The organism is Bradyrhizobium sp. UFLA05-125, from assembly GCF_059803515.1.
The window spans coordinates 57,672-113,448 of record NZ_JBANBJ010000014.1 but is presented as its reverse complement, the minus strand read 5'-3'; the positions used below and the strand labels follow the sequence as shown (position 1 = coordinate 113,448).

The following is a 55,777-nucleotide window of genomic DNA, read 5'->3' as shown; positions in this document are numbered from 1 at the left end:
CAATGAGGCCATCGCCAAAGCCCGGATTTCTGCTGGTCGTGCGGCGCGAGTGCCGCTGGCTGCTTCACGATCGTGTAGCGCTGCTGCTGATCCTCGCCGTGCCGCTCTTTGCGTTCGTGGTCCTTACGACCGTGTTCAGCCATCCTGTCATCCGCGGGCTCGGGGTGACGGTCGTCGACGAGGACAAGTCGGACGCTTCGCGTACCCTGGTGGAATACGTTGCTGCGTCTCCGAGCCTGAAGATCGTCGACCGCTCCGGCACGCTGTCCACGGCCGTCGAGGACATACGCTCCGGCAAATCGATTTCGGCCATCTATGTCCCGCCGAATTTCGAGCGCGACCTGAAAGCCCAGCGCCGGCCGCAGGTCGTCGGATTCTATAACCAGCAGTTCCTGACTCCGTCCGGCATCGCGTCCTCGGGCCTGAGCGACTCGCTTTCCGCCGCGGCGGCCGTGGCCGCTCCTGCCAGTCGCGCTGCGCCTGCGCCTGCGTCCTTGGGAATGCTCAAGGCGGAGACCATCGCGCTCGTCAATCCGCAAAAGAACTATGCGCAATTTCTGCTGCGCGCACTGCTGCCGACCATCATCCATGTGGTGATCACGCTTGCCGCCGGCTATTCCGTCGGCTCCGAGTTCCGGCGTCGCGACGCGCGGGCCTGGCTCGAAAGTGCCGGTGGCGATCCCGTGGTCGCGCTGGCCGGCAAGCTCACGCCGCTGTTCGTCATCTTCGTCCTGATCATGCTGGTCGAGCCGCTGTTTCTGGAGGGCGTGCTGGAAATCCCCTTCAGGGGAGACCTGCCATTGATGGTCGCCGCGGCCTCCCTGCTCATCATTGCCTATTTGTCGCTGGGTGCCTTGCTCCAGCTCCTGGTCGGCGATCTGGCGACGGGGCTCGGACTTGCGGGCCTCATTGCCTCTCCCGCGTTCGGCTACGCCGGCGTCGGCTTTCCCACCATCGGCATGAATGCCTTTGCACAAACCTGGAGCGCGATCCTGCCGCTGCGCTGGTACATGGCAGTCTTGCTGGGGCAAGCGGCGCGCGGATTGCCGGTCTCGGACTCGGCCATTCCCTTCGCGGTACTTGCGGGCCTGGCGGTGCTCTTTGCCGGCCTCGCATTGCTGCGCATGGCGAGCGTCACCCGCAAGGGCTGGTTTGCGACGGCGCGCCCTCCCGAGGCGCCCGAAATAGAGGAAGTGCCGCGCGGCATCGGCGGTGCCTTCAACGCGGAGTGGCGACGCGTGCTCGGAACGCGGAGCGCCTTCACACTCCTGTTCCTGGCTCCCCTGGTCTACGGCATTTATTATCCGCAGCCCTATCTGAATCAGATCCTTCGCAAGCTTCCCATCGCGGTCGTCGACAATGATCTGAGCGATCTCAGCCGGCAGATCGTCGAGACGCTGGATGCGAGTGGCGCCTTGAACGTGGTGGTTCGCGCCCGCACGCTTGCCGAAGCACGCACCGCAATCGATCGTGGACAGGCCTTTGCCGCCGTCGAGATTCCACCGAACACTGAGCGCGATGTGCTCAAAGGCATCACCGCCCACATCCCGATCTACGCGGATGCGACCTACCTGTTCATATTCAGATCGAGCGCCAGCGGAATAGCCACCGCCATCGGAGCGTTGACGTCCGAGCTGATTTCACGAGGCGCGCGCTCGGATGGGAGCCTGGTCAAGGCGAAGCTCGCGAGTTCGAGCCCGGCCGACGTTCTGCTCCAGCCGATCTTCAATCCGGTGGGCGGGTATGCAAGTTACGTCGTTCCGGCCGCGTTCGTCCTGATCCTGCAGCAAACCCTCCTGATCGGCGCGGCAATGTTGACCGGCACTGCGCTGGCGGCAGGGGGCGGAGCGTTTGCCGGCGTGCTCGGCCGCGGCGTGGCTCACCTGACCATCTACCTTCCGGCGCTCGCGCTTTACGTCATCGTGCTGCCGCGCATCTACGGTTTTTCGACACTCGGACATCTTCCTCATATCCTCGCACTTGCGAGTATCTTTCTGCTGGCGACGAGCTTCATGGGACAGGCTGTCGGGGCCTGGTTCACGCGGCCGGAGAACGCAACAATCCTCCTGCTGGCGACGAGCCTCCCGCAGTTCTTCATGGCTGGGTTTGCGTGGCCGCGCGAAGCGATCCCTGACGCGGCCCTTGCATTCGGCCGGCTGTTCCCGGCCGACTCCGCGATCGACGGCCTCGTGCGCATCAACCAGATGGGAGCCAGCATCTGGGAGGTCGCGCATGACTGGTTCACACTTTGGTGTCTGGCGCTCGGCTATTTCGCGCTTGCCGTGATCTCGGCATTTTCCGTCAAGAGAGGACAGGAACATGCGCAAGGCTAGTCGCGTCGCCATCGTCGCGATTCCGCTCGCGCTCGTCGCGGGCGCGCTGATCTATTCCACGCGTCGAACCGGATCTGCGGGTGCAATCGTTGGCGTGGTGCGAGCGACCGAAATCAGGGTCGAGCCCGAAGTGAACGGCCAACTTATGTCGATTACCGTCGAGAAGGGCGCCCAAGTACACGCGGGCGATGTCCTGGCGCGGCTCTCCGCGGTGGAATTAACCGCTCAGCTGGACCAGGCGCGCGCCGCGCTTGGCTCGTCAATAGCCAACCGCAACAACGTCTATGCGGGCGTTCGTCATGAACAGGCCGAGTCTCTAAAAGCTGCAATCGCCAAGGCAGACGCCCGCCTTGACTACGTGCAGGCCCAGCTCACAAGGACTAGTACGCTGGCGCGCCAGAGCTTTGAGTCCCAACAGGCGCTGGACCAGGCCGAGAATGATGTCGCAAGCGCACGCGCCGATGTTGCCGAGGCCCAGGCAAATTATGATGCGGCCGTGGCGGGCCCGACCCGGGAGGAACGAGCGATCGCGGACGCGCAGGTGCAGGCCGCGGCCGCAGCCGTGACCGTGCTCGAACGTCGTCTCGACAAGATGGTGCTGCGCGCCCCAGCCGACGGCACGGTCAGCGTCATCGCCGCGGAGGTCGGCGAAAACGTCCGTGCCGGCCAACCGATCCTGATGGTCGAAGCAGCAGGCAAGCAATGGCTCTCCTTCAATGTCCGCGAGGACCATCTCAATCGGCTCGCGATGGGCGACACGGTGAACGTGGCGCGGAACGGGACGGACGCCGGAATCAAGGCCCTCGTCACCGAGCTGAGACCGCTCGGCGTATTCGCCACCTGGCAAGCCGAACGGGTGATCGGGGATCATGACCGCAACACGCTGCGCTTGCGTCTCGATCCCGAGAAGGCTGCGGCAAACTTCGCGCCGGGAATGACCGTCTGGATCGAGCGCTGACGATCTGGACCCATACATATGTTTGGGACGATCGAGGCTTCGAGCGGTTCGGCACGAGCCGATGCGCGTTGTCGCTTCGCAGCTGCCTTGGTGCTCTTCTTGTGGAGTTCTCTGAGCCGAACGATCGTGAGCCTACAAACGCCGACTGTGGGACGGAGACGTGATCGGCACAATCAGACCGATGGGGATCGAACCGGGCCTATTCTTCGGCATCGATCCTAGCCGATGGGCCGTCCGAACTCGTGCGCTGGCCACCCAGACTAACCCGGCCGGCCCCTCTAATGCGCAAACCGGATTTAGCGGAAACCACCTCTTCAGGCCTTAGGCGCAGGGTGCCCAATTGATTGAAGAAGATGGTGGGCACGACAGGGATCGAACCTGTGACCCCTACCATGTCAAGGTAGTGCTCTCCCGCTGAGCTACGTGCCCTAGAAGTCCAAGAAAATCGGGTGCGGTCCCTATAACGGCTCAGGGGAGCCCGCGCAAGGACGGAAGGCGACCGATTTAGGCCGCCAGCATCTTGTTCACTTCGCTCACCAATTCCCGCAAATGGACCGGTTTGGACAGGACCTTGGCGTTCTTGGGGGCCTCCGAATCCGAGTTCAGGGCCACGGCGGCGAAGCCGGTGATGAACATGATCTTGATGTCGGGGTCGAGTTCCGAGGCCCGGCGGGCGAGCTCAATGCCGTCCATCTCCGGCATCACGATGTCGGTCAGCAGCATCTCGAACGGCTCTTCCCGCAGCCGCTGATAGGCCGACATGCCATTGTCGTGGGAGGAGACCTGAAAGCCGGCGTTTTCCAGCGCCTTGACCAGGAAGCGGCGCATGTCGTTGTCGTCTTCGGCGAGCAGGATTTTTGGCATGGCAGGAAACGTCGAATCCCCGGGGGTACACTACTAGAGTTCAGTAAGCCCGACAGAGGGTAAATTTCGGGTGAAAAATGCGTCCCTCGGCCGCACACAGAGCGCTCTTTGTGAACCGGAATGGGGCACGAATCAATCGAGCCCCGCACCCGCGATGCCTGCACGGTTAAGACACGTTCCAGCGCGCACCCGTACTTTTCACTTGGCAGAATGGTTGCGATTCCTGACAATGACGACACATAAGAGCCCCGCTTTGCCGGCCTGTTCGAGTCCAATCCGGATTCTCGCGGATAATCAGAGGGACGAAACTGACCAAGATGCCCCGGTTTGACGGCGACTTGTCGCCACCGTTCGAGATTATCGAGCCCGCCGAGTGGCGGGCGCCGATCATCTTCAACTCGCCCCATTCCGGCTCGGTCTATCCGGACGATTTTTTGGCGGCCTCGCGCATCGACCTGCCGACACTCCGCCGCTCGGAAGATTCCTTCATGGACGAGCTGATCGGGCATTTGAGCGCGCGCGGCTTTCCGGTCGTGCGCGTCAATTTCCCGCGCTCCTATGTCGACGTGAACAGAGAGCCCTACGAGCTCGACCCGCGGATGTTTTCCGGTCGGCTGCCGAGCTTTGCCAATACCCGCTCGATGCGTGTTGCGGGCGGGCTCGGCACCATTCCGCGCGTCGTCGGCGACGGCCAGGAGATTTATCGCGAACGTATCGCGGTCGACGACGCGCTCGCGCGAATCGAGACGCTCTACAAGCCATATCACCGCGCGCTGAGGCGGCTTATTAACAAGGTGCACCAGATGTTCGGCACCGTGGTGGTGGTGGACTGCCACTCCATGCCCTCGGTCGGCGTCTCGCGCGACGAGCCGCGCCGGCCCGATGTCGTGATCGGCGACCGCTACGGCACGAGCTGCACGCCGCTGCTTCCCGACCGGGTCGAGGAGACCTTGAGCGGGCTCGGCTATTCGGTCGGGCGCAACAAGCCCTATGCCGGTGGCTTCATCACCGAGCACTACGGCAATCCGGCGAGCGGCCTGCACGCGGTGCAGCTCGAGCTCAACCGCGCGATCTATATGGACGAGCGGCGGCGCGAGCGCGGCCCGCGCTTCGACCAGGTCGCGGCGGATTTCGCGATCCTGTCGGACGTGCTCGCCACGACGATTCCGTTCGGCGATCTCGGACCGTTCCAGGCCGCGGCTGAATAAGCGGCAATATCTTCCGCGCCTATCACAGGTCGCGACGACGGTCTTCTCAATACGCGATCCGATTTTCGCTTCGCCCCGATGCGCGCATCGAAATGAAAATGATCGACCAGGAAAATGGGCAAGAAAAAAGGGCCGCTTGTTATGAGCAAGCGGCCCAAGTCTAGGGAGGAAACGCCCAAGGAGGGCAGCGGTAACGCGAGGCGCTACCGCACCGCAACAATATGCGACTGCGCTGCACAAAGCGCAAGGGCTTTCGAGCCGTTTCCTATGCAAAAAACACAGGGCTCCAATGTCTCCGCAGAAACCCGGATTCAGTTTCTTTAATAAGGAATTTCAATGGGTTGATTATCGTTTGCATACCAATGAGGCATACCCGGAACTAAGCTCTCAAACCCATGATCGATATTTGGTCAGCGGATGGCTCGACGAGGCGGCCGGGGGACTGCATCCAAAATACCAGGGTGCAATTCAAGAGAGCGCTGCCCGAGCCTCTCGATTTGAGCTAGGCAATAGCCAGCATTCGTTTGGCTTTCGGGTTCAAGGGACAGGCCTGTGACGGTGATCGATTTCTCAGCCTTCATCGGACGGCTTGCCACCGCCTCCGGCGAAACCATTTTGCCGTTCTTCCGCACCTCGCTGTCCATCGACGACAAGAGCAAGACCAAGGATTTCGACCCCGTCACCGAAGCCGACCGCGCCGCGGAGGCGGTGATGCGGCGGCTGATCAAGGCCAACTTCCCCCAGCACGGCATCGTCGGCGAGGAATTCGGCAACGAGCGGGAGGACGCCGATTATGTGTGGGTGCTGGACCCGATCGACGGTACAAAATCCTTCATCGGCGGCTTTCCGATCTGGGGCACGCTGATCGCGCTGTTGTACAGGGGCACGCCGGTATTCGGCATGATGCACCAGCCCTTCATCGGCGAGCGGTTTTCCGGCGACAACGGCTCGGCCAATTACAAAGGCCCCTCCGGCGAGCGCCGCCTGCAGGTCCGCCGCTGCGCCTCGCTTGCCGAAGCGACGACCTACACCACGAGCCCTCTTCTGATGAACGAGCGCGACCGCGCCATCTTCGGCCGCATCGAGAAGGGCGCGCGGCTGTCGCGCTATGGCGGCGACTGCTACTCCTATTGCATGCTGGCCGCCGGTCACGTCGACCTCGTGGTCGAGACCGAGCTGAAGCCTTACGACATCGCAGCGCTGATCCCGATCGTCACCGGCGCCGGTGGCATCGTCACGACCTGGGAGGGCAAGCCCGCGCAAGGCGGCGGCCGCATCATCGCCGCCGGTGATCCCCGCGTGCACGAAGAAGCGCTGAAACTCCTCAACCAATAACAACGCGAGCGGAGGGCTTGCATGACCGTCTCACGCAGGCTTCTCTCCGGATTGGTATTGGGATTGCTGCTGCTCCTGCCGTCGCTGGCGATGGCTGAGGATTTTCCCGCCAAGCCGATCAAGCTGATCGTGCCGTTCCCGGCCGGCGGCCCCAACGACATCATTGCCCGCGTGATTGGCCAGCGCATGTCCGAGATATCGGGCCAGCCGGTCGTGATCGACAATCGCGGCGGCCAGGGCGGCGTGCTCGGCACCGATGCGGTCGCAAAGGCCACTCCCGACGGCTACACGATCGCGATCTCCAGCGCCGGGGCGCTCACGATCAGCCCGAGCATGGAGAAGGTCGCCTACGACACGCACGCCGACCTGACGCCGGTCACGCTGGTCGCAACCGTGCCGGAGATGCTGGTCGTCGCAACCAACGTGCCGGCGAAAGACATGAACGAGCTGGTCGCGCTGGCGAAGGCTCAGGCCGGCAAGCTCAACTTCGCCTCCTCGGGACCCGGCAGCCTGCCGCATCTTGCCGGCGAATTGTTCAAGCTGACGGCGAAAATCGACATCGTGCACGTGCCCTATCGCGGAGCGGCGCCCGCGGTGAACGATCTCCTTGGCCAGCAGGTGCAGATGACCTTCCTCGACCTCCCGGTGCTGCTGCCGCAGATCAAGGCGGGCGCCTTGAAACCCATTGCCGTCGGCTCGCCCGACCGCGCACCCACCGCCCCCGAGGTACCTACCACGGCCGAAGCGGGTTTTCCGGACCTGCGGATCGAGAACTGGTACGGCATGGTGGCGCCGAAGGGCACGCCGAAAGAGATCGTCGACAAGCTGCACCGCCTCGCGACGCAAGCGATGGCTGATGCCGCCGTGAAGGAGAAGCTCGCCGCGCAAGGGGCGACGCTGATCGGCGATAGCCCCGAGCATTTCCGACAGTTCATCGCGGACGAGACTGCGAAATGGGCCAAGGTGATCAAGGACGCCGGCGTCGAGACGGCGAAGTGACTCTAAAGCGCGATGTGATTGGTCATCGCGCTTTAGCTTATTATTTTAGCATGATCTCCGCGCAAACGCGTTCCGCGTTCGTCGCGAGGGAAGGCCGCCTCACACTTTTCCAGATCATGCTCTAATAAGCGAGCCGGCCGCGCAATTCCCCGAACGGAATCATCACATGCGCGCGAAACGCCGCCCGTTCCTGCAGTGTGCGGTACCAGCGGTCCACCGCCGGCAGCGCGGGACGCTCGATCTCCAGTTCGAAATAGCGATAGAGCGACGTGCCGGCCGTGATGTCGGCAAGTGATAACTCCGCACCAAACAGGAACGGCTGCTGTTCGAGGAGCCGTTCCAACTTGGCAAAATGCTGCGCACAGCGGGCAAGGGCTGCGCGGATCGCGGGCCAATTGCGCTGGTCCTCGGGCGTGCGGAAGAATCCCCAGAATACGCCGGTGAGGAAATCAGGCTGGAGCGCCGTCTGCGACCAGTCCATCCAGCCGTCGACGCGCGCCCGCACAGCCGGGTCCTCCGACCAAAACCGCTCTGCCCCGTGGTGCGCCGCGAGATAGCGAAGTATGGCATGCGATTCCCAGACGATCGTCCCGTCATCATCGATAACCGGAACACGGCCGTGCGGATTCATCGCCAGAAACTCCGGCACATCGAGGCCGCCGAACGAGCCGCCGGCATCGATGTGCTCGTGGGCGAGACCGAGTTCGCCGATCAGCCACATCACCTTCTGCACATTGAACGAACTGCGTCGTCCCCACACCTTCAACATATGATCTCAGCTCCGAACTGCGGCGCGCAAGTGCTCCACCAGTTGCTTGGCGGGGCGCGGCAATGCCTTGAAGCTTCGCGCGCAGATCGTCAACCTCCGATTGGCCCAGCCATCGCGGATCCGGATCGGCACGATCGGCATCGATCGCGCGCAGCGCTTCGCCGCAGTCTCCGGAACGACGGCGACCCCGACATCGGCGGCAACCATCTGGCAGATCGCGTCGAAATCGCGCAGGCGGGCCCGCACGCGCAGACGCGCGCCGAGCTTCGCCGCATGCCGGGAAATATGAACCTGCAATGCGGTCGAGGCGGTGAGCCCGACGAAATCGCGATCCGTCACCTCCTGGAAATCGATTTGACGCCGACTGCCGAGTTCGCTGCGCCGAGCGGCCACCAGGGTCAGCCGATCCTCGCTGAACAAGAATCGCTCGATGCTGTCGGGCAAAGCATGCTCGGCGGCGAAGCCGAGATCGGCAGCGCCGCTCGCGATCGCGGTCGCGATATCGGCGCTCTCGCGCTCCTCAACGTCGACATTGATGTCGGGATGCTCACGCAGGAAAGCCGCGAGCGCCCGCGGCAGATGCTCGGACAGCCCCGAGGTGTTGGCGAGCAACAGCACGCTCGCACGCACGCCGCTGGCATAGGCGGCGAGATCGCCCTGGAGTGCATCGACATTGTGGATGACGAGCCGCGCATGCTCAAGCAGGCTTTCCCCCGCGGCGGTCAACTCCACGCCGCGCCGGCCGCGCTTCAAGAGTGCGACGCCAAACGCATCCTCCAGGCCCTTGATCCTGGCGCTGGCAGAGGCCAGCGCCAGATGCGAGCGCTCGGCACCGCGGGTGATGCTGTGCTGGTCGGCCACCGCGATGAAGAGTTGGAGGTCGACGAGGTCGAATCGCACGGAACAATCTCCTTCAGCCTTCGTCAAGGACGAAGGCTATCTCCGTATCCTCCAGATTGTGCCTTCCCCGCCGATCGGTCAATGTGGTCGGCATGATCGACCCGCTCATCATTCTGATTGCCGCCGTCTTCCTGCTCGCCGGATTCGTCAAGGGCGTGATCGGGCTCGGCCTGCCGACCGTGTCGATGGGCCTGCTCGCCGTGACCATGGCGCCCGGCCGGGCAATCGCCATCGTCATCGTGCCGGCGATCATCACCAACATCTGGCAGACCTTTGTCGGCGCTCATTTGCTCGACATCCTCAGGCGGCTGTGGCCGCTGATGCTCGGCACCGTGATCGGGAGCTGGCTCAATGCGGGCGCGCTGACCGGCCCCTATGCCCGCTACGGCACGGTAGTGCTCGGCGTTCTGCTCGTGATCTACGCGATCATCGGGCTGAACAAGTTCCAGTTCCGCATCGCGCCGAAGAACGAGAAATGGGTCGGCGGCGCCGTCGGCGTCGTCACCGGCGTGATCTCGGCCTCGACCGGCGTGCAGGTGGTTCCATCGATGCCGTTCATGCAGGCAATTGGGATGGAAAAGGACGAGCTGGTGCAGGCGCTCGGCGTGTTCTTCACGGTGGCAACGCTCGCGCTCGCCTTCAACCTCACCGCGGGCGGGCTGCTGACTTCAGCCAACGCCGTGCCAGGCATCGTCGCCATGGCTTGTGCCTTTGCCGGCATGTTCATTGGCCAGTCGCTGCGCTCGAAGATGCCGGCCGAGACATTTCGCCGCTGGTTCTTGATCGCGATGATCCTGCTCGGCCTCTACCTCGTCGGTAGCGCGCTGCTCAAAGAGTTTGTTTAACGCGCTTGAAGCATCGCGACGCGGAAGCCGAGATAGACGAAAAACCCGCCGAGCGCGCGGTTGATCCAGGCGAGGATTCCATCGGACCGCCGCAGCCGCTGCGCGGCGCGCGCCGCGAACGCCGCCAGGAACAGGCACCAGAGTGTACCCGTGGAGATGAAAATCAGGCCAAGCGTCAGGAAGGCGAGCGGCTTGTGCGGGGCATCGGCTGCGACGAATTGCGGCAGGAAGGCCAGGAAGAACAGCGCGACCTTGGGATTGAGCGCGTTGGTGAAGACGCCCTGGAGGAAAACCCGCCGGAGCGGCGTCCGTCCATCCTCGCGCGTCAGGGAACCGGCGAGCACCGGTCGCGACCACAGCATCTGCAAGCCAGTCAGCACGAGATAGGCGGCGCCGACCAGCTTTACGACCGAAAACGCGGTGGACGAGGCCATCAGCAACGCGGAGAGGCCGATTGCCGCACCCGTGACATGGAATAAGCAGCCGCAGCTGATGCCGAACGTCGCCGCCGCGCCACCGCGCCAGCCCAATTGCATGCTGCGGCCCATGACATAGACCGTATCCGGTCCCGGCGTGATGTTGAGAGCCACGCCCGAGAGGACGAAAAGCCAGAGTTCGTGAATGCCGAGCATGTCGCGCGTCCCTGAAGGCTGCCAAGCGGCCGGCTTAGCTGGCTCGGCGAGCTGCGTCCACCACCGGATTTGCGTAGGATTTACAACGAAATTGCAATGCGGATCACACTTCCGCTTGCCCGCGCGTGCTCTATAAGGGCTAGGTTCTGGAAATGCACGGATTCGCGGAAGACCGACACGCCGGTGGCCGGTGCCCGATCCCTTGGAGCCCGCGAGGATATGGAGAGACGCCTGGCCGCCATCGTCTGCGCCGACGTCGCCGGCTATTCGCGCATGATGGGCACTGACGAGGCCGGCACGCATGCCGTCTTCAAGGCCCATCGCAGCGCGATCCATCCCATTATTCTCAATCATGGCGGCCGCGTCGTGAAGAACACCGGCGACGGCTTCCTGCTGGAATTCCCCAGCATCGTCGGCGCCACGGAAGCCGCGATCGCGATGCAGATGCTGATGGCGGAGCGCAACGACCACTTGCCCGCCGACCGCGCGATGCAGTTCCGCCTCGGGATCCACATGGGCGACATCATCGTCGACGAGGACGAGGTGTTTGGCGATGACGTCAACATCGCCGTCCGTCTCGAATCGGTGGCGAGCCCCGGAGGGTTCGCGATCTCGGCCAAGGCCTATGGCGAGGCTGGCAAGCATCTCAACATGCCCCTGGCCGACGCCGGCACGCACCGCTTCAAGAACATCAAGCAACCGGTGGGCGTCTTCACCTGGACGCCGGACGGCACGTCCGCAAAGGTGGCGCAGACCAAAGAGGTCTCGGCGCTGCCGCAGCAATATCGCACCGCGATCGTGGGCGTGCTGCCGTTTGCCAATTTGAGCGACGCCGGCGACGAATATTTCTCCGACGGCCTCACGGAGGATCTGATCCACGCGCTGGCCCTGCAGTCCTTCTATCGCGTGCTCAGCCGCAACTCGACTTTCGCCTTCAAGGGCAGGAACCTCTCGACCCGGCTGATCGCGCGCGAGATCGACGCGACCTACCTGATCCAGGGTTCGGTGCGGCGCGCCGGCAGCAAGATCCGCGTCACGGCCGAGCTGATCGCGCCGGAGACCGGCGAGCAGCTCTGGACCGGCCGCTACGACCGCGACATCGGCGACCTCTTCGCCATGCAGGACGAGATCACGACCAACCTGTCGGCGGCGATCGCGACCGAAATCTTCCGCGCCGAAGCCTCCGCACCTGCGCGCCAGACCAATGACGTCACCGCCTGGGACCGCTTCCTGAAGGGGCTGTCACATTACTACCGGCAGACCAAGGAGGACTTCGACACCGCCATCGCGCTGTTCAAGGAGGCGATCTCGCTCGATCCCAAGCTGTCGATCGCGCATGCCTATCTCGCGACGATCCAGCTCCAGAGCATCCAGTTCGGCTGGGTCAAGGGCTCCCGCGAGATGTGGGGCGCCGCGATGCATCTGGCCGAGACCAGCGTCAGGCTCGACCCGCGGTCCTCCTTCGCATTCTCGATCCTGTCCTGGGTCCATGCACAGGACGGGCATTACGAGGCTGCGATGGACGCCGCCAAGCGCGCGGTCGCGCTCAACCCCTACGACATGGGCGCGCGCGGCGTACTCGGCATCTGCCACTTCGTCATCGGCGAGCATCGCCAGGCGATCGAGCTGTTCTCGACGGCGGCGCAGCGCGGCAACAGCGATCCGCGCTACCAATGGGCGGCGCTGAACGCATTCAGCCATTATATGCTGGGCCAATACGACGCGACGTTGTCGTGGGCCCGGGAGCAGCTCTACATCAATCCGAACCACATGCAGGCGCTCGCGATCCGCGCCGCGGCACTGGCGCAGCTCGGGCGGGCGGAAGAAGCCACTGAGGCCGCCGAGGTGCTGTTGAGCAATTACCCGAGCCTGACAGTCGAACGGCACTTGAGGAATTTTCACTGGAAGCAGGCTCCGGACCTCGCCCATTACCGCGAAGGGCTACTGAAAGCGGGCGTCCCGCTCGTCAAGCTCAGCCTCGTCCAGAGCGACGTCAAACGCGCCGCCGATTCCTGAAGGGCAAACCGCTGCAGGGTGGCGCTGTCACGCGCGCTTCTGTTGACAGGACAATGAATTCGGCCACACTTCGTTGCACGCTGTAGTAGCATAAGCTGCCGGTCCAGCACTTTCGCTTTGTTAGGACTTTCCGCGCTCTATCGGCGCGTCTGCTTTTCATGATTCGCTGTTTTCAGGATTTTGGGCCATGCATGACTCCGCTTCGAAGCCCCCCTTCGACCCCTCGATCCAGGTGTCGCCGAACAATCCCTGTCCATTCCTGCGCGGCCTCGTCGGCGAAGGCTTTGTCGATGGCGGGACCCTCCCGCTCATCACGCTGTCGCAGACCATCGCGAATGCGAGCGGCGAAACGGGGTTGAAGAAGATCTCGGCGCGCATCCAGGTCCGCGGGGTTGCGCTCATCGCCAACGGCTTCCGCCACATCCTGAAGAGCATTTGGGCGGGCGCGCAGCTCGACGCGTTGCGCGGCGGGCCGCTGGACAAGCTCGGAGCCGGCTCGCGCATCCTCAGCGTCGACGGCAAGGTCAACGAGGATGAGATCGCACGGCTTGCGAGCTTCGGCCGTACCTACACCGATCCGAACGGCGGCAACACCGAGCGAGGTCTCAACGCGTCGGAAATCAAGACCTTCATGCGCGACAACCTCAAGCGCGCCGGCAGCGCCGCACGCTGGTATTACCCCCTGCTGATGAAGTTCGAATGGCCCATCCTGCTGAAGATCATGGGCAAGGGCAAGGCAGAGGACCGCTATCTCAGCGTGGACGAGGTGCGCACGTTGTTCAACGAACGCAAATTCCCGGACCGCATCAACCAGTCCATCCTGTGGCAGCCGCTGCTGTCAGCCTGCCAGCTCAGGTTTCGCTGGGCGTTCGCGCTCGGAGCGCTGATCCTTGCCCTCGGTCTCGCGACCTTGGTTACGGTCGCCGAATTCCCGAACCAGGTCCGCGCCATGCTGCCGCAGAAGGGGATACTCGCGCAGCTTCTGCCGCCGCCCTTGCCCACGCTCCCCGAGACGACGGCAGCCTATTGGCTCGAGCAAAACTGGTCGCTCAAGGACCGGCACTGGTTTCATCACGCCAGCCAGGGCACCGCGACTTTTCCGGTGCCCTATACCTGGTTCATGGCACTCGAGCAGCCGCGACTTCATCTGTTCTCGCGGCCGGGCATGATGAAGGACAGCGCCTATCTCGAGCGCTTCGGCTTCATCCCGAGCCCGCAGTCGATCCAGACCGACGTGACCACGCTGCGCCGCTTCGGTTACGCCAATGTCTATGAGACGACACAGGTCCCGGACTGGTCGACCAAGTGGACGCCGGCGGAGAACGTCGACGGCCTGCCGGTCGGCTTCGCACGGATGACCGGTGTCGTCGATCCCGCGACCGGCCGTCGCGAAGAGGACAAGATCGGGCTGACCTGCGCGGCCTGCCATACCGGCCAGATCCACTACCACAGCATCGACGTCCGCTTCGATGGCGGGCCGGCGATGACCGATCTGAAGAAGCTCGAGCTCTCCACCGGCCTGTCGATCGCGTACACGCTGTACGTTCCGTTCCGCTTCCAGCGCTTTGCCGATCGCGTGCTCGGGCCCGAGGCCAGCAAGGCGGACCGCGACACGCTCAAGCAGAAGCTCAGCGCCATCGGCAAATTCCTGATCGATTGGCAGAACAAGTACAACGACACGATCGAGCACAAGCAGACCTGGGACAAGAAGAAGCAGCAGGACACCGAGGAAGGGTTCGGCCGCCTCGACGCCCTCAATCGCATCGGCAACCAGGTTTTCTCGCAGGATTTCGCGTTGAGCGGGATCAGCGGCTTCGAGAAGAACCTGCACGCCCAGGACGCACCGGTCAGCTATCCCGCGATCTGGACCGTACCGTGGTTCAAATTCGCCCAATACGACGCCTCGATCGAGCAGCCGCTGATCCGCAACGCCGGCGAAGCCCTCGGCGTGACGGCGCTGCTCAACCTGTCCGATGCCTATCCGGAGGACGCGCTTTGGCGTTCCTCGACTCATATCAAGACACTCGGCTGGATCGAGGACCTGCTCAGAGGCCCCGATCCATTCAAGCCGGCCGATCCCTCTGGCGGCCCGAAATTCGGTGGCCTTCTGGCACCGAAATGGCCCTCGCAGATCCTTGGCGATGCCTGGCGGCTCGATCAGAAGAAGATCGACAATGGCCGCAAGATCTACGCCGAGATGTGCTCCGGGTGCCACCTGCCGGCCGTCGACACCCCGGCCTTCTGGTCGTCAGGCCATTGGGAGGCAAGCGGCGACACCAAGGTCCTGAACGCGGTGACGATTCCCCTCGACGAGATCAAGACCGATCCCGAACAGTCCCTCGTGCTCACCAACAGGATCGTCGATGTACCCGGCTTCCTGAAGGTGAATACTGCCGACCTCAAGACCTGGTGGCAATGCGACGTCCCGACCGCGAGTTCGTCGACCGAGATGGTGTATGCGCTCGGCCTCATGACGGTGGTTGACCTCGTCGCTCGCAAGTGGATGGACGACGATAAGACTCCGGAAGCTGAGCGGGCGAAATTGTGGAATCTCGCGCGCAAGAACTGTCTCAATCCGGCGCCCGGGCCACGCTATCGCGCGCGGCCGCTCAACGGCATCTGGGCGACGGCGCCTTATCTGCATAACGGTTCGGTGCCTTCGCTGTATTGGCTGCTGAAGCCGCAAAGCGAGCGCCCGACGAAGTTTTGCATGGGGCGTCGCGACTATGATCCCGTGACCGTCGGCTTTGCGGTCACTGCCGACGAGCGCTGCAAGACCGGCGAAACGCAGTTCTCGGCGGGGTCGGAGAAGGATCCGATCCAGGGCAACAGCGTGCTCGGCCACTCCTTCGAGCGCAAGGAAGGCGAACCGAAACGTCCCGGCGTGATCGGTCGCATGTTCAGGGATGACGACGAGCGCTACGATTTGATCGAATATCTGAAGACGCTGTAGTTCGCGCTGTCACGGGCCCGCTCAAAGCGGGGGTCTCGAAGGATGGCCGCGGGTGAGATCCGGGCCTTCATGGTTCGCCTCGACGGAGACGCGCGTTCCACGCCCTCACCATGAGGGGTCTGGTGGCGCAATAATGTGAGAGCGCCCTGCCCCTCACCCAAACAACGGTGTGCCGGGCACGAAGGCATCGAATGCGGCCCAGAACTGGGCGCGGTAGCGATCCTGCTCCTGGAGAATCTCGTGCTTGGCGCCGGCGATCACGAGGTGGGAGCCGGCGCGCAAGTGATAGGCGAACTCCTCGATCGCGGCGGTGGAAACGATGGTGTCGTTGGAGGCCGCCAGCATCAGGATCGGCTGGCGGATCTCGGATGGATACGACATGCCCGTGAAAGTGTGCATCGCGCGGCACGCGGTGTCGGCCCAGGCGATCGTCGGTGAGGCAAGGCCCAGCGTCGGATCTTCCTCGAGAATGGCGACATTGCGCGCGTAGCGCACGGGATCGCTGGTCAGGGGATTGTTGATGAAGGGATCCATGCCGGTAAGGCGATCGCTTCCACCTGGAACGTAGCGACCGCCCTGGCCGAACAGCCGTAGCGTCCTGAGCAGGGCGCGCGCCGGCAACGAGGTGGAGCGGCCCGGCAAATCGATCATCGGCGCCGACAGCACCATGCGGTCGAACCAGCGCTTGCCGGCATGCGCGAGTCGCAGCAGCACCGCGCCGCCCATGGAATGAGCGAGCGCGAAGAACGGCGGCGGGCAATCCGGCAGCACGACCTGCTGCACGAAGGTCTCGACGTCGATCTCGTAGTCGGAGAAAGAACGCACGTGACCCTTGCGCGGATCGCGCAGGCGTCGCGAGGAATGGCCCTGGCCGCGCCAATCGATCATCGCCACCGCAAAGCCGCGATCGCGCAGGTCGCGCACCGTCTCAAAATACTTCTCGATCGATTCGCTGCGTCCGGTGAAGACGCACACCGTGCCCTTGCGACCCGCAGGCGGCGCCCAGCGCGCAAAGCGCAGCTCGGCGCCGTCGGGCGTCTTGATGGTGCCGCTGACGACGTTTTCGGGAACGGGATTGGCGGGAATCGAAACCAGCGTCATGGGCAGGGAAATGCTGAAATTCAAGGAGCGGGAGCGCCGAAAAGGCGCTGCTGTCGCCCTCTTGAACGCTGTTTCATTCCACCCATATCATCTTCGTGCAGGCCGCTACCAGTGCTTCGGGAAGCCGAGCATCAGGCTGCACACAGACTAAAGCCCGGCCCGATTGGCGGGCGGGTTTCCAGATAAGTCGCTCAATGGAGGACTAAACCATGCGTACCTACGACCTCACCCCGTTTTATCGTTCCACCGTCGGCTTCGACCGTCTCTTCAACCTGCTCGACCAGACGAGCTCCGACGGCAGCCCCGGCTATCCCCCCTACAACATCGAGCGCACCGGCGAAAACGCCTACCGCATCAGCGTTGCGGTCTCCGGCTTCTCCAAGGACGAGCTCTCCATCGTCGCGAAGGAAAACACGCTGACGATCAAGGGCGAGAAAGTCGCCAATGAGAACAGCAAGTCCGAAGTGCTCTATCGCGGCATCGCCGCGCGCGCCTTCGAGCGCGCCTTCCAGCTTGCCGATTTCGTGCAGGTGAAGAACGCCTCGCTCGAGAACGGCCTGCTCCATGTCGATCTCGTGCGCGAAATCCCTGAGGCCAAGAAGCCGCGCCAGATCGCGATCAACACCAGCGCGCAGGCCACGCAGGTGATCGAGGGCGAGAAGGCTGCCGCCTAAGGCGTCGATCACATTCGACTTTCAAGTTGCGAAAGCGCCCCGGTGCCCCGGGGCGTTTTTGTTTGTCTTGTTTGCAGCGCATCACAGAGCGGTGAAGAGGCGTAACGAGACTGCGGCGCGATCCGTCCTTCCTGGCATCGAACCAGGACAGACGGAGAATGAACATGAAAGTGTTGCGCACCCTGTTGCTCGCAGCGGGCCTGCTGGCCGCGCCCATCACCCTTGCCCACGCACAATCGACGATGCCGGTGAAGGCGAAGAATGTCGTGCTGGTGCATGGCGCCTGGGCCGATGGTTCGAGCTGGTCCAAGGTCATCCCGATCCTGCAGGCGGCAGGCTTGCACGTCGCCGCCGTACAGAATCCGCTCTCCTCGCTCTCCGAATCCGTCGAGGCCACGGAGCGCGCTCTCGCCGAACAGGACGGCCCGACCGTGCTGGTTGCGCATTCCTGGGGTGGCACCGTCATCAGCCAGGTCGGCACCGATCCGAAGGTCACCGGTCTCGTCTACATCGCCGCGCGTGCGCCGGATGCGAACGAGGATTTCGTGGCGCTGTCAAAGCAATTCCCGACCGGCCCGGTGCGCGCAGGCATCGTCGAGCGCGACGGCTTCACGAAGCTCTCAGAGGACGCGTTCTTGAAGTATTTCGCCAATGGCGTCGCGCCGGAGAAGGCCAAGGAGCTCTACGCCGTGCAGTGGCCGACGGCGGCCTCGATCTTCGCCGGCCGCACGACGGAGGCGGCGTGGCATGCGAAGCCGAGCTGGTATGCGGTGTCGAAGAACGACGACACCATCAACCCCGACCTCGAACGTTTCCTCGCCAAGCGGATGAACGCAACGACGGTCGAACTCGATGCCGGCCACTTGTCACTGGTGTCGCATCCGAAGGACGTGGCGAAGCTGATCCTGCAAGCGGCCGGATACGGGCAGAGCTGAGTACGCAACACGGATTGAACGCAAAAGGCGCCAGGATTTCCTGGCGCCTTTTGTTTCGCTCAGTTCTCCCCCCAAGTCTTCCCGGCGAAGTCCGGGACGACGCCGCGGATGCGGCGGGCAATCGAACGTTCGACAGCGTGCCTCGTCCCCTACTCCAGTCCCTGCGCGGCAGGCATGTCCTGGGTCGGCAGGATGGTCGGGACGGGCTTGGTCTGGCCGACCGTCGGCGCACCTGCTTGTGGCACAGCCTCGCTGGGCTTGGCCTGCGCCGCTGCAGCCTGCTGCGAGGCTTCGGCCCGCGCCTGCCGTGGTTCGGGCCCGGATGAAGCCGGCCTGGCCGCAGCCACAGGCGTCTCGCCGCGCGGCGGGGCGGACTTCGGAATCGGGACCGTGCGGCTTGCGACATGCGGGATCGACGCCGGCGGCCGTGGCGCAGCACTGCGGATCACGGTCGGCGGCGGCAGTGCGCCTTGCGGCCCGTAAGGGGCTACCGCACCTTCCTCATGGGCCGGCCCCATGCCGAAGCCGGGACCGAAGGCCGGCATGAAGCGCAAGATCCGCCCGTCACGGGCGTCGATCACGAGCCGGCCATCGTCGCCGCGGCGGTCGACCACCGCGATGGTGTAGACGAGCCCACGCAGGCGCGGGATGCCGAGCGGCGAGAAGCCGTTTTCGCGCAGCACGGCGTAGACCTCGGTGGCTGGCAGCAGCGACGGCGCGGGCTCATACTCATAGCCGTAACCATAGGGACGCGGCGGCGGCGCCTCCGGCGGACCGTAGGGGCCGTCGAAATCCGAGACGGCGGTGGCGGGCCCGCGCAGCCCTCCATTCGCCAGCACCTGCGCGTCGGCGGCAGATACCGCCAGCACAGATGCGACGGCAGCCATCCATCCTGTGAACAACTTCATGGTCGAAACGCTCCTGTCAGGCCCCCGGACGGCATGCGCTCTTTCGGCTTGTGGGCCATGGCGCGCCTTTCGAAGGGTGATCCGAAGCTTCCCCCGGGATTCCGACGGCCTCAGGGCCGGATCGCGGCGCGTTTGCCTCAAATCCGGGGCGGGCCTGCTACGGGAAAGCGCGCGATTGACCCCTTGGGAATCGGGACTTTTGCGTGCTTGTGTGCTAGACAAAATTTTGGCAAGGTGATGGTTAGGACAGGAAAGCTGTCTTAATTTTGCTTGTAATCCCGGCACGGGGATTGCAACGCAAAGCGGCGCTCTCGAGCGCCAAGAAGTTGCAGGCTAAAGCCGTTCTCGGGGACGTGGAACGCCCAGGCCTGAATTTAAGAAAATGCGGCTCGCAACGGACGAGCGGTGGCCCAAAGAGCGGGTGCCGCGGAACGCCCAAGGTGCGCCGAAGATGGCGGTGAGGCAGCTTGCCGCATGGAGAGGACAGGAACAATGAACGGGTCGCAATTCGAGCGCGCAAACATCGTGGCAGAAGAGCTGTCGGCGACGGTCGCCTCGAAAACGACTGATCGCGAGCATACGTTCCGTCCGCCCGCCGAAGGTCTGTATGACCTCAGCATGGAAAAGGATTCCTGCGGCGTCGGCTTCATCGCCAACATCAAGGGCAAGAAGTCACACCAGATCGTCTCGGACGCGCTCAACATCCTCTGCAACTTGGAGCACCGCGGCGCGGTCGGTGCCGACCCGCGCGCCGGTGACGGCGCCGGCATCCTGGTGCAGATCCCGCACGCCTTCTTCGCCCGCAAGGCCAAGGAGCTCGGCTTCACGCTGCCCAAGCCCGGCGAGTACGCGATCGGCGCGCTGTTCATGCCGCGCGACAGTGCCTGGCGCAACGTCATCAAGAGCATCATCGCCGACCAGATCAAGGCCGAAGGGCTGAAGCTGCTCGGCTGGCGTGACGTGCCGACCGACAACTCCTCGCTCGGCGTCACCGTGAAGCCGACTGAGCCGAACCACATGCAGGTCTTCATCGGCCGCAACGGCGCCGCCAAGACCGACGAGGAATTCGAACGCCGGCTCTACATCCTGCGCAAGTCGATCTCGCAGGCGATCTACCAGCGCCGAGACCGTGGCCTCGCGGGCTATTACCCCTGCTCGATGTCCTGCCGCACCGTGATCTACAAGGGCATGTTCCTCGCCGACCAGCTCGGCAAGTACTATCCCGACCTGCATGAAAAGGACTTCGAGAGCGCGCTCGCGCTCGTGCACCAGCGCTTCTCGACCAACACCTTCCCGACCTGGTCGCTGGCGCATCCCTACCGGATGATCGCGCATAACGGCGAGATCAACACGCTGCGCGGCAACGTCAACTGGATGGCGGCGCGTCAGGCTTCCGTGAGCTCCGAGCTCTACGGCAAGGACATCAGCCGGCTCTGGCCGATCTCCTATGAAGGGCAGAGCGACACCGCCTGCTTCGACAACGCACTCGAATTCCTGGTGCAGGGCGGCTACTCGCTGCCACACGCGGTCATGATGATGATTCCGGAGGCATGGGCCGGCAATCCCCTGATGGATGAGAAGCGCCGCGCCTTCTACGAATATCACGCCGCCCTGATGGAGCCGTGGGACGGCCCCGCCGCCATCGCCTTCACCGACGGCCGCCAGATCGGCGCCACGCTCGACCGCAACGGCCTGCGGCCCGCGCGCTACCTCGTGACTAGCGACGACCGCATCGTGATGGCGTCCGAAATGGGCGTGCTCAAGATTCCGGAGGACCAGATCGTCACCAAGTGGCGGCTCCAGCCGGGCAAGATGCTGCTGGTCGACCTCGAGCAGGGCCGCCTCATTCCCGACGACGAAATCAAGGCTGAGCTTGCCAAGAGCCATCCCTACAAGGAGTGGCTCGACCGTACCCAGATCGTGCTGGAGGAGTTGCCGAAGGCGCCGACCACCGGCGTGCGCTCGAACCTGTCGCTGCTCGACCGGCAGCAGGCGTTCGGCTACAGCCAGGAAGACATCACCATCCTGATGACGCCGATGGCCTCCACCGGCGAAGAGGCGACGGGCTCGATGGGCAACGACACGCCGGTCTCGGCGTTGTCGGCCAAGCCCAAGCCGCTGTTCACCTACTTCAAGCAGAACTTTGCGCAGGTCACCAACCCGCCGATCGACCCGATCCGCGAGGAGCTGGTGATGAGCCTGGTCTCGATCATCGGACCGCGGCCGAACCTGTTCGATCTGCAAGGCCTCGCCACCACCAAGCGCCTCGAAGTGCGTCAACCGATCCTGACCGATGCGGATCTCGAAAAGATCCGCTCGATCGCCGATCTCGGCGATTCCCACTTCAAGTCGCGCACTCTCGACACCACCTTCCACGCCGGCCTCGGTGCAGCCGGCATGGACCAGGTGCTCGACGAACTCTGCGCGCGTGCGGAAGCCGCGGTGCGCGAAGGCGTCAATATCATCATCCTGTCCGACCGCATGGTCGGCACGGACCGCGTGCCGATCCCCTCGCTGCTGGCCTGCGCCGCCGTGCATCATCACCTGATCCGCACCGGCTTGCGTACCTCGGTCGGCCTCGTCGTCGAATCCGGCGAGCCGCGCGAAGTGCATCACTTCGCCTGCCTTGCCGGCTACGGCGCGGAAGCGATCAATCCTTATCTCGCGTTCGAGACCATCATCGCGATGAAGGACCGCCTGCCCGGCTCGCTCGACGACTACGAGATCGTCAAGCGCTACATCAAGTCGATCGGCAAGGGCCTTCTCAAGGTGATGTCCAAGATGGGCATCTCGACCTACCAGTCCTATTGCGGCGCGCAGATCTTTGACGCGGTCGGCCTGAAGGCGGACTTCGTGTCCAAGTTCTTCGCCGGCACCCACACCCGCATCGAGGGCGTGGGTCTGGCCGAGATCGCGGAAGAGGCCGTGCGCCGCCATGCCGACGCATTCGGTGAAGCGCTGGTCTACAAGACGGCGCTCGATGTCGGCGGCGAATATGCCTACCGCACCCGCGGCGAGGACCACGCGTGGACGGCCGAGTCGGTGTCGCTGCTTCAGCACGCCGCTCGCGGCAATTCGCATGAGCGCTATCGCGCCTTCGCCAAGATCCTCAACGAGCAATCCGAGCGTCTTTTGACGCTGCGCGGCCTGTTCCGGATCAAGAGCGCGGAGGAAGAGAAGCGCAAGCCCATCCCGCTCGACCAGGTCGAGCCGGCCAAGGACATCGTCAAGCGTTTCGCCACGGGCGCGATGTCGTTCGGCTCGATCTCGCGTGAGGCGCACACGACGCTGGCGATCGCCATGAACCGGATCGGCGGCAAGTCGAACACCGGCGAAGGCGGCGAAGAGGCCGACCGCTTCAAGCCGCTGCCGAACGGCGACAGCATGCGCTCGGCGATCAAGCAGGTCGCCTCGGGCCGTTTCGGCGTGACGACGGAATATCTCGTCAACTCCGACATGATGCAGATCAAGATGGCGCAGGGGGCCAAGCCCGGCGAAGGCGGCCAGTTGCCCGGCCACAAGGTCGACGCGACGATCGCCAAGGTCCGGCATTCGACGCCGGGCGTCGGCCTGATCTCGCCGCCGCCGCACCACGACATCTACTCGATCGAGGACCTGGCGCAGCTCATCTACGACCTCAAGAACGTCAACCCGACGGGCGACGTCTCGGTCAAGCTCGTCTCCGAGATCGGCGTCGGCACGGTGGCCGCGGGCGTTGCCAAGGCGCGCGCCGACCATGTCACCATCGCGGGCTTCGAGGGCGGCACTGGCGCTTCGCCCCTGACCTCGATCAAGCACGCAGGCTCGCCTTGGGAGATCGGCCTCGCTGAAACCCATCAGACGCTCGTGCGCGAGCGGCTGCGCAGCCGCATCGCCGTCCAGGTCGATGGCGGCTTCCGCACCGGGCGCGACGTCGTGATCGGCGCGCTGCTCGGTGCCGACGAGTTCGGTTTTGCGACCGCACCACTGATCGCGGCCGGCTGCATCATGATGCGCAAGTGCCATCTCAACACCTGCCCGGTCGGCGTTGCGACCCAGGACCCCGTCCTGCGCAAGCGCTTCACCGGCCAGCCCGAGCACGTGATCAACTACTTCTTCTTCGTCGCCGAAGAGGTCCGCGAGATCATGGCGAGCCTCGGCTTCCGCAGCTTCAACGAGATGGTCGGCCAGACCCAGATGCTCGATCAGACCCGTCTGGTTGCGCACTGGAAGGCCAAGGGCCTCGATTTCTCGAAGCTGTTCGTCAAGCAGAAGGAAGAGAAGGGCCAGAAGATCTATCACTCGGAGCTCCAGAACCATCATCTGGAGGCCGTGCTCGACCGCAAGCTGATCGAGAATGCAACGCCCGCGCTCGACCGCGGCGCACCGGTGAAGATCGAGGCCGAGATCAACAACACCGATCGTTCCGCCGGGGCGATGCTGTCGGGCGCAGTGGCCAAGATCTACGGCCATGCGGGGCTGCCGCATGACACGATCCATGTCAGCCTCAAGGGCACCGCCGGCCAGGCCTTTGGCGCGTGGCTCGCCCACGGCGTCACCTTCGAGCTCGAGGGTGAAGGCAACGATTATGTCGGCAAGGGCCTTTCGGGCGGCAAGATCATCGTCAAGCCGCCGCGCAACGGCGGCATCGTGCCGGAAGAGAGCATCATCGTCGGCAACACCGTGATGTACGGGGCGATCGAGGGCGAGTGCTACTTCCGCGGCATCGCCGGCGAACGTTTTGCCGTGCGCAATTCCGGCGCCGTCGCGGTGGTCGAGGGCGCGGGTGATCATTGCTGCGAATACATGACCGGCGGCATCGTGGTCGTCCTCGGCAAGACCGGACGCAACTTCGCGGCCGGCATGTCCGGCGGCATCGCCTATGTGCTCGACGAGGCCGGCGACTTCGACAAGCTCTGCAACCTCAGCATGGTCGAGCTCGAGCCGGTGCTGTCGGAAGAGCTGATCAACGCCGGCACTTACAACCACTCCGGTGACCTCGAGGCGCATGGCCGGGTCGACGTGTTCCAGAACCTGCTCGATTCCGACGTCGAGCGCTTGCACGTCCTGATCTCGCGCCATGAAAAGGCGACTGGCTCCAGGCGCGCGATCGAGATCCTCGCGAACTGGAAGGAATGGCTGCCCAAATTCCGCAAGGTGATGCCGGTCGAGTATCGGCGCGCACTGCGCGAAATGCAGGCCAACGCGGACGCCGAGCCGAAAATCGCGATCGGCGCGTAAGTCTAACCCCTCGTGGGTAGAGGCGGCGCGAAAGCGCCGTCTCCAACCATGAGGCCTCCATCCGGGCCTTCACCCTTCGAGACGCGTATTCCGCGCTGCTCAGGAACGGGGGTCGAAATGAAAAACCAAGCGGCAGGGACTTCGGGTTTAATGGGCAAGATCACGGGCTTTCTCGAAATCGAACGGTATGATCGCAAGTACACCCCGGTCGCCGAGCGCTTGAAGCATTTCAAGGAATTCGTCGTCCCGCTCTCGGAGAAGGAAACGCGCGACCAGGCCGCGCGCTGCATGAATTGCGGCATTCCCTACTGCCACGGCACCGGCTCGGTCGCGCCGGGCACGCCCGGCTGCCCGGTCAACAACCAGATCCCCGACTTCAACGACCTCGTCTATCAGGGCAACTGGGAAGAGGCTTCGCGCAATTTGCACTCGACCAACAACTTCCCGGAATTCACGGGCCGCATCTGCCCGGCGCCGTGCGAAGCCTCCTGCACGCTCAACATCGACGACAATCCGGTCACCATCAAGACCATCGAATGCGCGATCGTCGACCGCGCCTGGGAGAACGGCTGGCTGAGGCCGGAGATCAACACCGAGAAGACCGGCAAGAAGGTCGCGGTGATCGGCTCGGGTCCGGCCGGCATGGCCTGCGCGCAGCAGCTCGCGCGCGCCGGCCATGACGTGCACGTCTACGAGAAGTACGCCAAGGCCGGCGGCCTGCTCCGCTATGGCATTCCCGACTTCAAGATGGAGAAGGGCATCATCGACCGCCGCGTCGCGCAGATGGAAGCGGAAGGCGTCACCTTCCACTACAACAGCCATGTCGGTGCCGCCGGCAACGTCGATCCGCGCGAGATGCTCAACGATTACGACGCCATTGCTCTGACGGGCGGAGCGGAAGCGCCGCGCGATCTGCCGATCCCCGGCCGCGACCTCGACGGCATCCATTACGCGATGGACTTCCTGCCACAGCAGAACCGTCGCAACTCCGAGGAGCCGCTGGGCGGCGTCACCGACATCCTCGCCGGCGGCAAGCATGTCGTCGTCATCGGCGGCGGCGATACCGGCAGCGACTGCATCGGCACGTCGCTGCGCCAGGGCGCCAAGACCGTGACCCAACTCGAGATCATGCCGGCGCCGCCCGAGCGCGAGAACAAGGGCCTGACCTGGCCGAACTGGCCGCTCAAGATGCGCACGTCCTCGAGCCAAGCCGAAGGCGCGATCCGCGAATACGCCGTGCTGACGCAAAAGTTCTCCGGCGAGAACGGCAAGGTCAAGAAGCTGCACTGCGTGCGCGTCGACGACAAGTTCAAGCCGATGGCCGGCACCGAGTTCGAGCTCGACGCCGAGCTCATCCTGCTGGCGATGGGCTTCGTCCACCCCGTGCATGAGGGCCTCTTGAAGCTGCTCTCGGTCGACCTCGACCCGCGCGGCAACGTCAGGGCCAACACGCTCGACTACCAGACCTCGCGCCCCAACGTGTTCACCGCCGGAGACATGCGGAGAGGCCAGTCGCTGGTGGTGTGGGCGATCCGCGAAGGGCGCCTGTGCGCGCGGTCGATCGACACCTTCCTGATGGGGAAGACGGATCTGCCGCGCTGAGTTTTCCGCGAGCCGGTGACCACAATCTGAACTGTCATCGCCCGCGAAAGCGGGCGATCCAGTATTCCAGAGACAGTGACGTAGTACGGAGGGGGCGCGGCGTACTGGATGCCCGGTCAAGCCGGGGCATGACGCCGGAGTGACTGGCGAGAGCGGAGCTGTTCACGCGCGAGCGTGATGCACCGCCCTCAATTCTGCAACCTCACCCCCAGCATCACCACCGTCGCCTGTGAACTCGCACCCACAACGTTCGAATCCAGGATGTCGTGGCGCAGGCTGCCTTTGATCCAGAGGTTGCGGTTGAGCTTGTAGATGATGTCGCCTTCGATCGAGTAGGTCTTGTCGTTGCGGTTCTGACCCTGATAGTCGAGCGTGCCGTAGGTGAACTTGCCGATGCCGGTGAGCCAGCGGCGGAAGTCGTGGTCGGCTTCGGCGGTGTAGGTGCGCACCAGGACGCCGGAGGCGCCGGGGAGCGTGGTCTCGGCGAGCTGCGTGTCGGTGAAGAATTTGACCGTGGTGAGTCCGCTGGCGTTCCAGATCAGCGAGCCCGTGGTCAGGAAGCCGCTGAGCTGGCTGAGCCGCGGGTCGACATAGTTGCGCGCGGCGTAGCCGATCGAGATTTCACCGGTGAGGATGCGCGAGAACTCGAAGGACGTGCCGACCTTGGCGTAGCCGCCGTTTGAATCGCGGAAATAGCCGTTGCGGTCGGCGGCCTGATCGTGCACCCGGGTATCGCCCTCAATCTCCAGGAACGGCTTCAGGCCCGGCTTGAGGTCGTAGGAGAAGCGGCCGATGCCGCCATACTGGTTGAAGTCGCGGTCGTCGTTGCTGGAAACCGTGCCGTCGGTGAGTTTCGAGTTGGTGTAGGCCGTGCGATCGACCGTGGCGCCGGCCGCGACTTCGAAACGGTTCAAGGTCTGGTCGACGCCGAGCGTCGTGCCATAGGTGGCGTAGATCGGATATTTCTGAAGTCCGGTCTGGATGTTCGGGCTGCCGGGATTGTCGGTGGCAAGCCGCAGGCGAAGCTCCGAGGTCAGCTTCAGATCGCGATCGACGTCGATGCGGCCGTCGATGTGGCCGGTGAAATCCGGGCGATCGATCTCCACGGGCGCAGGCGAGGCGACGCTGTCGATCGTCGCAGGCAACTGGTTGCCATAGCCGGTGAAGGATCCGCGCAGATCCGCGACCAGTGCGTGGCGCTCCCAGTCGGACATCACGACGAGCTCGGGCGCCACGACATAGAGCGGCGAGCCGATCGGCTTGTTGAGGCGCGCCGGGTTGGTGTCATAGCCGCCCGAGAGCTCGAGCGCGCCCTTGATCAGAAAGCTGCCGGCGTAGTCGCCGACGGGACCAAAGGGATCGTCGTCGAGCTTGAGGCGCCGGCGCAGCGGCTGGCCGGACACGGTGCCGGCCATCGCCGCCGGCACCGGCGTCTTGTTGGCAGTCTCCGATGGCGGCGGCGCGATGCGTGGCTGGCCGATGCCGGGTGCGGACGTCGCGGTCGGGGCCGGGGTGCCGGGGCCGGGCGCGCGCTTCGGCTTCGGCTGTCCGGGATAGAGCTTGGGCTGCTGGCGCTTGCGATTGAGCGAGTCATAGCCCGAGCTCGAAGCGCCGTTGGCGGCAGGCAGGCCATAGGTCGGAACCTGACCGACGCGCGAGGGCGCCGGTGTATCCTTGCTCTTGCGCGGATCGGCGCTGGGATCGGGCAGCGCCGGCAAGGCGTCCGATGGCGGCTGCGCGAACGTCGCCGTGGCCGTGCGGCGCGTGGGCAGCGTGTCCGGCGAGACGAAGCCGCCGCGGTTCGGATTGAAGAGGTCGGGCGTAAGACTCTGGGCGGCTGCGGGCGCGCTCTCCAGCACGGTCAGCGCAAGGCATGGCAAGACGGCGCGCAGGACGTGCGCGCGTTTGCTCCGGCCCCTGCCTGGAGGCGACTCCACGATGGAAAAAACTCCAACGAATTCAGACACTTTCGCGATGGCTTCCGCGGGAGACGCGGGAACCATCGTTAACGGAGTTAAAACAATTATGGTTAATGAGCCGTTGAGGGCGGACGATCAGGCTGTCGTTTCTTCGAAACGCTATCCCGCTCTATCTCCTTGTTTGAGCATGATCTTTCCGGAAAACCGGCCTCTATTTTTCCGGATCATGCTCCCGCGTCGCCTCCCCGCCGCGGCCGTGCTAAGCAGGCGGCCACGGGCAAACAGGGTTTGCCGATCTCTTCCCTGGATCAAAATATGCCGAGCTCGAAACCGCTGATGACCCCATCATCCGGCCCCGCCTCCCCCGACATCGAATCCGCGCTGCGCACGCTGGAGACGGAGAGCGGCGGCATCGGCGCGCTCGCCACCGCGCTGAAGGGGCCGCTCGGGACGAGCTTCACGGCGGCGATCGACAAAATCCGCAACGCCAAGGGGCGCGTCGTCGTCACCGGGCTCGGCAAATCCGGCCACATGGCGCGCAAGATCGCAGCGACCCTGGCCTCGACCGGCACGCCTGCCTTCTTCGTCCACGCCGCCGAAGCCGGCCATGGCGACCTCGGCATGATTACGCCCGACGACGTCATCATGGCGCTGTCCTGGTCCGGCGAGCAGCCGGAGATGAAGAACCTTGTGAATTATTCGGCGCGCTTTGCGATACCCATGATCGCGGTGACCTCGAACGCAGGCTCTGCGCTCGGACAAGCCGCCGATATCGTGATCGAGCTGCCCAAGGCACGCGAGGCCTGCCCGCACAATCTTGCGCCGACCACCTCGACCCTGATGCAGGCCGCAATCGGCGATGCCATCGCGATCGCGCTGCTCGAAGGCCGCGGCTTCACTGCGCTGGAGTTCGCGCATTTCCACCCCGGGGGAAAACTCGGCGCGATGCTGAAATTCGTCCGCGACTACATGCGCACCGGCGCGGAGATTCCGGTCAAGCCGATCGGCACGAAGATGTCGGAGGCAGTCGTCGAGATGTCGGCCAAGGGGCTCGGCTGCGTCTGCATCGTGAGCGACACGGGCGAGATCGCCGGCATCATCACCGACGGCGATTTGCGCCGCCACATGCGGCCGGATCTGCTGACCGCGACGGTCGACGACATCATGACCATGCAGCCGAAGACCGTCCCTCCCTCCATGCTCGCGACCGAGATGCTGGAGGTGCTCAACACGCGCAAGATCACGACGCTGATCGTGACCGAAGCGAACAAGGTCGTCGGCATCGTGCATCTGCACGATCTCTTGCGTGCAGGCGTGGCTTAAACGTTTCCCCGTCATCCCGGGGGATCGCAAAGCGATGAGCCCGGGATCCATTCATCCGCATCACCCGTTGCGAAGGATTCCGGGCTCGCGCCAGGAGGCGCGCCCCGGAATGACACTGAGGGTGTAGCGCGCGCTGTCTCTCCTCTCCGTCATTGCAATGACGGATGGTTAGACCGCCGGAAACCGCGCCGCCTTCTCCTCCAGCGGCAGTCTCAGTCCATTCGCCAGATACGACACCGTGCGATAGACCCCGCACAGCATGATCATCTCCAAAATCTGTGCATTGTCGTAGTGCGCTGCGAGCGCTGCGAACTCCGCGTCATCGAGCGTGGCGCGATGATGCAAGGCATCGACGGCCGCGATCAGCGCCTGCTCGGCCGCAGACCAGCACGCTGACGTCGCATCACCCTTGGCAGTGGCGCGGATCTGTTCATCCGTGAGACCTGCAGCTCCGGCGAAGATCGCGATATGCACACCCCATTCATACTCGCATGTGTTCAACGCGCAGGTGCGGTCGATGACGATCTCCCGCGCGCGCAACGACAGCGGTCCCGGGTCCAGGAGACTGCTGGCGCGGAACTTGTCCCAGGCGCGGTTGTGTCCCGCCATCACCCGGAACAGCATCAAGGGCGGCGCGCCGCGCATGATGCGGTTGAACTGCTCATCGATCTCGGGCGGATAAGGTGGATCCAGCGGCGCGATGCGCGACGTCACCTGTGACATGGCCGATCTCTCCGCTACAATAATCGTAGCAACTGACGCTACACTATCTGTAGCAGCGCGCAAGGGGGCGATATGGCGAGGCAGATCGGGCAACGCAGCGTACGCGGCTCGCGCACGGGCCGCCCGATCATGGCCCTGCTGGACCTCTTGGGAAAACGCTGGAGCCTGCGGATCCTGTGGGAATTGCTCGGCGCCCCCCTCACCTCCCGGGCGCTGCGGAGCGCCTGCGACGAGGCATCCCCCACGGTGCTGCAAGCGCGGCTGACGGAATTGCGCGAGGCGGGCTTTGTGGAGCTTGGGGATGCCGGCGGCTACAGCCTGACGCCGCAGGGACGGGAATTATGCGAGACCTTCATGCCGCTGCACCGATTTGCGGAGCGGTGGCGGCGGGAAGGCTGAGCGTGGATTGCTCCCTCTCCCCGTTCTTACGGGGAGAGGGTCGGGGTGAGGGGCTGCTTCCGCGAAAAAGGTGAGAGCTGGACTCGCTGAGAGTCCCCCTCACCCGGAATTCAAGCTGGGCTTGAATTCCGACCTCTCCCCGCAAGCGGGGCGAGGTAAAGGGTCGTCACGCCGCGGCCACGGTCAGGTTGGCGCCGTCCACCTGCACCACCTTCACCCGCGTACCGGCCGGCGTATCGGGGCCGGCGACGCGCCAGACGGTGTCGCCGATGCGTACGGTGCCGCTTCCGTCGATGATCGGCTTCTCAAGCGTGAACTCGCGGCCCAGAAGCGCCTCAGTCCGCCTGTTCAGATGCGGGCTCGCGCTCGTGTCGATCCTGCCGCGCGCCAGGCGCCGCCACAGCGGCACGGCGGCGGCGGCGAACAGCGCGAACATCACGAGCTGCGCCTGCCAGGCGGGATGGGCAACGAACGAGACCAGCCCAACCAGGAGCGATGCGAGCCCGAGCCAGAACAGGAACACGCCCGGCGCGAACACCTCCAGCGCCATCAGGATGAAGCCAAAGATAAGCCAGTTCCACGTGCCGAGGGTGACGAACATATCGGTCATGACACGACCTCTGGGTTACCTCATTGTTGCGGCGGCACGGCCGGCGGCGGGTTGCCGGCCGACGGCACCGAGCCACGACGGGCGGCGGCGGTCGCGGAGGCCGCGCTTTCGCCGAACGTCGCCTTTGCGATCTCGCCGATGCCGGCGAGCGAACCGAGCAGGCTCACGGCTTCCATCGGCAGCATGATGATCTTCTGGTTTGGCGCCTCCGCAAACTGTCCGAACGCCTTTATATATTTGTCGGCGATGAAATAGTTCAACGAGGCGACGTCGCCCTTGGCAATCGCATCCGACACCATCTGCGTTGCCTTGGCCTCGGCCTCCGCAAGGCGCTCGCGCGCTTCGGCGTCGCGGAATGCCGCTTCCCGACGGCCTTCGGCCTGAAGGATCTGGCCCTGCTTGGCGCCCTCGGCCCGCAGGATCTCGGACTGCCGCTGGCCTTCGGCGGCCAGGATGTCGGCGCGCTTGACGCGCTCGGCCTTCATCTGCCGGCCCATCGCCTCGACGAGATCGGCCGGCGGCACGATGTCCTTGATCTCGATGCGGTTGACCTTGACGCCCCAGGGCGAGACCGCGGCGTCGACGACGCGCAGCAGGCGCTCGTTGATCTCGTCGCGATGCGACAGCACCTGGTCGAGATCCATCGAGCCCATCACCGAGCGGATGTTGGTCATCGTCAGCACGGTGATCGCGTTGTTCAGGTTAGCCACCTCATAGCTCGCTTTCGCAGCATCAAACACCTGGTAGAAGGCGACGCCGTCCACGCTCACCGTCGCGTTGTCCTTGGTGATCACCTCCTGCTCGGGAATGTCGATCACCTGCTCCATCATGTTCATCTTGCGGCCGACGCGGTCGAAATAGGGCACGATCAGGTTGAGTCCCGGCGACAGTGTCTGGGTGTATTTGCCGAACCGCTCGATGGTCCAGTCGTAGCCCTGCGGCACCGTTTTCACGCCGGCAAGCAGCGTGACGATGACGAGAAACACCAGTGCAATTGCAAAAATATCGAAACCGCTCATAGCTCCTCCAAGGCGGGAAAGGCGTTTCCCGCGCCGTTCATTGGTCGGATTCCCGTCCCGACCGGTTCAGCGGCACACTTTACGTCGGCCTGTGACGATCATTTCACAAGACGCACGAAGCCGGAACGATGGCCATTAAGTATTGGTGGGAAGGCTCTTGAAACGCCGTGGCGCTCACCTACAGCATGATCCGGAAAAGTGTGAAGCGGTTTTCCGAAAAGATGACGCTCAAACAACAACCTAAAGCGCGATGACGATTCATTCGAATGTCATCGCGCTTTAGGTCGCGCGCCTCATTCGATGACCTCGTCGGCGACCGCAAGCAGCGCCGGCGGGATGGTGACGCCGAGCGTTCGTGCGGTCCGCAAGTTGACCGCAAGCTCGAACTTGGTGGGATTTTGCACCGGAAGATCGGCAGGACTTGCGCCCTTCAGGATGCGGTCGATATAGGCCGCGGCGCGCCGCACCTGCTCGGCGCTGTCGGTGCTGTACGACATCAGGCCGCCCTCATCGACGAAGGTCCGGCTCCAATAGACCGCAGGGAGGCGTGCTTCGGCGACCGCCGCCTGGAGGCGCGCGCGATTCGCCAGCGTGAAGAAATCAGGCAGAACGAGCAGGCCTTCGCCCCGGCGGGCTGCGAGCGCCGCGATCGAGACGTCGTCATGGACCGGCGCCGGTTCGGCCGACACGCCGAGCGCGCTTGCCCCCTGTTCGATCGCGTGCAGCATGAGGTCGGCGAAAGGCGCCGTGGCAGGATTGTAGACCACAGCGATGCGGGAGACCTTCGGCGTGATCTGCGTCAGCATCTCCAGCCATTTGCCGGCCATCGGCCCGTCGTAGTCGGTGAAGCCGGTGATGTTGCCGCCCGGATGCGAAAGGGCTTTGACAAAACCCTGGCCGACGGGATCCGTGACGATGGCGAACACGATCGGCGTTGCCGCGGCGCGCTTGCGCAACTCCTCAACCGACGGCGTGCCTATGGCGAGCAGGATGTCGGGATTGAGCGCAACCAACTCGCCGGCCTGCCGCGCGATCAGCGTCCGATCGCCGCCGCCACTGCGCCAGTCGATCAGCAGATTGTCCTGTTCCTTCCAGCCGAGCGCTGCGAGCGCGTCGACCAGGATCGTCGGGCGCATCTGCGCGATGGCGTCATCGGCCGCCGTCACCGTGAGCACGCCGAGCCGGCGCATCGCGGCCGGGGCCGGCTGCGCGACCGCCGGCAGCGGCAGCAAGACGCCGCCGCCGAGAAGTACCAGAACCTCGCGCCGCTTCATGGGGCGTCCCTCAGATCCAGCCCTGCAGCTCGCGCAGCACCAGGGTGCGGATCACGTCCATGCCGGGCTCGCTGTCGTTGAGGCAGGGAATCGCGGCAAACGCCTCGCCTCCATTGTGCCTGAAGATTTCGGCATTCTCCTGTGCGATCTCCTCCAGGGTCTCGAGGCAGTCGGCGGCAAAACCCGGCGTCACCACTGCGATGCGGCGCACGCCTTCCTGCGCCAGGCGCTTCATGGTCGCATCCGTATAGGGTTGGAGCCATTCCTCATTGCCAAAGCGCGATTGGAAGGTGAGCAGAAGCTTCGACGAGTCGAGCCCCAGCCGCCGGCGCAGCGCCTCGGTGGTTGCCACGCAGTGGCCCCGATAGGGATCGCCCTTCTCGACATAGGATATCGGCATGCCGTGGAAGGAGGCAACGATCAGCTCCGGCGTGAACGGCAGGTTCGCCAGGCTCGCCTCGATCGAGACCGCGAGCGCCTCGATATAGGCCTCGTCCTCGTAGTAGGGCGGCGTCACCCGCAGCGTCGGCTGGGCGCGCAGGCGGGCGAGCACGCGAAACACCTCGTCGCAGACGGTCGCCGAGGTCGAGGCCGAATATTGCGGATAGAGCGGCACCGCCAGGATCCGGTCACAGCCTTGCGCGATCAGCGCATCGATTCCGGACTTGATCGATGGATTGCCGTAGCGCATCGCCCAGTCCACCACGACATGCGCGCGGTCGGCGAGGGCGGCGGCGAGCTTGTCGGCCTGCGAGCGCGTGATGGTCTTGAGCGGCGACTCGTTCTTCTCTGTGTTCCAGATCTTCTGGTAGTCGAGCGCCTTGGTGCGCGGGCGCTTTCGCAGGATGATGGCGTTCAGCACGAACTGCCAGACTAGGCCCTGGTCCTCGATGACGCGGGGATCGCTCAGGAATTCCTTGAGGTAGACGCGCACGCCCGGAGCATCCGCGGTGTCGGGGGTCCCGAGATTGACGAGCAGCACGCCGGCACGCGAGGCGGCCGGAGCCGTGGTGGCCTTCGATGTGTCGATCGGGAGAACGCGCGTCATGGCCCAACGGGTTCGCGCGTTGGGCCGAACTTGTCAAGATTGGGCCGACTTCGCTAGGGTTTCGACCCGAGCGCGGTGGGTTTCCATCGCGCTCGACCTTTGGTGGAGCATGGTCTTCACGGAAAACCGGTGCCCACTTTTCCGGGCCATGCGCAGGGGGAAGGAACCATGACGCTCGCGGAATGGTGCGTATTTGGAGCGCTGCTGCTCTATCTTGCGACGATCGCCTCGATCAAATGGATCAGGTTCGGTCGTTTCGATAATTCGAAGCCGCGCGACCCGGCCTTCTATGAGGATGCCATCTCGCAGCGCGCGCTGGGCGCGCACCAGAACGGCATCGAGACCTTCCCGTTCTTCGCGATTGCCGTGCTGCTCGCCGAATTCCGCGATTCCCCGCAGCGCCTGGTCGACGAGCTCGCCGTGCTCTTCCTGATCGTGCGGATCGCCTACGTCTTCACCTATCTCGGCAACCGTCCGACGCTGCGCTCCATTCTCTGGAGCATCGGCTTTGCAATCAACGTCGCGATCTTCTTCATGCCCGCCTTGAAGCAGTTTCTGCCGGTGTGAGGGCTACGCGAATTCACCTCAAAAACACGTCGTGCGTTCGGCGGCGAGGTAGCCGAACAGCAGGCCAGTGCCGAACAGGAGCACGAGGCCCGCAGCGCCGAATTCGATGCCGCGCATGAACAGTGCGCCGCCGCCGTCGCGGCCTGCGCTCAGCCGCCGGGCGACGTCCTTGGCGGAGACGGCGATGACCGCGATGGTCGCAACCGTAATCGCGGTGCCGAGCCCCATCAGGAGGGTCGCCGCGATGCCGGCCCAGAACAGGCCCTGAGCGAGCGCGAACACCAGCACCAGGATCGCGCCCGAGCAGGGGCGGATGCCGACGGTGAGGATTGCCGCGAGACCACGCCGCCAGCCGCCGGGGCCGGCAAGCTCGCCCGGCGTGGGTCCATGGGAGTGGCCGCAATGCTCGTCATGGACATGGTCGTGGGCATGGGTATGCGCGTGGCCATGGCCGTGGTGGTGATGGTCGTGGTGATTGTGACCATGATCATGCTCGTCATGGTGATGGTGATCGTGGCCGTCATCGTCGTGGCCGTCATCGTGGCCGTGATCGTGGTGATGCGGCACGCCGGCGATCGCGGGCACCGGCTGGGAGGCCTGCAGCGCGCGGATGAAGGCGCTGCCCTTGACCCAGACGAGGCGCAGCCCGAACGCCGCGATCAGGGCGTAGCTGGCGATCTCGATCACCTTCTCGGCGCTGCACATGGTCCTGGCCGTCGCATTCAGCGCCCAGGCCGCGATGCCGACGATGAGGACTGCGACAAGCGACTGCATCAGCGCCGAGGCAAAGGACAACACGATGCCGCGCCGGGCCGTTTCCTGGTTGGCGACGAGGTAGGACGAGATCACCGCCTTGCCGTGGCCGGGACCAGCGGCATGGAAGATGCCGTAGGCAAAGGAGATCGCGAGCAGCGTCCACACCGCCGAGCCGTCGGATTTCGCGGCGCGGATGGTCGCCGACATCTCGCGATAAAATTCCGATTGCTTCGCCAGCAGCCAGCCGATGATGCCGCTGGCTTCCGGGTCGGGTGCAGGGCGCGGGCCGCCGAAGGGGTTTTGCGCGAAGAGATCGTGAAGCGCAGCATCGACGGCCCAGACGGTGACAAGAACGGCCGCGCCGGTGCCGAGCGCGCGTGCAAGCGGAGAACGAAGGAAAGAGGTCACGGGCAATCCACGGTGATCTTGTTGGCGAACATCATTCCGAAGTTGGAGTTCTCGCCGTCCACGAACGTCTGCTCGTTGAGCTTCTGGGCGCTCGCGGTGCCGTCATTCGGCCGCTCCAGCTTCATCTGGCAGCCCGCCGGCGCCCCGACCAGCTTGACCGGGTTGTCCTTGGCCATCTGGAAGTCGATGAAGAAGGAGCGGTCGAACACCTCCAGCATGAGCTGCTTCGGCTTCAGCGGCGTCCTCAGCGGCAGCGTGAAATGCAGGGTCAGCACGGTGTCCTTGTAGTCGAGGAAATAGTCGACCGGCTCATTGAAGCGCTCCTTCTTGCCGTCGGCCTTGGCGAAGGTGAAGTAGGCATATTCCTTCAGCGACTCGACGTTGGTCTGGGCAAGAGGAGCCAGCTCCTCGCGCGTGTAGCTGCCCTTGGTCTTGCCCTCTAGCCCCTGGGTCGCATAGGCCGAGAACATGTCGTCAAACGTCCAGGCGTGGCGGACGCCGGTGATCGAGCCGTCAGGCGCGTAGATCAGCTCGCTGGTCGCGGTGATCCAGACATGCGGATGGGCCTCAGCTACGCCCGCCGCAAGCGACAGGCCGGCGGCGAGCAGCCATCCCAACAGGGCGCGCATGCCCATCAGGCCGCCTCCGCGGCGTCGAGCAGGCCGCGGCGGCGCAAGAGCGCATCCGGCTCCGGCGGGCGGCCGCGGAAGGCCTCGTAGGCGGCTTCCGGATCGACCGATCCGCCTGTGGAGTAGATGTCGTCGTGCAGGCGCTTTGCCACCGCCGGATCGAAGATGTTGCCGGCCTCCTCGAAGGCACCGAAGGCGTCGGCATCCATCACCTCCGACCACATGTAGCTGTAATAGCCGGCGGCATAGTGGTCGCCGGAGAAGATGTGGCCAAATTGCGTGGGCCGATGCCGCATCGCGATCTCCCCGGGCATGCCGATCTTCTCGAGCTCTTGTCTCTCGAAGGCCCGCACGTCCTGCGCGGCCGCGGCCGGCTGGGTGTGGAATTCGAGATCGACGAGGGCCGAGGAGACGAATTCAACGGTGGCAAAGCCCTGGTTGAACTTGCGCGCTGCGAGGAAGCGCTGGAGCAGGTCGTCGGGGAGCGGCTCACCGGTCTGGTAGTGACGGGCAAATTGTTGCAGCACCTCGGGCCGCTCCTGCCAGTGCTCATAGAGCTGGGAGGGCAGCTCGACGAAATCGGTGAACACCGAGGTGCCCGACAGCGACGGATAGGTCACGTTGGAGAGCATGCCGTGCAGGCCGTGGCCGAACTCGTGGAAAAGCGTGCGGGCATCGTCGGGCGACAGCAGCGAGGGCTCCCCGCCGGCGCCCTTGGCGAAGTTGCAGACATTGATGACCAGCGGCGCGGTCTCGCCGTCGAGCTTCTGCTGGTCGCGCAGCGAGGTCATCCAGGCGCCGGAGCGCTTTGACGGCCGGGCATAGTAGTCGCCGTAGAACAGCGCCTTGTGCTTGCCGTCCCGGTCCTTCACCTCCCAGACCCGCACGTCCGGATGCCAGGCCGGGACATCCTTGCGCTCCTCGAAGGTGATACCGAACAGCCGCGTGGCACAGTCGAAGGCCGCCGCGATCATGTGGTCGAGCGTCAAATATGGCTTGATCGCGGCGTCGTCGAAATTGGCGCGCTGGAGGCGCAGCTTTTCGGCGTAGTAGCGCCAGTCCCAGGGCGCGAGCTGGAAATTGCCGCCTTCCGTCGTGATCAGCGTCTGCATTTCGTCGCGGTCGGCGAGTGCGCGCGCCCGCGCGGGCTTCCAGACCCGCTCCAGGAGGCCTCGCACCGCATCCGGCGTCTTGGCCATCGAATCCTCGAGCCGGTAGGCGGCGAAGGTCGGATAGCCCAGGAGATTGGCGCTCTCCTCGCGCAGCTTCAGGATCTCGACGATGGTCTCTTTATTGTCGTTGGTGTTGCCATTGTCGCCCCGCGCGGTGAAGGCCTTGTAGACCTTCTCGCGCAGGTCACGCCTCGCCGAGCCCTTCAGGAACGGCTCGACCGAGGAGCGCGACAGGGTGACGATGGCCTTGCCGGCCATGCCGCGATCTTCTGCCGCAGCCTTGGCGGCCGCAACGAAGCTCTCCGGCAGGCCCTGGCGGTCGTCCTCGCCGAGCTCCATGAACCACTCCTGCTCGTCACCGAGCAGATGATGGCTGAAGGTGGTGCCGAGCTGGGCGAGCCTCTCGTTGATCTCGGCCATCCGCGCCTTGGCCTCCTCGGTGAGTCCGGCGCCGGCGCGGTGGAAGCGGGTGTAGGTACGCTCGAGCAGGCGGAGCTGCTCAGGAGTGAGCTTCAGCGTGGCGCGGTTCTCGTGGAGCTGGGCAATGCGGCCAAACAGCACCGCGTTCATCATGATCGGATTCCAGTGCCGCGCCATCCGCAAGGAAACATCCTTGTCGATCTCCAGGATCGCCGGATTCGAGTGCGCGGAGACGAGGTCGTAGAACACGGCCGAGACCTTGTTGAGCAGCTTGCCGGCGCGCTCCAGCGCCGTGATGGTGTTGGCGAAGTCGGGCGCCGCCGGATCATGGACGATCGCCGCGATCTCGGCGGAGTGATCGGCGAAGGCCTGCTCGAAAGCCGGGAGGAAGTGCTCCGGGCTGATCTCATCGAACGGTGGGGTTGCGAACGGCGTCACCCAGGCCTTCAGGAGCGGGTTCGTCTCGGCCGGCGCGGCGCCGGTATTCTCGAGGGGTTCTGACATGACCTGTCCCGTTTTTTGAGCTGGTTTGTTGCCGCCAGCTATAGCACGCGATGGGGCTTTTTTGCGCCATTTGGCCTTGCTCCGGACCGCCTTTTCGGGGAGATTGCGGCCCTCAACGTCCACGGATCTAGCTCATGAACGCCCCTGCCTCCTCCTCCCGCCAGATCGTCTGGCCGAGCGTCATCACCGTCATCAGCGCCGCCATCCTGATCGGCGCCGAGGTGTTCGGCGCGGCGTTCGCCGGTGGCTGGGCGCTCGCGATACTGTTCGGGCTCGACGACACCGGCGCGCACATCGTGCAGGCCGTGCTGTTCGCACTCGGCGTGTTCGTCATGACCGCGTTCATCCGCGCTGCTCAACGCGTCGAGCCGTTCACGAAGCGCACGTGAGGCGACGCGCGCGGGCAAGAGGCGTGCACAAGCTCGCACAAACTTAACAGCCGTTCATCTTCAGCGTCGCTCGCGCAGCACAGCGCAAGCAGTCGTTAGGCAATTCTGCTCTCAGCCTAAAAAATTTCTTGCGAACCAGAGTCAAAACGCTTATGTGCGTTCTTGCCCAATTTCGCACGTGCCTGTGGTCGTGTGTCAGTCGGTAGGTATCCGGACAAGAGGCCGGACAGCCGCCAAGGGGTGAAGAAGCCGAGGGGCTCTTCGGAAGTGCAGAAGTCGGAAGACTGAAGCAAACCCGGAGCGTCCAGCATCTCTCTCAAAGAGATGCCTAGTCGAAGGTGACTTTGCCCTTTGCAACCGTGACTGGCAGCCGGAGGCGAACCGGCGCACCTCGTTCTCAACGGGGGACGCGACTTAAAGCAACGACGGAGCGGGCTTTTTTGGTCTCTACCGGCATTCCAACGCCGGCGCGGGCTACTGAAAAGGCTTGTCCTTCATTGCCAGGTGAGCGGGCGGGAAAATTCCCAACCAATCCACGGCAGCACAATTCGGTCTCGGGTTCTCGGCCCTGTCGCGTCTCCATCGTGCGGCAGCGCCAAAGCACCCCTGTCCGAGAACATTTTGAACGGGCTCCGTCGCTGGGGCCGTTTGGAGGGTGCTATGACCGATCGCATCAGGGAATTTCTGCGCAACCGCCGCACTGAAGGTCTCGATACCGAGCCGTGCCTCGTCGTCGACCTCGAGGTCGTGCGCGACAATTACCAGAGCTTTGCCAAGGCGCTGCCCGACAGCCGCGTGTTCTATGCGGTCAAGGCGAACCCGGCGCCGGAAGTGCTGGCGCTGCTCGCCTCCATGGGCTCCTGCTTCGACACCGCAACAGTCGCCGAGATCGAGATGGCGCTGGCTGCAGGCGCGACGCCCGACCGCATCTCCTTCGGCAACACGATCAAGAAGGAGCGCGACATCGCGCGCGCCTTCGCGCTCGGCATTCGGCTGTTCGCGGTCGATTGCGCCGCCGAGGTCGAGAAGGTCGCTCGTGCCGCCCCGGCTGCGAAGGTGTTCTGCCGCATCCTCTATGACTGCGCCGGCGCCGAGTGGCCGCTGTCGCGCAAGTTCGGCTGCGACCCGGAGATGGCGGTCGAGGTGCTCGACCTCGCCAAGCGTCTGGGCCTGGAGCCTTGCGGGATCTCCTTCCATGTCGGCTCGCAGCAGCGCAAGGTGAAGGCGTGGGACCGTGCGCTGGCAATGGCCTCGCAGGTGTTCCGCGACTGCGCCGAGCGCGGCATCAACCTCTCGATGGTGAACATGGGCGGGGGCTTCCCGACCAAGTACCTGAAGGACGTGCCGCCGGTCGTCACCTACGGGCGATCGATCTTCCGCGCGCTGCGCAAGCATTTCGGCAACCAGATTCCCGAGACCATCATCGAGCCGGGCCGCGGCATGGTGGGCAACGCTGGCGTGATCGAGTCCGAGGTCGTGCTCATCTCGAAGAAGAGCGACGAGGATGAGGTGCGCTGGGTCTACCTGGACATCGGCAAGTTCGGCGGTCTCGCCGAGACCATGGACGAGTCGATACGCTACGCCATCCGCACCCCGCATGACGGGGCGGACATGACGCCGTGCGTGCTCGCAGGCCCGACCTGCGACTCCGCCGATGTCCTGTACGAGAAGAGCCCGTATCCGCTCCCGGTGACGCTCGAGATCGGCGACAAGGTGCTGATCGAAGGGACCGGTGCTTATACGTCGACCTACTCGTCGGTTGCGTTCAACGGCATCCCGCCGCTCCGCACCTACCACATCTGATCCGCCTCGCCTTCGAGGCCTGACGAACCCGGGAGCCGGCCCGCCGGCTCCCTCCCTGACATTTCTCGATTTCTGACGACGCTTGGCTGCGGACGCATGTCCGCAAGGCAAGCGAGGACTGACGTGTCATGACTGCTCTTCGGAAGCCACAGGTCGCCCTCACCTCGAAAGCCGCTCCGTTCGCGATCCGTGCGGAGCGTGCTGCCGACGTTGCGATGCGTGAAGCGCTGCTCGATGCCTGCTTTGGCGAAAACCGCCATGGCAGGACCTGCCAGCGCCTGCGCGACGGACGTGCACCTGCCGCAGGCCTTGCCCTGTCGGCGTTGCGCGAGGGGAAGCTCGTGGGAACCGTGCGGTTGTGGCACGTCAGCGCCGGAGGCAGGCCCGCTCTGGTCCTCGGACCGCTGGCGGTCGACCCTGCCTGCCGCGAGCTCGGGATCGGCGCCGCGCTGATGCAACAAGCGCTGACCGCCGCCCGGGCGCGCGGGCATGCCGCCGTGATCCTGCTCGGCGACGCGCCCTACTATGCCCGCTTCGGCTTCTCGGCCGAGAAGACCGGCGCGCTCTCGCTGCCCGGACCGTTCGAGCGCGAGCGCCTGCTCGCCCTCGAATTCCAGGCGGGCGCACTGGACGACGCAGCCGGGATGATCATCCCGACCGGCGCCGTGCAGCCCAAACGGCGGGCAGCCCGTCTGCACGCGCACGCGGCCTAAAGGGGACGTCCATCATGGCGAAGACCCCGGCCGCATCCAGCGGCGATGCCCGCTCGTGCCTGCGCAGCCTGATCACGTCAGTGCTGTTCGTCCTGATTGCGATCATGATCGTCAGGGACATTCTGGTGCGGCGGTGGAGCGGCTCACCGCCGCCATCGCAAGACGTTACTCAGCAGTTCCGCTGAACTCTTTTCACCGCCTTCTCGGGGGTTGCGCAGGGCCCCGAAAGGCCCTTTAACCCCGCGAAACGCCCCTTCAATCGAGGTCGAACAGATGTCCCGTCGCCTGATTTCCACCGGCTCGCCGTTCGAGAAGACCGCCGGCTACAGCCGCGCCGTGATCGACGGTGACTTCGCCTTCGTCGCGGGAACCACCGGTTATGACTACACGACGATGTCGATGCCATCGGATGTCACGAGCCAGTCACGTAACTGCTTCAAGACCATCGAGGCCGCCCTGAAGGAGGGTGGATTCGAGATGGCCGACATCGTCCGCGCGACCTACTACCTCACCGATGCCAAGGACGCAGACGCACACTTCGTGGTCTGCGGCGAAGTCCTCGGCGAGATCCGCCCGGCCGCCACGCTTCTCGTCGTCTCAGCGCTCTACAAGCCCGAGATGAAGGTCGAAATCGAAGTCACCGCCAAGCGCCGCGGCGCCTGATCCACCCCTCAACATTTGTCCGCCAGCACGTTCCGGAGAAACCATCCCATGAGCCCCGCCTCGCAGATCTACGCGAAGATCACCGGTCCCATCGTCATGGTCGGCTTCGGCTCCATCGGCAAAGGCACGTTGCCGATGATCGAGCGCCATCTCGATTACGACAAGTCGCGCGTCACCGTGATCGACCCCAAGGACGAGGGCCGCAAGGCGCATTGCGAGAAGCAGAACGTGCGCTTCATCCAGAAGGCCGTGACCAAGGACAATTATCGCGAATTGCTGACCCCGCTACTCACCGAAGGCGGCGGCCAGGGCTTTTGCGTCAATCTCTCGGTCGATACCGGCTCGACCGACATCATGGAGCTCTGCAACGAGCTTGGCGCGCTCTATATCGACACCGTCAACGAACCCTGGCTCGGCTTCTATTTCGATGCTTCGAAGGGCCCGGAAGCGCGCTCCAACTACGCCCTTCGCGAGGTGACGCTGGCCGCCAAGAAGGCGCGCCCCGCGGGCTCGACGACGGCTGTCTCGTGCTGCGGCGCCAATCCGGGCATGGTCTCCTTCTTCGTCAAGCAGGCGCTCCTCAATGTCGCCGCCGACCTGAAGCTCAATGCCCCCAAGCCGAAGACCAAGGCCGAATGGGCGGACCTGATGCGGCAAGCCGGCATCAAGGGCATCCACATCGCCGAACGCGATACCCAGCGCTCCAAGAAGCCGAAAGAGCCTGATGTCTTCGTCAACACCTGGTCGGTGGAAGGTTTCCTCTCGGAAGGCGTGCAGCCGTCCGAGCTCGGTTGGGGCACCCATGAAAAATGGATGCCCGAAAATGCGCGTACCCACGAAGCTGGCTGCGGCGCTGCCATCTATCTGATGCAGCCCGGTGCCAACACGCGCGTGCGCACCTGGTGCCCGACCCGAGGCGCGCAGTATGGCTTCCTCGTCACCCACAACGAATCGATCTCGATCTCCGATTACTTCACGGTACGTGACGCATCGGGCACGGCGATCTATCGGCCGACCTGCCACTATGCCTATCATCCGGCTGACGATGCCGTGCTGTCGCTGCACGAAATGTTCGGCCGCGCCGCGAAGATGCAGGAAAAGCACCACATTCTCGATGAGAACGAGATCGTCGATGGCATCGACGAACTCGGCGTGCTGCTGTTCGGCCATGACAACAATGCCTACTGGTACGGCTCGCAGCTCTCCATCGAAGAGACCCGCAAGCTCGCGCCCTATCAGAACGCCACCGGCCTGCAAGTGACCTCCGCCGTGCTCGGCGGCATGGTGTGGGCGCTGGAAAACCCGAACAAAGGCATCGTCGAAGCCGACGAAATGGATTTCGATCGTCTGCTGGAAATCCAGATGCCGTATCTCGGCCCGGTGAAGGGCTTCTACACCGACTGGACGCCGCTGACGGATCGCCCGGGGCTGTTCCCGGAAGATATCGATACGAGCGATCCCTGGCAGTTCCGGAACATCCTGGTGCGCTGAGGCGCCAGCGTGATGCCCTCGCCAAGGCGGGGCATCAAAAATGTCGAAAACAACCCCATGCAAAGTAGCTGGTACGGCCGGCATGGGGCGCTCCACCCGACGCACGCCGTCATGCCCTCGCGCAAGCGGGGTATCCAGTACGCCGCGCTTCTCCGTATTCGTCGCTGCCTCTGGAATACTGGGTCATCCGCCTTCGCGGGTGACGACACCGGAGGTGGGGAAGCCGCCTCCTACTTCTCCTTGAGCGGCGGCTCCTTCATCGGCGGGGCGATCTTCTCGGCTGGCGCTTGTGGCAGCACCGGCCTCGCCGCGCCTTGCGTCTGTGGATCCGGCCGTGCGGGCTCGGGCGCCGGGGTGGTGGGACGGTCGCCGCCGGGCTTTGATTCCGCAGGCGTCTTGCTCTGATCGTCCGGCACCGGCGTGCCTTGCAGCGGCTGCGTGGCTTGAGCCATGTGCTGCCGGCTCTCGGCCCGGATCTGCGCCAACGACAGGCCGGAGATCAGGACGCCCGCCCCGAACAGGAGGCAGGCGATCAGCAGATCGCGTTGAAATCTGAGCTTGTCCTGCTTACCGGCCATGACGCTACCCGCGAATTCATCCGCGGTATCAACGAAATCGCCCGACCGCAGTTCCGCGTGATGGCCTTCAGGAACCCGCGAGAATGCCGCGCTCAGTCGGTCGTGCTGACTTCCCAGGTGGCGTGGCGCACGCCCGTCTGACGCTGGAGCTCGACCGCGACGGCGTTCAACTCATTCGGATCGACCGCGGTCGCAATAAGCTCGGCGACGATCTCTAGCATATCGTCGCCGATCTCGACGACGTTGACGTCGGCCACCGGATAGTTTGCGTTTTCGAGCTTCTCGACCAGGCGGTCGCGGATGTCGGGCAGGACCTCGGTCGTCACCGCGACCTTGAAATAATAGGTCGCCTCCGAGGCCTTCTCGTTCAGCGGGATGCGGTTGATCGCGTTCACCAGGGGGCGCAGCAGTGTGTTGCCGGCGATGATGAACACCGTGAGTGCGACAGCCTGTACGACCATGTCGGCACCGGCACAGGAGCCGACGGCGGCCGACGCCCACAGGGTTGCCGCGGTGTTGAGTCCGCGCACGTCCATGCCCTGCTTCATGATGACGCCGGCGCCGAGGAAGCCGATGCCGGAGACGACGTAGGAGATCACGCGGACCGCGCCGTCGGCGCCGGTCAGATGCATGGCGAGATCGACGAACGCGGCGGCGCCGACCGCGACCAGCACGTTGGTGCGAAGGCCCGCGGTGCGCTGGCGATATTGCCGCTCGGCGCCGATCAGCGTTCCGAGCACGAAAGCCGTGACCAGGCTGATCAGCGTGTCGAGGAAGTCAGCAAGCTGGAAGGTCGTCAGAAACCGCATTGGCCGGCCGGAATGGGAATCAGAGCTCGAGGAGCCCTCCATCGCCGGTCTCGTCGGCAAATGCAAGCAGCGTCCCCTTGGCGTTCCAGGCCAGCCCCGCGACCGGCGCGGTGCCGTTGCGGCGGACCAGGATCTCGGCGCCGTCCTCCAGCCGCACCATCAGCACGGTGCCGTCGCTATAGCCGGCGGCGAAGATGTCGTTCTTCGGATGGCAGGCGACCACCGACACACGCGCCTGCAAGGGCGCGAGCATCGCGGGCTCCTTGCCCATCGGGCCGTCCTTGCTGGCGAACGGCCACAGGATCACGGTGTCGGCGCCAGAGGTCGCGAGCGCCTTGCCGCCCGCGCTCCAGGACATCGAGCGGACGCGGCCGGGATAGCCGGTCATGCGCATGTGCTTGTTGTCGGCGAGCCGCCAGCCATGCAGCGCCGGCTCGTGCATCGCGGTGACCAGAAACTTGTTGTCCGGGCTGAAAGTGACGGCGAGATGCGAACCGGCCCAGGGCAGGAATTCGGCGCTCCCCGCCATGTTCGGAAACCACAGCGTCGCGCCGTTGTAATGCGCGATCGCAAGCCGCAGGCCCTTCGGCGCAAACGCAAGGCCGCCGACGGTCGAGGGCACCTCGATCGATTTCTCCTCTAGCTTGCCGCTCTTGACGAAGGCAAGCTTGCCGGCCGACCAGGCGAAGGCGCCATCGGGATGCAGCGCCACCGCATCGATCCAGCGCCGCTTGGGATCGGTCGCGAGCAGCGCCACCTCGCCCTTGGCGTCGAGCGAGACGACCTTGCCGTCGTCTCCGCCCATCACGAGGCGCTTGCCGTCGCTCGCAGTCGAAAGAATGCCGCCGCTATGGACAGCAATTTTGCTGACCTCACCATTCGCAGTGGCGAGCGCAACGTTCTCCTCGCCGGCGACGAAGGCGGCGTGGGACCCAAGGAAATGCACCGAGGTCACGGTCATGCCGAGCGCGACCGGCTTGACGCGGTCGGTGACGGAGACGATCGAGGGTGAATCGGGAGCTGGCGTAAACTCTTTCATCACGAGACGATGCAGCTCTCAAAACCTTCGCGGATGGCCTGTTCAGGCAGCTCGCGACCGATGAAGACGAGACGGCTCTCGCGCGGCTCGCCCTCCTTCCACTTCCGCTGGTGATTGCCCTCCAGCATCATGTGGACGCCCTGGAAGACGTAGCGGTCGTCATCATTGTGGAAGGCGAGGATGCCCTTGGAGCGAAGGATCTTCTGGCCCTCCACCTGCACGAGGTTCTGGAGCCAGGGCATGAACACGTTGGGATCGAGCGGCTTGTCGGTCTTGAGCGACAGCGACTGCATCTCCTCGTCGTGATAGTGCTTCAGGCCGTGGCCGTGATCATGGTGGTGATGATGGTCATGACCGTGATGGTGGTGATGATCGTGGTCGTGGTCATGATCATCGGCCTCCAGGAAGTCCGGCTCGATGTCGAGGATGCGATCGAGGTCGAACGCGCCGCGGTCGAGCACGTCGGCCAATGCCACGGAGCAACGCTCGGTGCGGTGCAGCTTCGCATAGGGATTGATGCCGCGGATGCGGGCCTCGACCTCGGCAAGCTCGGGCTTGGAGACGAGGTCAGTCTTGTTCAGCACGATGACGTCGGCAAACGCGATCTGGTTCTTGGCCTCGGGCGCATCCTTCAGCCGGTCGGAGAGCCATTTGGCATCGGCAACCGTCACGACCGCGTCAAGCCGCGCATTCTTCTGCACGTCCTCGTCGACGAAGAAGGTCTGGGCGACGGGCGCAGGGTCCGCAAGCCCCGTGGTCTCGACGATGATGGCGTCGAACTTGCCCTTGCGCTTCATCAGACCGTCCATGATGCGCACGAGATCGCCGCGCACGGTGCAGCAGATGCAGCCATTATTCATCTCGAACACTTCCTCATCGGCGCCGATGATGAGGTCGTTGTCGATCCCGATCTCGCCGAATTCGTTGACGATGACGGCGTATTTCTTGCCGTGGTTTTCCGACAAGATGCGGTTCAAAAGCGTGGTCTTGCCGGCCCCGAGATAGCCGGTCAGCACGGTCACGGGAATCTTCTGCGGGGTCACTTCAGACATAACTACTCCGACATCGGGCTTATTCGCGCGACGCGAGGCGGGGTGGCCCCTGCCCTAGTGGTCAAGCGCGCTGGTCAGGGCCTTTATATTGTGCCTGACCATGTCAATGTAAGTGGGGGCAGACCCCTTTTCGGCCGTCAAACCGTCCGAAATCAGGGTCCCGCCGACCTTTGAGCCGGTCTCGGCCGCGATCCGCCGGATCAGCCGGTCGTCGCTGATATTCTCCAGGAAGACAGCCGGGATTTTTTGCGTCCGGATCTGGCCGATGATGGCGGCGATATCGCGGGCGCTCGGCTCGGTTTCGGTGGAGACCCCGAGCGGTGCGATGAACTGGATGCCGTATTCGGCGGCGAAATAGCCGAAGGCATCGTGGGTCGAGATCACCTTGCGCCGCTCCGGCGGGATTTTTGCAATCGCCTCGCGCACCTCTCGGTCGAGCGTTTCGAGCTTTTCCAGATAGGCCTTGGCCTGGTCGCGGAAGAATTCGGCATCGTCAGGTGCGGCCGCGGCCAGCGCGTCCGCGATGTTGGTTACGTACGCTTTCGCGTTGGGAATCGACTGCCAGGCATGTGGATCGGATTCCGAGCCGAGCTTGAGCGGCGCGATGCCGGCGCTCGCGATCACGACGGTTGCCTTGCTGCCTGCGGACTGCACCAGCCGCGGCAGCCAGCCCTCCAGGCCCAGGCCGTTGACGATGACGAGCCTTGCGTCCGCGATCCGCTTCGCGTCCCCGGGCGCCGGTGTGTAGACATGGACGTCGCTGTCGGGACCGACCAGCGTGGTGAGGTTGACGCGATCGCCGCCGACGTTGCGGATGAAATCGGCGAGGATCGAGAAGCTCGCGACCACGTTGAGCCGTTCCGCCGCTTGAAGCGGCGAGGCGATCAGCAAGGACGCAAGGACGAGGAGCAGGAGGCGGCGCATCGCAGATCAGGCCTCCAGATGCCGGCCGGGAAACATCTGCCGGACCAGCCCGCCGACGCTGCCAAACAGCACCGAGACGACGTAGAACGCGGTTGCCACCAGGATGATCGCCGGCCCCGAGGGAATCCGTGTCTGGAACGACAGCACGAGCCCGGCATAGCCCGACACCGCAGCGGCGATGACGGCGATAGAGATCATCGCAGTGAGGTCGCGCGACCAGAACCGGGCGATGCCCGCGGGCATGATCATCAGGCCGACCGCAAGCAGGGTGCCGAGCGCCTGAAAGCCGTTAACGAGGTTGATGACGACGAGGGCGAGGAAGGCGAGATGCGCGGGTCCCCCGGCGCGGCTGACGGTGCGTAGAAACAAGGGATCGACGCTTTCGATCACCAGCGGACGGTAGATCACCGCGAGCACCAGAAGCGTGATCGTGGCGTTGAAGGCGACCACCAGCAGCGTCTGGTCGTCCATGGCGAGGATGTTGCCGAACAGCACGTGCAACAGGTCGATATTGGTGCCCTTGATCGAGACGATGGTGACGCCAAGCGCGAGCGAAGCCAGATAAAAGGTCGCGAGCGAGGCGTCCTCCTTCAGGCCGGTCGAACGCGCAACGACACCGGCGAGGATGGCGACCGCAAAGCCCGCGATCAGGCCGCCGGCGGTCATCGCGAACAAATTGAGGCCGGAAAACAGGAAGCCGATCGCGGCGCCGGGGAGGATCGCATGCGCCATGGCATCGCCGACGAGGCTCATCCGCCGCAGCATCAGGAACACGCCGATCGGCGCACCCGCAAGCGACAGCGCGATCACGGCGGCGAGCGCGCGCCGCATGAACTCGAATTCGGTGAAGGGGCCGATCAGCGCGTCATACATCGTGCATCATGCCGCCTGCGAGCGTTCGTCATCGTCGGCGCAGGCCGCCGCGCTGTCGTCGAACGCTTCGCACATCCGCATCGCCACCATGAGATTTTCCGCCGTCAGCACCTCGGCGGTCGCACCCCATGCTACCGGACCACGCGCGAGCAGCAGCGTTTGCGGGAAATGACTGCGAACCATTTCCATGTCGTGGAGCGCGGCGAGCACGGTGCGGCCCTCGCCATGCCAGCGCGTCACCAGCGCGAGCAGATCGGCCGTTGTCTTGCTGTCGATGGCGTTGAAGGGCTCATCCAGCACGATCAGGCGCGCATCCTGGAGCAGCACGCGCGCGAACAGCACGCGCTGCATCTGCCCGCCGGAAAGCGTGCCGATCGGACGATTCTCGAAGCCGTTCAGCCCGACGGCCGCGATCGCGCCCAGGATCTTCTCGCGCGCGGCCTTGCCGATGCCACCGAACAGCCCGATCCCACGCCACAGGCCGGTGCCGACGAAATCGAACACCGAGATCGGGAAGCTGCGGTCGATATCGGCGGTCTGCGGCAGATAGGCGATATCGCGCTGATCGAGCCCACCGAGATGGATGCTGCCTGCGAGCGGCTTGAGGATGCCCACGATACCGCGCAGCAGCGTCGACTTGCCAGCGCCGTTCGGTCCGATCACCGCGACCAGCGCCCCAGGCGCGACCTCGCCCTTGAGGTGGTGCACCGCCGGATGCCGGTCATAGCCAAGGGTGACGTTGTGGAAACCGAGCGCCGCCATGGTCACCTCATCGCCAAAAAGACCATGCCCCAGAGCACCGCGCAGACGGCGAGCGCCGCCGCGAGACGGCCCGCCAGGGTCATGCGCAGGATCGACCAGGGCGCGGCCTGGGCCGGATGCGGCGCCAGGGGATCGTGGACATGGGCGTGCGTATGGTCGTGCCCATGCGCATGCGCGTGGTCGTGGGAATGGTCATGATGCTGGGCGTGGGACGCGGCGGGAACCATCCGGGAACGTTATATTATAACATTACCCCTGTCCACGCCCCCTCGCCGGCATTCCGGGGCGGCCGACCGCCCGGCCATAGCCGATCAGGATCCAGCTCACGACCATGGCGATGGTGGCGCCGAAATCGGCGCCGACCGCAAGCAGCGCGCTTGCCACCGGACAGGCAGCAAAAAAAGGCAGCCGCGTGAGGCGGCCGCCTTTTTTGATTTTGTCATTCCGGGGCGGCTCGAAAGCCGAACCCGGAATGACGTGACTAACTCACGCCTTGTCGAACAGCGACTCCACGTATTCCCAGTTCACGAGGTTCTCGACGAACGCCTTCAGATAGTCCGGACGGCGGTTGCGATAGTCGATGTAGTAGGAGTGCTCCCAGACGTCCACGCCGAGGATCGGGGTGGCGCCGTGCACCAGCGGATTCTCGCCGTTCGCCGTCTTGGAGATCTCGAGCTTGCCGTTCTTCACCGACAGCCAAGCCCAACCGGAGCCGAACTGGCCGACGCCCGCCGCCTGGAAGTCCGTCTTGAACTTCTCGAAGCCACCGAGGTCCTCGTTGATCTTCTTCTCGAGCTTGCCCGGCAGCTTGGTGCCGCCGCCATTGGGCTTCATCCAGCTCCAGAAGTGGATGTGGTTGTAGTGCTGGCCGGCATTGTTGAAGACCGCCGGGTTCTTCCCGAAGGAGCCCTTCACGATCTCCTCAAGGGACTTGCCTTCCCATTCGGTCCCCTTGAGCGCGTTGTTGCCGTTGGTGACGTAGGCCTGATGATGCTTGTCGTGGTGATATTCCAGCGTTTCCTTCGACATATACTGGCCGAGGGCGTCATAGGCGTAAGGGAGTGGGGGGAGCGTAAAGGTCATGGGTTCTTGTCCGCAACTGGGTGGGGAACGTGTTCTAACGGTCTCCCCTTATAGAAGGTTCCTGCGCCGTTAAATACCTTAGAATTTGCGAAACCGCATGGTGCGGACGGCATGGCCTGAATGCGCGAATTCAGCTCAGAACAAAAGGCGCGCGGGGCTGATGCAAAATATCATTGCCTTTGAAGCGTTTAAGAGAGAACGAATGCACCCTCGTGCGCAGTTAGCAAAGGCGGCCCCATGAGCATCGAGATCGACATTTTGAATGGCGACGCCTCATGGCCGGTCGCCGAGCCGTTGTTCAAGGCAGTCTGGCCGCGCGATGCCGTCGAGAAGCGGCCCTGGCGCCACATCAAATGGGCCAATGCCGAGCTTCGCGTGTTGATCGAGGCGCCCGAGGGCGGACTTGCCTGTCATGTAGGCATCTACTTCCGCACCATCACCTGGAACGGCCGCAAGGTCCATATTGGTGGCATCGGCGGCGTCTGCACGCGCGAGGACTGCCGTGGACGTGGCTACGCGACGCTCGCAATCGATGCCGCCGTTCACACCATGCGCGCCAACGATGCGGTCCGCTTCGCGCTCCTGTTCTGCGAGCCGCATAATTTCGCGTTCTACCAGGCTCGTAACTGGCACCCTTTCACCGGCGATATCTATTGCGAGCAGCCGGAGGGGCGGATCCGCTTCGACTGTACGGCGCCGTTCGTCTTCGACATCGTCCGCGCGCCGCGCCTGGGCACCATCGACCTATGCGGCCAGCCGTGGTGAGCCCTGCGTGAACGGAGGGCTGGTGCCGATGAGGCCCGGCTTATAATATGTCGGACATCATCTAATTTCATCCGGTGACGCATGACGATCGACGCCCCGATAGACGCCGCACCGTCGCGTGCTCCGGTGATGTCCCCCATTGCCAGCCTTTTGACTGCGCCGATCCTGCCGACACTGCTCAGGCTGGCGATCCCCAACATGATCGCGATGGTCGGCAGCACGCTGGTTGCGATCGCCGAGACCTCCTATATCGGCCGGCTCGGCACCATTCCGCTGGCCGCGATCGCGCTGGTGTTTCCCTTCGCCATGCTGACGCAGATGATGAGCGCGGGGGCAATGGGCGGCGGCGTGTCGTCCGCGATCAGCCGTGCGCTCGGCGCGGGCGACCGAAATCGCGCCGCGACGCTGGCGCTGCACGCCGCCATCATCGGCATTTGCGGCGGGCTGTTCTTCACCGTGATGATGCTGCTGTTCGGCCGCAGCTTCTTCACGCTGCTCGGCGGACGCGCAAACGTGCTGGAGGAAGCCTGCAATTATTCGCAGGTGCTGTTCTCCGGCGCGATCGCGATCTGGCTGGTCAACACGCTCGCCTCGGTGATCCGCGGCACCGGCGACATGCGCCTGCCCTCGATGACACTGATCGGCTCAAGCCTGGTGCAGGTCGCGGTCGGCGGCACGCTCGGGCTCGGCCTGTTCGGCGTGCCGCAACTCGGCATGCGCGGCGTCGCCTCGGGCCAGCTCATCGCCTTTACGCTCGCGGCAGTCTTCTTCGTCTGGTATCTGCTCACGGGTCGCAGCCGCCTGCCACTGAATGTTGGCGCCTTCCGGTTCGAGCGCGGCATGTTCCTCGACATCCTGAAAGTCGGCGCGGTCGCCTGCCTGTCGCCGCTGCAAACCGTGCTCACTATCCTGATCTTCACGAAAATTCTCGCAAGCTTCGGTACCGAAATGCTCGCCGGCTACGGCATCGGCTCGCGGCTGGAATTCTTGCTGATCCCGATCACCTTCGCCTTCGGCATCGCCTCGGTGCCGATGGTCGGCATGGCGATCGGCGCCGGACAGTTGCAGCGCGCGCGACGAGTCGCCTGGACGGCGGCGGCAGCCGCAGGCCTCACCGTCGGCCTCATCGGCCTCGTCGTCGCGCTCGATCCGGCGCTGTGGGTCTCGCTCTTTACCCGCGATGCCGGCGTCACCGCCGCTGCACACAGCTATTTCCATTGGGCGGGGCCGGCCTTCGTGTTCTTCGGTGTCGGTGTGTCGCTTTATTTCTCATCGCAAGGTGCCGCGCGCGTCGGAGGTCCGGTGCTTGCGTCCACAGCGCGGCTCCTGATCGTTGCCGTCGGCGGCCTCGCGCTCACGACAGCTCAGGCGCCGGCCTGGACACTGTTCGCCCTGGTCGGCGGCGCCATGGCGGTGTTCGGGCTCAGCACGGCCGCCTCCGTCGCGCTGGCCGGCTGGGGCAAATGAACGCAGGAATGTGATGCAGCCGCGCGTTGCATGATGGCGATTTGCTGCTATGGAGACGCCTCCATTTTCGGGGCTCTTCATGATCCGCAGATTCGCCGTTCTCGTCACCTGTCTGGCTGCGCTGTTGGGCGCGACCGCCGCACGCGCGCAGAGCGCGGATGCGAGCGGGACCTGGCTGACCCAGGCAGGCGATGCACGGGTCAAGATCAGCAAATGCGGCGGCGGCATCTGCGGCGTCATCGTCTGGCTGAAGGAGCCCTACGACACCGCGACCGGCCAGCCCGCCAGCGACAGCAAGAATCCAAATCCCGCGCTCGCCAGGCGTCCGCTGATCGGATTGCCGTTGTTCAGCGGCATGCAGCCGTCAGGCTCGAACAAATGGTCGGGCCAGATCTACAATGCCGATGACGGCAACGCCTATGCGAGCCACATCTCCGTCACCGGCACCGATACGCTCCGCGTCGAAGGCTGCGTGGGTGCCTTGTGCGGCGGCGAGACCTGGACACGGGTCGTCCGCTGATTGCGCACCTCTCCCCAGCGGGGAGAGACCACAATCCGCTTCTAAGGCGGCGTCACGCCGTCGCCTTCAGCACCGTTGCCGCCGATGCGTAGCCACCGCGCGCGCCGTCGATGAAGTGGACGTGGTCGCTGCGCAGCGCCGAAGGCGTGAAGCAGGTCATCATTGCCGCGTCCTGCCGGTGCAGGCCATAGCGTACGATGCCGCTCTTCGCCGCCGCTGCCAGTCGATCGCTCAAGTCACGCTCGAGCTCCGGCGTGCAGTCGAGGATCATGCGCAGACCGTCGTCATATTTGCGGAAGTCCGAGTTCTCGACGACCTGCTGCGTATAGGTCTTGGGCACGAAGCCGCCGACCTTGATGTCGAGGCGCACGATCATGTAGGCGAATAGAGTGTAGGCCAAAACACCGACGCGGCGCTTGAGGAGCGAACCGCCGCGCCTGGCGCGCGCCTCGTAGTCGAGCCCCTGCGGCGGCCATTTCAGCGGCGGACCCTGCGGCGGCACGGGACGGCCCGCATCCGGACTACGCTCGACGAGATGGATGACGTCCTCGATCACTTTCCGGAAGAGAAGCGCATCGGCGCCGCGCGCCGGCACCACCAGCACCGACAGGATGAGCCCGCGCGAGGCCGGAATCTCCTCGAACCGGCAGGACAGGCCGGACAGATCCGGCTGCGTGCCGTCGGGCGCCTCAAGAACCGCGAACTCGCCCCGCTTCATCGCAGCCTCGGCCCACCCCAACCCTCCGCCGGAGAACATCGCATAGGACAGGTTGGCCGACGGCCCGAAGCGCGCGACGCGCACGTCCAGGCCCGCGCTGCGAATCGCGCTGACCGGCACAAGCGCGACGCGCATTTTCAGATCGAGATCCTGCCTGACCCAGGTCGCCGTCGCGGCGAGCGCGGCGCGGGCGCGGTCGAGATCTTCGGGCGAAACTGCAAAGCTCGCGCCGTCGCCACCGAACACGAAAGGAAATTCCCGTCCCTGCAGCGCATTGGTGACGGCTGCGATCACCGCGGCACCGGCCACGTTGACCGCCTTGTAACGCTGCGCCGCAATCGCCTTGGTGGAATCGACGATGTCCGCCACCCCGATGGTCCAGTCATCAGGCAGCGGCGAATAGAGCGAGGGATCCATCAGGCTGGTGAAGCCGCGGAAGACGGGGATGCTGCCGTAGAAGGAGACGCCTGGTGTCATTGCCTGAGGCCGGGTGCGTTTCGCGCAATCAAGATACGAGACTGGGATCGATTGGGTTCACCGGACGGCGCACCCGTGGGATTCCCGATCATTGGCTGAAACAGACCCGGACAACAAGAGCGATGGCCCGCCGCTCAGATGTATTCAGCACGCGAGCTGCGAGGCAGAATGGATTTGATCTTCACGGCGATTGAAGCGGCGTACGCAAGCTAGTGCAGCTTTTCCCTCTCCGCCACCGAGGGCACGTGCACGTCATGGCAGCCGACGAGCCGGACGAATTGCTGCGGATACATTTCGTAGCCGTGATCGCCGGAATTCTGATGCGACATCGGCTGGTTCTTGGACTTGCGGTTGGTGACGCTCTCTTGAGATGACTGCGCTGATGCCCTGGGAAGGTTCGAAGCGGTCATGCATACTGCTCCCTGTCGTTTAGGGCAGATCGATTGACGTAACCGCAACCGATTGCAGAGCATCCTAGAACCAAATGCGCTGAAATGATATCGAGCGCGATCAACTCAATTTGTGGCGCGAGAGTTCCTTAAGCGGTATTTCCAGCGTCGATCGTGAACACCGTTCCCGTGACGTTGCGTCCGCCTTCGCCGAGCAGATACTCGACCATCCGCGCGAC

At 64.4% G+C, this 55,777-nt stretch carries 52 protein-coding genes, 1 tRNA gene and 1 pseudogene (2 of these 54 only partly in view); 25 read left to right on the top strand and 29 right to left on the bottom strand.

The window, feature by feature from the left end:
- The 3 genes in view from SO156_RS15950 to SO156_RS15940 are tightly spaced (each overlapping or abutting the next) and all read left to right on the top strand, a layout consistent with a single transcriptional unit that may run on beyond the window.
- On the top strand, positions 1–6 hold the end of the coding sequence (locus SO156_RS15950) for an HlyD family secretion protein (protein ID WP_498535450.1). Its footprint begins 1,059 nt before the window's first position; only the last 6 of its 1,065 coding nucleotides appear in the window; its start codon lies off the left edge, out of view; the stop codon is at positions 4–6.
- Positions 3–2,333 (top strand): ABC transporter permease, encoded by a 2,331-nt coding sequence (locus SO156_RS15945; protein WP_498535449.1) that lies wholly within the window; start codon positions 3–5, stop codon positions 2,331–2,333. The genes SO156_RS15950 and SO156_RS15945 overlap by 4 nt, the downstream gene beginning before the upstream one ends.
- Positions 2,320–3,291: an HlyD family secretion protein gene (locus tag SO156_RS15940; protein WP_498535448.1), complete on the top strand. Its 972-nt coding sequence runs from the start codon at positions 2,320–2,322 to the stop codon at positions 3,289–3,291. The genes SO156_RS15945 and SO156_RS15940 overlap by 14 nt, the downstream gene beginning before the upstream one ends.
- Positions 3,292–3,645: 354 nt before the next feature.
- Here SO156_RS15940 and SO156_RS15935 read toward each other — a convergent pair.
- Positions 3,646–3,720 (bottom strand) — tRNA-Val (locus SO156_RS15935).
- Between the two features lie 75 nt (positions 3,721–3,795).
- Positions 3,796–4,155, bottom strand: coding sequence for a cell cycle two-component system response regulator CpdR (cpdR, locus tag SO156_RS15930; protein WP_254105854.1), 360 nt, complete (start codon positions 4,153–4,155; stop codon positions 3,796–3,798).
- A gap of 317 nt (positions 4,156–4,472) precedes the next feature.
- On the opposite strand from cpdR, the gene SO156_RS15925 reads away from it, so the two are divergent.
- The 3 genes from SO156_RS15925 to SO156_RS15915 all read left to right on the top strand — a co-directional run bounded on the left by SO156_RS15925 (position 4,473) and on the right by SO156_RS15915 (position 7,697).
- On the top strand, positions 4,473–5,363 hold the full coding sequence (locus SO156_RS15925; protein ID WP_498535447.1) for an N-formylglutamate amidohydrolase: 891 nt from the start codon (positions 4,473–4,475) through the stop codon (positions 5,361–5,363).
- A 552-nt stretch (positions 5,364–5,915) separates the two neighbouring features.
- Positions 5,916–6,698 carry a histidinol-phosphatase gene (gene hisN / locus SO156_RS15920; RefSeq protein ID WP_458150414.1) on the top strand — a complete coding sequence of 261 codons (783 nt, stop codon included), beginning with the start codon at positions 5,916–5,918 and terminating at the stop codon, positions 6,696–6,698.
- Positions 6,699–6,719: 21 nt separating this feature from the next.
- Positions 6,720–7,697: a Bug family tripartite tricarboxylate transporter substrate binding protein gene (locus tag SO156_RS15915; RefSeq protein WP_458150413.1), complete on the top strand. Its 978-nt coding sequence runs from the start codon at positions 6,720–6,722 to the stop codon at positions 7,695–7,697.
- 121 nt (positions 7,698–7,818) lie between these two features.
- On the opposite strand, the gene SO156_RS15910 is transcribed toward SO156_RS15915, so the two are convergent.
- Together SO156_RS15910 and SO156_RS15905 are read right to left on the bottom strand one after the other, a co-directional pair.
- Positions 7,819–8,466: a glutathione S-transferase family protein gene (locus SO156_RS15910; protein ID WP_498535446.1), complete on the bottom strand. Its 648-nt coding sequence runs from the start codon at positions 8,464–8,466 to the stop codon at positions 7,819–7,821.
- 6 nt (positions 8,467–8,472) lie between these two features.
- Positions 8,473–9,366, bottom strand: coding sequence for a LysR substrate-binding domain-containing protein (locus SO156_RS15905; RefSeq protein WP_498535445.1), 894 nt, complete (start codon positions 9,364–9,366; stop codon positions 8,473–8,475).
- 92 nt (positions 9,367–9,458) lie between these two features.
- Between SO156_RS15905 and SO156_RS15900 the strand changes: the two genes are divergently transcribed.
- On the top strand, positions 9,459–10,211 hold the full coding sequence (locus SO156_RS15900) for a sulfite exporter TauE/SafE family protein (RefSeq protein ID WP_498535444.1): 753 nt from the start codon (positions 9,459–9,461) through the stop codon (positions 10,209–10,211).
- Here the strand turns inward: SO156_RS15900 and SO156_RS15895 are convergent.
- Positions 10,208–10,843, bottom strand: coding sequence for a LysE family translocator (locus SO156_RS15895; RefSeq protein WP_458150408.1), 636 nt, complete (start codon positions 10,841–10,843; stop codon positions 10,208–10,210). The genes SO156_RS15900 and SO156_RS15895 overlap by 4 nt on opposite strands.
- Positions 10,844–11,062: 219 nt before the next feature.
- Here SO156_RS15895 and SO156_RS15890 point away from each other — a divergent pair, with 219 nt between their 5' ends.
- Together SO156_RS15890 and SO156_RS15885 are read left to right on the top strand one after the other, a co-directional pair.
- Entirely contained in the window at positions 11,063–12,859 is a 1,797-nt protein-coding gene (locus SO156_RS15890; protein WP_458150406.1) for an adenylate/guanylate cyclase domain-containing protein, read from the top strand.
- A gap of 187 nt (positions 12,860–13,046) precedes the next feature.
- A complete protein-coding gene (locus SO156_RS15885) occupies positions 13,047–15,812 on the top strand; it encodes a di-heme-cytochrome C peroxidase (RefSeq protein ID WP_498535443.1) in 2,766 nt (921 codons plus the stop codon).
- 153 nt (positions 15,813–15,965) lie between these two features.
- Here the strand turns inward: SO156_RS15885 and SO156_RS15880 are convergent, their stop codons facing one another.
- The gene (locus tag SO156_RS15880; protein WP_498535442.1) at positions 15,966–16,913 is read right to left on the bottom strand and encodes an alpha/beta fold hydrolase; all 948 of its coding nucleotides are present in this window, start codon (positions 16,911–16,913) and stop codon (positions 15,966–15,968) included.
- 209 nt (positions 16,914–17,122) lie between these two features.
- On the opposite strand from SO156_RS15880, the gene SO156_RS15875 reads away from it, so the two are divergent.
- Both SO156_RS15875 and SO156_RS15870 read left to right on the top strand, forming a co-directional pair.
- Positions 17,123–17,587: an Hsp20 family protein gene (locus tag SO156_RS15875; RefSeq protein WP_458150861.1), complete on the top strand. Its 465-nt coding sequence runs from the start codon at positions 17,123–17,125 to the stop codon at positions 17,585–17,587.
- A gap of 164 nt (positions 17,588–17,751) precedes the next feature.
- The gene (locus SO156_RS15870) at positions 17,752–18,522 is read left to right on the top strand and encodes an alpha/beta fold hydrolase (RefSeq protein WP_498535441.1); all 771 of its coding nucleotides are present in this window, start codon (positions 17,752–17,754) and stop codon (positions 18,520–18,522) included.
- A gap of 149 nt (positions 18,523–18,671) precedes the next feature.
- Here the strand turns inward: SO156_RS15870 and SO156_RS15865 are convergent, their stop codons facing one another.
- A complete protein-coding gene (locus SO156_RS15865; protein WP_498535440.1) occupies positions 18,672–19,430 on the bottom strand; it encodes a hypothetical protein in 759 nt (252 codons plus the stop codon).
- Positions 19,431–19,922: 492 nt separating this feature from the next.
- On the opposite strand from SO156_RS15865, the gene gltB reads away from it, so the two are divergent.
- Together gltB and SO156_RS15855 are read left to right on the top strand one after the other, a co-directional pair.
- Positions 19,923–24,650 carry a glutamate synthase large subunit gene (gene gltB / locus SO156_RS15860; protein WP_498535439.1) on the top strand — a complete coding sequence of 1,576 codons (4,728 nt, stop codon included), beginning with the start codon at positions 19,923–19,925 and terminating at the stop codon, positions 24,648–24,650.
- Positions 24,651–24,800: 150 nt separating this feature from the next.
- Positions 24,801–26,252 (top strand): glutamate synthase subunit beta, encoded by a 1,452-nt coding sequence (locus tag SO156_RS15855; RefSeq protein WP_498535438.1) that lies wholly within the window; start codon positions 24,801–24,803, stop codon positions 26,250–26,252.
- Between the two features lie 188 nt (positions 26,253–26,440).
- On the opposite strand, the gene SO156_RS15850 is transcribed toward SO156_RS15855, so the two are convergent.
- The gene (locus SO156_RS15850; protein WP_498535437.1) at positions 26,441–28,189 is read right to left on the bottom strand and encodes an outer membrane beta-barrel protein; all 1,749 of its coding nucleotides are present in this window, start codon (positions 28,187–28,189) and stop codon (positions 26,441–26,443) included.
- A 297-nt stretch (positions 28,190–28,486) separates the two neighbouring features.
- On the opposite strand from SO156_RS15850, the gene SO156_RS15845 reads away from it, so the two are divergent.
- A complete protein-coding gene (locus SO156_RS15845) occupies positions 28,487–29,494 on the top strand; it encodes a KpsF/GutQ family sugar-phosphate isomerase (RefSeq protein ID WP_498535436.1) in 1,008 nt (335 codons plus the stop codon).
- Between the two features lie 168 nt (positions 29,495–29,662).
- On the opposite strand, the gene SO156_RS15840 is transcribed toward SO156_RS15845, so the two are convergent.
- The gene (locus SO156_RS15840) at positions 29,663–30,217 is read right to left on the bottom strand and encodes a carboxymuconolactone decarboxylase family protein (RefSeq protein ID WP_498535435.1); all 555 of its coding nucleotides are present in this window, start codon (positions 30,215–30,217) and stop codon (positions 29,663–29,665) included.
- Between the two features lie 72 nt (positions 30,218–30,289).
- Here SO156_RS15840 and SO156_RS15835 point away from each other — a divergent pair, with 72 nt between their 5' ends.
- A complete protein-coding gene (locus tag SO156_RS15835; RefSeq protein WP_498535434.1) occupies positions 30,290–30,616 on the top strand; it encodes a winged helix-turn-helix transcriptional regulator in 327 nt (108 codons plus the stop codon).
- Positions 30,617–30,782: 166 nt separating this feature from the next.
- Here SO156_RS15835 and SO156_RS15830 read toward each other — a convergent pair whose 3' ends face one another.
- The 4 genes from SO156_RS15830 to hemH all read right to left on the bottom strand — a co-directional run bounded on the left by SO156_RS15830 (position 30,783) and on the right by hemH (position 34,567).
- Positions 30,783–31,226 (bottom strand): NfeD family protein, encoded by a 444-nt coding sequence (locus SO156_RS15830; protein WP_458150870.1) that lies wholly within the window; start codon positions 31,224–31,226, stop codon positions 30,783–30,785.
- Between the two features lie 20 nt (positions 31,227–31,246).
- On the bottom strand, positions 31,247–32,245 hold the full coding sequence (locus tag SO156_RS15825) for an SPFH domain-containing protein (protein ID WP_498535433.1): 999 nt from the start codon (positions 32,243–32,245) through the stop codon (positions 31,247–31,249).
- Between the two features lie 293 nt (positions 32,246–32,538).
- Entirely contained in the window at positions 32,539–33,519 is a 981-nt protein-coding gene (locus SO156_RS15820; RefSeq protein WP_458150872.1) for an ABC transporter substrate-binding protein, read from the bottom strand.
- Positions 33,520–33,529: 10 nt separating this feature from the next.
- Positions 33,530–34,567: a ferrochelatase gene (gene hemH, locus SO156_RS15815; RefSeq protein ID WP_498535432.1), complete on the bottom strand. Its 1,038-nt coding sequence runs from the start codon at positions 34,565–34,567 to the stop codon at positions 33,530–33,532.
- Positions 34,568–34,735: 168 nt separating this feature from the next.
- Here hemH and SO156_RS15810 point away from each other — a divergent pair, with 168 nt between their 5' ends.
- Positions 34,736–35,134 (top strand): MAPEG family protein, encoded by a 399-nt coding sequence (locus tag SO156_RS15810; RefSeq protein WP_458150874.1) that lies wholly within the window; start codon positions 34,736–34,738, stop codon positions 35,132–35,134.
- An 18-nt stretch (positions 35,135–35,152) separates the two neighbouring features.
- On the opposite strand, the gene SO156_RS15805 is transcribed toward SO156_RS15810, so the two are convergent.
- From SO156_RS15805 to SO156_RS15795, 3 genes are read right to left on the bottom strand one after another with little or no spacing between them, the layout of a single operon-like run.
- Positions 35,153–36,304 carry a nickel/cobalt transporter gene (locus SO156_RS15805; RefSeq protein ID WP_498535431.1) on the bottom strand — a complete coding sequence of 384 codons (1,152 nt, stop codon included), beginning with the start codon at positions 36,302–36,304 and terminating at the stop codon, positions 35,153–35,155.
- Positions 36,295–36,933, bottom strand: a complete 639-nt coding sequence (locus SO156_RS15800) for a DUF1007 family protein (RefSeq protein WP_458150876.1) — start codon at positions 36,931–36,933, stop codon at positions 36,295–36,297. Before SO156_RS15800 ends, SO156_RS15805 begins: the two co-directional genes overlap by 10 nt.
- Positions 36,933–39,023: a M3 family metallopeptidase gene (locus tag SO156_RS15795; RefSeq protein ID WP_498535430.1), complete on the bottom strand. Its 2,091-nt coding sequence runs from the start codon at positions 39,021–39,023 to the stop codon at positions 36,933–36,935. The genes SO156_RS15800 and SO156_RS15795 overlap by 1 nt, the downstream gene beginning before the upstream one ends.
- 134 nt (positions 39,024–39,157) lie before the next feature.
- Between SO156_RS15795 and SO156_RS15790 the strand changes: the two genes are divergently transcribed.
- The 6 genes from SO156_RS15790 to SO156_RS15765 all read left to right on the top strand — a co-directional run bounded on the left by SO156_RS15790 (position 39,158) and on the right by SO156_RS15765 (position 44,082).
- Entirely contained in the window at positions 39,158–39,412 is a 255-nt protein-coding gene (locus SO156_RS15790; protein WP_458150878.1) for a hypothetical protein, read from the top strand.
- A gap of 660 nt (positions 39,413–40,072) precedes the next feature.
- A complete protein-coding gene (locus SO156_RS15785) occupies positions 40,073–41,215 on the top strand; it encodes a type III PLP-dependent enzyme (protein WP_458150879.1) in 1,143 nt (380 codons plus the stop codon).
- Positions 41,216–41,343: 128 nt separating this feature from the next.
- Entirely contained in the window at positions 41,344–41,928 is a 585-nt protein-coding gene (locus tag SO156_RS15780) for a GNAT family N-acetyltransferase (protein ID WP_498535429.1), read from the top strand.
- A 14-nt stretch (positions 41,929–41,942) separates the two neighbouring features.
- Complete coding sequence (locus tag SO156_RS15775) at positions 41,943–42,113, top strand: hypothetical protein (protein ID WP_458150881.1); 171 nt, start codon at positions 41,943–41,945, stop codon at positions 42,111–42,113.
- Positions 42,114–42,201: 88 nt separating this feature from the next.
- Entirely contained in the window at positions 42,202–42,591 is a 390-nt protein-coding gene (locus tag SO156_RS15770) for a RidA family protein (RefSeq protein WP_498535428.1), read from the top strand.
- A 48-nt stretch (positions 42,592–42,639) separates the two neighbouring features.
- On the top strand, positions 42,640–44,082 hold the full coding sequence (locus tag SO156_RS15765; protein WP_458150883.1) for a homospermidine synthase: 1,443 nt from the start codon (positions 42,640–42,642) through the stop codon (positions 44,080–44,082).
- A 230-nt stretch (positions 44,083–44,312) separates the two neighbouring features.
- On the opposite strand, the gene SO156_RS15760 is transcribed toward SO156_RS15765, so the two are convergent.
- The 10 genes and pseudogenes from SO156_RS15760 to SO156_RS15715 form a co-directional block, all read right to left on the bottom strand.
- The gene (locus SO156_RS15760; RefSeq protein WP_498535427.1) at positions 44,313–44,660 is read right to left on the bottom strand and encodes a hypothetical protein; all 348 of its coding nucleotides are present in this window, start codon (positions 44,658–44,660) and stop codon (positions 44,313–44,315) included.
- Positions 44,661–44,752: 92 nt separating this feature from the next.
- Complete coding sequence (locus SO156_RS15755; RefSeq protein ID WP_498535426.1) at positions 44,753–45,469, bottom strand: MgtC/SapB family protein; 717 nt, start codon at positions 45,467–45,469, stop codon at positions 44,753–44,755.
- A 19-nt stretch (positions 45,470–45,488) separates the two neighbouring features.
- The gene (locus SO156_RS15750) at positions 45,489–46,508 is read right to left on the bottom strand and encodes a WD40 repeat domain-containing protein (RefSeq protein ID WP_498535474.1); all 1,020 of its coding nucleotides are present in this window, start codon (positions 46,506–46,508) and stop codon (positions 45,489–45,491) included.
- On the bottom strand, positions 46,508–47,560 hold the full coding sequence (locus tag SO156_RS15745; protein ID WP_458150887.1) for a CobW family GTP-binding protein: 1,053 nt from the start codon (positions 47,558–47,560) through the stop codon (positions 46,508–46,510). The genes SO156_RS15750 and SO156_RS15745 overlap by 1 nt, the downstream gene beginning before the upstream one ends.
- 54 nt (positions 47,561–47,614) lie before the next feature.
- A complete protein-coding gene (locus SO156_RS15740) occupies positions 47,615–48,484 on the bottom strand; it encodes a metal ABC transporter solute-binding protein, Zn/Mn family (RefSeq protein WP_498535425.1) in 870 nt (289 codons plus the stop codon).
- A gap of 6 nt (positions 48,485–48,490) precedes the next feature.
- The gene (locus tag SO156_RS15735; RefSeq protein ID WP_458151118.1) at positions 48,491–49,357 is read right to left on the bottom strand and encodes a metal ABC transporter permease; all 867 of its coding nucleotides are present in this window, start codon (positions 49,355–49,357) and stop codon (positions 48,491–48,493) included.
- 6 nt (positions 49,358–49,363) lie between these two features.
- Positions 49,364–50,119, bottom strand: a complete 756-nt coding sequence (locus tag SO156_RS15730; protein ID WP_498535424.1) for a metal ABC transporter ATP-binding protein — start codon at positions 50,117–50,119, stop codon at positions 49,364–49,366.
- A 2-nt stretch (positions 50,120–50,121) separates the two neighbouring features.
- Positions 50,122–50,346, bottom strand: coding sequence for a hypothetical protein (locus SO156_RS15725; RefSeq protein WP_458151120.1), 225 nt, complete (start codon positions 50,344–50,346; stop codon positions 50,122–50,124).
- Between the two features lie 64 nt (positions 50,347–50,410).
- Positions 50,411–50,518, bottom strand: a pseudogene (locus SO156_RS15720) (permease); the annotation flags it as partial.
- A gap of 87 nt (positions 50,519–50,605) precedes the next feature.
- A complete protein-coding gene (locus tag SO156_RS15715) occupies positions 50,606–51,202 on the bottom strand; it encodes a superoxide dismutase (protein ID WP_449381426.1) in 597 nt (198 codons plus the stop codon).
- Positions 51,203–51,439: 237 nt separating this feature from the next.
- Between SO156_RS15715 and SO156_RS15710 the strand changes: the two genes are divergently transcribed.
- The 3 genes from SO156_RS15710 to SO156_RS15700 all read left to right on the top strand — a co-directional run bounded on the left by SO156_RS15710 (position 51,440) and on the right by SO156_RS15700 (position 53,954).
- Positions 51,440–51,967 carry a GNAT family N-acetyltransferase gene (locus SO156_RS15710; RefSeq protein WP_498535423.1) on the top strand — a complete coding sequence of 176 codons (528 nt, stop codon included), beginning with the start codon at positions 51,440–51,442 and terminating at the stop codon, positions 51,965–51,967.
- 81 nt (positions 51,968–52,048) lie between these two features.
- Positions 52,049–53,434, top strand: coding sequence for an MATE family efflux transporter (locus tag SO156_RS15705; RefSeq protein ID WP_498535422.1), 1,386 nt, complete (start codon positions 52,049–52,051; stop codon positions 53,432–53,434).
- A gap of 79 nt (positions 53,435–53,513) precedes the next feature.
- The gene (locus SO156_RS15700; protein WP_498535421.1) at positions 53,514–53,954 is read left to right on the top strand and encodes a DUF2147 domain-containing protein; all 441 of its coding nucleotides are present in this window, start codon (positions 53,514–53,516) and stop codon (positions 53,952–53,954) included.
- Between the two features lie 52 nt (positions 53,955–54,006).
- Here the strand turns inward: SO156_RS15700 and SO156_RS15695 are convergent, their stop codons facing one another.
- The 3 genes from SO156_RS15695 to SO156_RS15685 all read right to left on the bottom strand — a co-directional run.
- Positions 54,007–55,149 (bottom strand): DUF3095 domain-containing protein, encoded by a 1,143-nt coding sequence (locus tag SO156_RS15695; RefSeq protein WP_498535420.1) that lies wholly within the window; start codon positions 55,147–55,149, stop codon positions 54,007–54,009.
- A 209-nt stretch (positions 55,150–55,358) separates the two neighbouring features.
- The gene (locus tag SO156_RS15690; RefSeq protein WP_458151125.1) at positions 55,359–55,559 is read right to left on the bottom strand and encodes a hypothetical protein; all 201 of its coding nucleotides are present in this window, start codon (positions 55,557–55,559) and stop codon (positions 55,359–55,361) included.
- 128 nt (positions 55,560–55,687) lie between these two features.
- On the bottom strand, positions 55,688–55,777 hold the end of the coding sequence (locus tag SO156_RS15685; protein ID WP_458151126.1) for an SDR family NAD(P)-dependent oxidoreductase. Its footprint extends 633 nt past the window's final position; the window shows 90 of its 723 coding nt (coding positions 634–723); its start codon lies beyond the right edge, outside the window — the gene reads right to left on this strand; it ends in the stop codon at positions 55,688–55,690.

Excerpts from the sequence above, each read along its gene's own strand:
- SO156_RS15945 (WP_498535449.1), top strand. The coding sequence starts at position 3 with ATGAGGCCATCGCCAAAGCCCGGATTTCTGCTGGTCGTGCGGCGCGAG.
- SO156_RS15940 (WP_498535448.1), top strand. The coding sequence starts at position 2,320 with ATGCGCAAGGCTAGTCGCGTCGCCATCGTCGCGATTCCGCTCGCGCTC.
- cpdR (WP_254105854.1), bottom strand. The coding sequence starts at position 4,155 with ATGCCAAAAATCCTGCTCGCCGAAGACGACAACGACATGCGCCGCTTC.
- SO156_RS15925 (WP_498535447.1), top strand. The coding sequence starts at position 4,473 with ATGCCCCGGTTTGACGGCGACTTGTCGCCACCGTTCGAGATTATCGAG.
- SO156_RS15915 (WP_458150413.1), top strand. The coding sequence starts at position 6,720 with ATGACCGTCTCACGCAGGCTTCTCTCCGGATTGGTATTGGGATTGCTG.
- SO156_RS15910 (WP_498535446.1), bottom strand. The coding sequence starts at position 8,466 with ATGTTGAAGGTGTGGGGACGACGCAGTTCGTTCAATGTGCAGAAGGTG.
- SO156_RS15900 (WP_498535444.1), top strand. The coding sequence starts at position 9,459 with ATGATCGACCCGCTCATCATTCTGATTGCCGCCGTCTTCCTGCTCGCC.
- SO156_RS15895 (WP_458150408.1), bottom strand. The coding sequence starts at position 10,843 with ATGCTCGGCATTCACGAACTCTGGCTTTTCGTCCTCTCGGGCGTGGCT.
- SO156_RS15890 (WP_458150406.1), top strand. The coding sequence starts at position 11,063 with ATGGAGAGACGCCTGGCCGCCATCGTCTGCGCCGACGTCGCCGGCTAT.
- SO156_RS15885 (WP_498535443.1), top strand. The coding sequence starts at position 13,047 with ATGCATGACTCCGCTTCGAAGCCCCCCTTCGACCCCTCGATCCAGGTG.
- SO156_RS15880 (WP_498535442.1), bottom strand. The coding sequence starts at position 16,913 with ATGACGCTGGTTTCGATTCCCGCCAATCCCGTTCCCGAAAACGTCGTC.
- SO156_RS15875 (WP_458150861.1), top strand. The coding sequence starts at position 17,123 with ATGCGTACCTACGACCTCACCCCGTTTTATCGTTCCACCGTCGGCTTC.
- SO156_RS15870 (WP_498535441.1), top strand. The coding sequence starts at position 17,752 with ATGAAAGTGTTGCGCACCCTGTTGCTCGCAGCGGGCCTGCTGGCCGCG.
- SO156_RS15865 (WP_498535440.1), bottom strand. The coding sequence starts at position 19,430 with ATGAAGTTGTTCACAGGATGGATGGCTGCCGTCGCATCTGTGCTGGCG.
- gltB (WP_498535439.1), top strand. The coding sequence starts at position 19,923 with ATGAACGGGTCGCAATTCGAGCGCGCAAACATCGTGGCAGAAGAGCTG.
- SO156_RS15855 (WP_498535438.1), top strand. The coding sequence starts at position 24,801 with ATGGGCAAGATCACGGGCTTTCTCGAAATCGAACGGTATGATCGCAAG.
- SO156_RS15845 (WP_498535436.1), top strand. The coding sequence starts at position 28,487 with ATGCCGAGCTCGAAACCGCTGATGACCCCATCATCCGGCCCCGCCTCC.
- SO156_RS15840 (WP_498535435.1), bottom strand. The coding sequence starts at position 30,217 with ATGTCACAGGTGACGTCGCGCATCGCGCCGCTGGATCCACCTTATCCG.
- SO156_RS15835 (WP_498535434.1), top strand. The coding sequence starts at position 30,290 with ATGGCGAGGCAGATCGGGCAACGCAGCGTACGCGGCTCGCGCACGGGC.
- SO156_RS15830 (WP_458150870.1), bottom strand. The coding sequence starts at position 31,226 with ATGACCGATATGTTCGTCACCCTCGGCACGTGGAACTGGCTTATCTTT.
- SO156_RS15825 (WP_498535433.1), bottom strand. The coding sequence starts at position 32,245 with ATGAGCGGTTTCGATATTTTTGCAATTGCACTGGTGTTTCTCGTCATC.
- SO156_RS15820 (WP_458150872.1), bottom strand. The coding sequence starts at position 33,519 with ATGAAGCGGCGCGAGGTTCTGGTACTTCTCGGCGGCGGCGTCTTGCTG.
- hemH (WP_498535432.1), bottom strand. The coding sequence starts at position 34,567 with ATGACGCGCGTTCTCCCGATCGACACATCGAAGGCCACCACGGCTCCG.
- SO156_RS15810 (WP_458150874.1), top strand. The coding sequence starts at position 34,736 with ATGACGCTCGCGGAATGGTGCGTATTTGGAGCGCTGCTGCTCTATCTT.
- SO156_RS15800 (WP_458150876.1), bottom strand. The coding sequence starts at position 36,933 with ATGGGCATGCGCGCCCTGTTGGGATGGCTGCTCGCCGCCGGCCTGTCG.
- SO156_RS15795 (WP_498535430.1), bottom strand. The coding sequence starts at position 39,023 with ATGTCAGAACCCCTCGAGAATACCGGCGCCGCGCCGGCCGAGACGAAC.
- SO156_RS15790 (WP_458150878.1), top strand. The coding sequence starts at position 39,158 with ATGAACGCCCCTGCCTCCTCCTCCCGCCAGATCGTCTGGCCGAGCGTC.
- SO156_RS15785 (WP_458150879.1), top strand. The coding sequence starts at position 40,073 with ATGACCGATCGCATCAGGGAATTTCTGCGCAACCGCCGCACTGAAGGT.
- SO156_RS15780 (WP_498535429.1), top strand. The coding sequence starts at position 41,344 with ATGACTGCTCTTCGGAAGCCACAGGTCGCCCTCACCTCGAAAGCCGCT.
- SO156_RS15775 (WP_458150881.1), top strand. The coding sequence starts at position 41,943 with ATGGCGAAGACCCCGGCCGCATCCAGCGGCGATGCCCGCTCGTGCCTG.
- SO156_RS15770 (WP_498535428.1), top strand. The coding sequence starts at position 42,202 with ATGTCCCGTCGCCTGATTTCCACCGGCTCGCCGTTCGAGAAGACCGCC.
- SO156_RS15765 (WP_458150883.1), top strand. The coding sequence starts at position 42,640 with ATGAGCCCCGCCTCGCAGATCTACGCGAAGATCACCGGTCCCATCGTC.
- SO156_RS15760 (WP_498535427.1), bottom strand. The coding sequence starts at position 44,660 with ATGGCCGGTAAGCAGGACAAGCTCAGATTTCAACGCGATCTGCTGATC.
- SO156_RS15755 (WP_498535426.1), bottom strand. The coding sequence starts at position 45,469 with ATGCGGTTTCTGACGACCTTCCAGCTTGCTGACTTCCTCGACACGCTG.
- SO156_RS15750 (WP_498535474.1), bottom strand. The coding sequence starts at position 46,508 with ATGAAAGAGTTTACGCCAGCTCCCGATTCACCCTCGATCGTCTCCGTC.
- SO156_RS15745 (WP_458150887.1), bottom strand. The coding sequence starts at position 47,560 with ATGTCTGAAGTGACCCCGCAGAAGATTCCCGTGACCGTGCTGACCGGC.
- SO156_RS15740 (WP_498535425.1), bottom strand. The coding sequence starts at position 48,484 with ATGCGCCGCCTCCTGCTCCTCGTCCTTGCGTCCTTGCTGATCGCCTCG.
- SO156_RS15735 (WP_458151118.1), bottom strand. The coding sequence starts at position 49,357 with ATGTATGACGCGCTGATCGGCCCCTTCACCGAATTCGAGTTCATGCGG.
- SO156_RS15730 (WP_498535424.1), bottom strand. The coding sequence starts at position 50,119 with ATGGCGGCGCTCGGTTTCCACAACGTCACCCTTGGCTATGACCGGCAT.
- SO156_RS15725 (WP_458151120.1), bottom strand. The coding sequence starts at position 50,346 with ATGGTTCCCGCCGCGTCCCACGCCCAGCATCATGACCATTCCCACGAC.
- SO156_RS15715 (WP_449381426.1), bottom strand. The coding sequence starts at position 51,202 with ATGACCTTTACGCTCCCCCCACTCCCTTACGCCTATGACGCCCTCGGC.
- SO156_RS15710 (WP_498535423.1), top strand. The coding sequence starts at position 51,440 with ATGAGCATCGAGATCGACATTTTGAATGGCGACGCCTCATGGCCGGTC.
- SO156_RS15705 (WP_498535422.1), top strand. The coding sequence starts at position 52,049 with ATGACGATCGACGCCCCGATAGACGCCGCACCGTCGCGTGCTCCGGTG.
- SO156_RS15700 (WP_498535421.1), top strand. The coding sequence starts at position 53,514 with ATGATCCGCAGATTCGCCGTTCTCGTCACCTGTCTGGCTGCGCTGTTG.
- SO156_RS15695 (WP_498535420.1), bottom strand. The coding sequence starts at position 55,149 with ATGACACCAGGCGTCTCCTTCTACGGCAGCATCCCCGTCTTCCGCGGC.
- SO156_RS15690 (WP_458151125.1), bottom strand. The coding sequence starts at position 55,559 with ATGACCGCTTCGAACCTTCCCAGGGCATCAGCGCAGTCATCTCAAGAG.